The organism is Elioraea sp., assembly GCF_022842375.1.
Classification (GTDB): Bacteria; Pseudomonadota; Alphaproteobacteria; order Acetobacterales; family Acetobacteraceae; genus Elioraea_A.
Window position 1 is genome coordinate 165,966 of record NZ_JALHPR010000002.1, and the last position, 55,040, is coordinate 221,005.

At 69.3% G+C, this 55,040-nt stretch carries 60 protein-coding genes, 1 tRNA gene and 3 pseudogenes (2 of these 64 cut by a window edge); 35 read left to right on the plus strand and 29 right to left on the minus strand.

The window, feature by feature from the left end; all coding sequences use genetic code 11:
- The 8 genes from Q0C38_RS02560 to Q0C38_RS02595 all read right to left on the minus strand — a co-directional run.
- A protein-coding gene (locus Q0C38_RS02560; RefSeq protein WP_291295487.1) for an SLC13 family permease crosses the window boundary here: on the minus strand, positions 1 to 1,283 show its 5' portion. It extends 553 nt beyond the left edge of the window; 1,283 of the gene's 1,836 nt are visible here — the first part of the coding sequence; the start codon lies at positions 1,281 to 1,283; its stop codon lies off the left edge, out of view.
- Between the two features lie 21 nt (positions 1,284 to 1,304).
- Positions 1,305 to 3,107, minus strand: a complete 1,803-nt coding sequence (locus Q0C38_RS02565) for an SLC13 family permease (RefSeq protein ID WP_291295488.1) — start codon at positions 3,105 to 3,107, stop codon at positions 1,305 to 1,307.
- A 34-nt stretch (positions 3,108 to 3,141) separates the two neighbouring features.
- The gene (locus Q0C38_RS02570) at positions 3,142 to 4,689 is read right to left on the minus strand and encodes an AbgT family transporter (RefSeq protein WP_291295489.1); all 1,548 of its coding nucleotides are present in this window, start codon (positions 4,687 to 4,689) and stop codon (positions 3,142 to 3,144) included.
- Between the two features lie 11 nt (positions 4,690 to 4,700).
- The gene (locus Q0C38_RS02575; protein WP_291295490.1) at positions 4,701 to 6,083 is read right to left on the minus strand and encodes a M20/M25/M40 family metallo-hydrolase; all 1,383 of its coding nucleotides are present in this window, start codon (positions 6,081 to 6,083) and stop codon (positions 4,701 to 4,703) included.
- A gap of 33 nt (positions 6,084 to 6,116) precedes the next feature.
- The gene (locus tag Q0C38_RS02580; RefSeq protein ID WP_291295491.1) at positions 6,117 to 7,100 is read right to left on the minus strand and encodes an asparaginase; all 984 of its coding nucleotides are present in this window, start codon (positions 7,098 to 7,100) and stop codon (positions 6,117 to 6,119) included.
- Entirely contained in the window at positions 7,097 to 8,776 is a 1,680-nt protein-coding gene (locus Q0C38_RS02585) for an MFS transporter (protein WP_291295492.1), read from the minus strand. Before Q0C38_RS02585 ends, Q0C38_RS02580 begins: the two co-directional genes overlap by 4 nt.
- A gap of 33 nt (positions 8,777 to 8,809) precedes the next feature.
- Positions 8,810 to 9,811: a glutaminase A gene (gene glsA / locus Q0C38_RS02590; protein ID WP_291295493.1), complete on the minus strand. Its 1,002-nt coding sequence runs from the start codon at positions 9,809 to 9,811 to the stop codon at positions 8,810 to 8,812.
- Between the two features lie 279 nt (positions 9,812 to 10,090).
- A complete protein-coding gene (locus Q0C38_RS02595) occupies positions 10,091 to 11,698 on the minus strand; it encodes an ABC transporter substrate-binding protein (RefSeq protein WP_291295494.1) in 1,608 nt (535 codons plus the stop codon).
- Between the two features lie 148 nt (positions 11,699 to 11,846).
- On the opposite strand from Q0C38_RS02595, the gene modA reads away from it, so the two are divergent.
- The 4 genes from modA to Q0C38_RS02615 are packed head-to-tail and all read left to right on the plus strand — an operon-like array spanning position 11,847 to position 14,815.
- Positions 11,847 to 12,635, plus strand: a complete 789-nt coding sequence (gene modA / locus Q0C38_RS02600; RefSeq protein ID WP_291295495.1) for a molybdate ABC transporter substrate-binding protein — start codon at positions 11,847 to 11,849, stop codon at positions 12,633 to 12,635.
- A gap of 4 nt (positions 12,636 to 12,639) precedes the next feature.
- Positions 12,640 to 13,329 (plus strand): molybdate ABC transporter permease subunit, encoded by a 690-nt coding sequence (modB, locus tag Q0C38_RS02605; protein WP_291295496.1) that lies wholly within the window; start codon positions 12,640 to 12,642, stop codon positions 13,327 to 13,329.
- Positions 13,329 to 14,450 (plus strand): molybdenum ABC transporter ATP-binding protein, encoded by a 1,122-nt coding sequence (gene modC, locus Q0C38_RS02610; protein WP_291295497.1) that lies wholly within the window; start codon positions 13,329 to 13,331, stop codon positions 14,448 to 14,450. The genes modB and modC overlap by 1 nt, the downstream gene beginning before the upstream one ends.
- Positions 14,447 to 14,815 carry a winged helix-turn-helix domain-containing protein gene (locus Q0C38_RS02615; RefSeq protein WP_291295498.1) on the plus strand — a complete coding sequence of 123 codons (369 nt, stop codon included), beginning with the start codon at positions 14,447 to 14,449 and terminating at the stop codon, positions 14,813 to 14,815. The genes modC and Q0C38_RS02615 overlap by 4 nt, the downstream gene beginning before the upstream one ends.
- Positions 14,816 to 14,852: 37 nt before the next feature.
- Here Q0C38_RS02615 and Q0C38_RS02620 read toward each other — a convergent pair whose 3' ends face one another.
- Positions 14,853 to 15,299 carry a DsrE family protein gene (locus Q0C38_RS02620; RefSeq protein WP_291295499.1) on the minus strand — a complete coding sequence of 149 codons (447 nt, stop codon included), beginning with the start codon at positions 15,297 to 15,299 and terminating at the stop codon, positions 14,853 to 14,855.
- The gene (locus tag Q0C38_RS02625) at positions 15,266 to 15,685 is read right to left on the minus strand and encodes a metalloregulator ArsR/SmtB family transcription factor (protein WP_291295500.1); all 420 of its coding nucleotides are present in this window, start codon (positions 15,683 to 15,685) and stop codon (positions 15,266 to 15,268) included. The genes Q0C38_RS02620 and Q0C38_RS02625 overlap by 34 nt, the downstream gene beginning before the upstream one ends.
- 75 nt (positions 15,686 to 15,760) lie before the next feature.
- On the opposite strand from Q0C38_RS02625, the gene Q0C38_RS02630 reads away from it, so the two are divergent.
- From Q0C38_RS02630 to Q0C38_RS23305, 8 genes and pseudogenes are all read left to right on the plus strand, one after another.
- Positions 15,761 to 15,979, plus strand: coding sequence for a DUF2892 domain-containing protein (locus Q0C38_RS02630; protein ID WP_291295501.1), 219 nt, complete (start codon positions 15,761 to 15,763; stop codon positions 15,977 to 15,979).
- Positions 15,980 to 16,010: 31 nt separating this feature from the next.
- The gene (locus Q0C38_RS02635; RefSeq protein WP_291295502.1) at positions 16,011 to 16,439 is read left to right on the plus strand and encodes a YeeE/YedE family protein; all 429 of its coding nucleotides are present in this window, start codon (positions 16,011 to 16,013) and stop codon (positions 16,437 to 16,439) included.
- A gap of 7 nt (positions 16,440 to 16,446) precedes the next feature.
- The gene (locus tag Q0C38_RS02640; protein ID WP_291295503.1) at positions 16,447 to 16,902 is read left to right on the plus strand and encodes a DUF6691 family protein; all 456 of its coding nucleotides are present in this window, start codon (positions 16,447 to 16,449) and stop codon (positions 16,900 to 16,902) included.
- A gap of 29 nt (positions 16,903 to 16,931) precedes the next feature.
- Entirely contained in the window at positions 16,932 to 17,825 is an 894-nt protein-coding gene (locus Q0C38_RS02645; RefSeq protein WP_291295504.1) for an MBL fold metallo-hydrolase, read from the plus strand.
- Positions 17,826 to 17,845: 20 nt separating this feature from the next.
- Positions 17,846 to 19,606 (plus strand): SulP family inorganic anion transporter, encoded by a 1,761-nt coding sequence (locus Q0C38_RS02650; protein ID WP_291295505.1) that lies wholly within the window; start codon positions 17,846 to 17,848, stop codon positions 19,604 to 19,606.
- A 164-nt stretch (positions 19,607 to 19,770) separates the two neighbouring features.
- On the plus strand, positions 19,771 to 19,896 hold the full coding sequence (locus Q0C38_RS02655) for a hypothetical protein (RefSeq protein ID WP_291295506.1): 126 nt from the start codon (positions 19,771 to 19,773) through the stop codon (positions 19,894 to 19,896).
- A 144-nt stretch (positions 19,897 to 20,040) separates the two neighbouring features.
- Positions 20,041 to 20,346, plus strand: coding sequence for a hypothetical protein (locus Q0C38_RS23300; RefSeq protein ID WP_408870001.1), 306 nt, complete (start codon positions 20,041 to 20,043; stop codon positions 20,344 to 20,346).
- A pseudogene (locus Q0C38_RS23305) lies at positions 20,321 to 20,561 on the plus strand (hypothetical protein). The gene Q0C38_RS23300 and the pseudogene Q0C38_RS23305 overlap by 26 nt, the downstream one beginning before the upstream one ends.
- 35 nt (positions 20,562 to 20,596) lie before the next feature.
- On the opposite strand, the gene Q0C38_RS02665 reads toward Q0C38_RS23305, so the two are convergent.
- From Q0C38_RS02665 to Q0C38_RS02715, 11 genes are all read right to left on the minus strand, one after another.
- Positions 20,597 to 21,601 (minus strand): phosphotriesterase, encoded by a 1,005-nt coding sequence (locus Q0C38_RS02665; protein WP_291295507.1) that lies wholly within the window; start codon positions 21,599 to 21,601, stop codon positions 20,597 to 20,599.
- Between the two features lie 35 nt (positions 21,602 to 21,636).
- The gene (locus Q0C38_RS02670) at positions 21,637 to 22,596 is read right to left on the minus strand and encodes a DUF6282 family protein (RefSeq protein ID WP_291295508.1); all 960 of its coding nucleotides are present in this window, start codon (positions 22,594 to 22,596) and stop codon (positions 21,637 to 21,639) included.
- Positions 22,597 to 22,626: 30 nt separating this feature from the next.
- A complete protein-coding gene (locus Q0C38_RS02675; protein WP_291295509.1) occupies positions 22,627 to 23,361 on the minus strand; it encodes an amino acid ABC transporter ATP-binding protein in 735 nt (244 codons plus the stop codon).
- Positions 23,336 to 24,028, minus strand: coding sequence for an amino acid ABC transporter permease (locus tag Q0C38_RS02680; RefSeq protein ID WP_291295510.1), 693 nt, complete (start codon positions 24,026 to 24,028; stop codon positions 23,336 to 23,338). Before Q0C38_RS02680 ends, Q0C38_RS02675 begins: the two co-directional genes overlap by 26 nt.
- Before the next feature lie 2 nt (positions 24,029 to 24,030).
- On the minus strand, positions 24,031 to 24,705 hold the full coding sequence (locus Q0C38_RS02685; protein WP_291295511.1) for an amino acid ABC transporter permease: 675 nt from the start codon (positions 24,703 to 24,705) through the stop codon (positions 24,031 to 24,033).
- 35 nt (positions 24,706 to 24,740) lie between these two features.
- Positions 24,741 to 25,577, minus strand: coding sequence for a transporter substrate-binding domain-containing protein (locus Q0C38_RS02690; RefSeq protein WP_291295512.1), 837 nt, complete (start codon positions 25,575 to 25,577; stop codon positions 24,741 to 24,743).
- 135 nt (positions 25,578 to 25,712) lie between these two features.
- Positions 25,713 to 26,651 (minus strand): dihydrodipicolinate synthase family protein, encoded by a 939-nt coding sequence (locus Q0C38_RS02695; protein ID WP_291295513.1) that lies wholly within the window; start codon positions 26,649 to 26,651, stop codon positions 25,713 to 25,715.
- Entirely contained in the window at positions 26,648 to 27,775 is a 1,128-nt protein-coding gene (locus Q0C38_RS02700) for an FAD-binding oxidoreductase (RefSeq protein ID WP_291295514.1), read from the minus strand. Before Q0C38_RS02700 ends, Q0C38_RS02695 begins: the two co-directional genes overlap by 4 nt.
- Positions 27,772 to 29,181 (minus strand): NAD(P)/FAD-dependent oxidoreductase, encoded by a 1,410-nt coding sequence (locus Q0C38_RS02705; RefSeq protein ID WP_291295515.1) that lies wholly within the window; start codon positions 29,179 to 29,181, stop codon positions 27,772 to 27,774. Before Q0C38_RS02705 ends, Q0C38_RS02700 begins: the two co-directional genes overlap by 4 nt.
- Entirely contained in the window at positions 29,178 to 29,453 is a 276-nt protein-coding gene (locus Q0C38_RS02710) for a (2Fe-2S)-binding protein (protein ID WP_291295516.1), read from the minus strand. Before Q0C38_RS02710 ends, Q0C38_RS02705 begins: the two co-directional genes overlap by 4 nt.
- Positions 29,454 to 29,457: 4 nt before the next feature.
- Positions 29,458 to 30,198 carry a ribonuclease activity regulator RraA gene (locus Q0C38_RS02715; protein WP_291295517.1) on the minus strand — a complete coding sequence of 247 codons (741 nt, stop codon included), beginning with the start codon at positions 30,196 to 30,198 and terminating at the stop codon, positions 29,458 to 29,460.
- 112 nt (positions 30,199 to 30,310) lie between these two features.
- Between Q0C38_RS02715 and Q0C38_RS02720 the strand changes: the two genes are divergently transcribed.
- The 12 genes from Q0C38_RS02720 to Q0C38_RS02775 are packed head-to-tail and all read left to right on the plus strand — an operon-like array spanning position 30,311 to position 44,492.
- A complete protein-coding gene (locus Q0C38_RS02720) occupies positions 30,311 to 31,075 on the plus strand; it encodes an SDR family NAD(P)-dependent oxidoreductase (protein ID WP_291295518.1) in 765 nt (254 codons plus the stop codon).
- Positions 31,072 to 31,806, plus strand: coding sequence for an SDR family NAD(P)-dependent oxidoreductase (locus tag Q0C38_RS02725; protein WP_291295519.1), 735 nt, complete (start codon positions 31,072 to 31,074; stop codon positions 31,804 to 31,806). The genes Q0C38_RS02720 and Q0C38_RS02725 overlap by 4 nt, the downstream gene beginning before the upstream one ends.
- Positions 31,803 to 32,282 (plus strand): VOC family protein, encoded by a 480-nt coding sequence (locus tag Q0C38_RS02730; RefSeq protein WP_291295520.1) that lies wholly within the window; start codon positions 31,803 to 31,805, stop codon positions 32,280 to 32,282. Before Q0C38_RS02725 ends, Q0C38_RS02730 begins: the two co-directional genes overlap by 4 nt.
- A gap of 13 nt (positions 32,283 to 32,295) precedes the next feature.
- Positions 32,296 to 33,318 carry a Gfo/Idh/MocA family protein gene (locus Q0C38_RS02735; protein ID WP_291295521.1) on the plus strand — a complete coding sequence of 341 codons (1,023 nt, stop codon included), beginning with the start codon at positions 32,296 to 32,298 and terminating at the stop codon, positions 33,316 to 33,318.
- Entirely contained in the window at positions 33,315 to 34,523 is a 1,209-nt protein-coding gene (locus Q0C38_RS02740) for an aminotransferase class V-fold PLP-dependent enzyme (protein WP_291295522.1), read from the plus strand. Before Q0C38_RS02735 ends, Q0C38_RS02740 begins: the two co-directional genes overlap by 4 nt.
- Positions 34,520 to 35,509: an ABC transporter permease gene (locus Q0C38_RS02745; protein WP_291295523.1), complete on the plus strand. Its 990-nt coding sequence runs from the start codon at positions 34,520 to 34,522 to the stop codon at positions 35,507 to 35,509. The genes Q0C38_RS02740 and Q0C38_RS02745 overlap by 4 nt, the downstream gene beginning before the upstream one ends.
- Positions 35,506 to 36,420: an ABC transporter permease gene (locus tag Q0C38_RS02750; protein ID WP_291295524.1), complete on the plus strand. Its 915-nt coding sequence runs from the start codon at positions 35,506 to 35,508 to the stop codon at positions 36,418 to 36,420. The genes Q0C38_RS02745 and Q0C38_RS02750 overlap by 4 nt, the downstream gene beginning before the upstream one ends.
- Before the next feature lie 56 nt (positions 36,421 to 36,476).
- Entirely contained in the window at positions 36,477 to 38,066 is a 1,590-nt protein-coding gene (locus Q0C38_RS02755) for an ABC transporter substrate-binding protein (RefSeq protein ID WP_291295525.1), read from the plus strand.
- Positions 38,067 to 38,121: 55 nt separating this feature from the next.
- Complete coding sequence (locus Q0C38_RS02760; protein ID WP_291295526.1) at positions 38,122 to 40,242, plus strand: hydantoinase/oxoprolinase family protein; 2,121 nt, start codon at positions 38,122 to 38,124, stop codon at positions 40,240 to 40,242.
- Complete coding sequence (locus Q0C38_RS02765) at positions 40,239 to 42,260, plus strand: hydantoinase B/oxoprolinase family protein (protein ID WP_291295527.1); 2,022 nt, start codon at positions 40,239 to 40,241, stop codon at positions 42,258 to 42,260. The genes Q0C38_RS02760 and Q0C38_RS02765 overlap by 4 nt, the downstream gene beginning before the upstream one ends.
- Positions 42,261 to 42,291: 31 nt before the next feature.
- Positions 42,292 to 43,449 carry a 2-aminoethylphosphonate--pyruvate transaminase gene (locus Q0C38_RS02770; protein ID WP_291295528.1) on the plus strand — a complete coding sequence of 386 codons (1,158 nt, stop codon included), beginning with the start codon at positions 42,292 to 42,294 and terminating at the stop codon, positions 43,447 to 43,449.
- On the plus strand, positions 43,446 to 44,492 hold the full coding sequence (locus Q0C38_RS02775) for a C-terminal binding protein (RefSeq protein ID WP_291295529.1): 1,047 nt from the start codon (positions 43,446 to 43,448) through the stop codon (positions 44,490 to 44,492). The genes Q0C38_RS02770 and Q0C38_RS02775 overlap by 4 nt, the downstream gene beginning before the upstream one ends.
- 260 nt (positions 44,493 to 44,752) lie before the next feature.
- Here the strand turns inward: Q0C38_RS02775 and Q0C38_RS23310 are convergent.
- A pseudogene (locus Q0C38_RS23310) lies at positions 44,753 to 44,841 on the minus strand (VOC family protein); the annotation flags it as partial.
- Positions 44,842 to 44,854: 13 nt separating this feature from the next.
- Here Q0C38_RS23310 and Q0C38_RS02780 point away from each other — a divergent pair.
- Entirely contained in the window at positions 44,855 to 45,151 is a 297-nt protein-coding gene (locus Q0C38_RS02780; protein ID WP_408870002.1) for a MarR family winged helix-turn-helix transcriptional regulator, read from the plus strand.
- Positions 45,152 to 45,212: 61 nt separating this feature from the next.
- On the opposite strand, the gene Q0C38_RS02785 is transcribed toward Q0C38_RS02780, so the two are convergent.
- The gene (locus tag Q0C38_RS02785; RefSeq protein ID WP_366937233.1) at positions 45,213 to 45,947 is read right to left on the minus strand and encodes a YafY family protein; all 735 of its coding nucleotides are present in this window, start codon (positions 45,945 to 45,947) and stop codon (positions 45,213 to 45,215) included.
- A 159-nt stretch (positions 45,948 to 46,106) separates the two neighbouring features.
- Between Q0C38_RS02785 and Q0C38_RS02790 the strand changes: the two genes are divergently transcribed.
- On the plus strand, positions 46,107 to 46,502 hold the full coding sequence (locus Q0C38_RS02790) for a RidA family protein (protein ID WP_291295531.1): 396 nt from the start codon (positions 46,107 to 46,109) through the stop codon (positions 46,500 to 46,502).
- 127 nt (positions 46,503 to 46,629) lie between these two features.
- Here the strand turns inward: Q0C38_RS02790 and Q0C38_RS02795 are convergent, their stop codons facing one another.
- On the minus strand, positions 46,630 to 47,067 hold the full coding sequence (locus tag Q0C38_RS02795) for a phenylalanine--tRNA ligase beta subunit-related protein (protein WP_366937236.1): 438 nt from the start codon (positions 47,065 to 47,067) through the stop codon (positions 46,630 to 46,632).
- A 232-nt stretch (positions 47,068 to 47,299) separates the two neighbouring features.
- On the opposite strand from Q0C38_RS02795, the gene Q0C38_RS02800 reads away from it, so the two are divergent.
- Both Q0C38_RS02800 and Q0C38_RS02805 read left to right on the plus strand, forming a co-directional pair.
- A complete protein-coding gene (locus tag Q0C38_RS02800) occupies positions 47,300 to 48,136 on the plus strand; it encodes an AraC family transcriptional regulator (protein WP_291295532.1) in 837 nt (278 codons plus the stop codon).
- Between the two features lie 87 nt (positions 48,137 to 48,223).
- Positions 48,224 to 49,099 (plus strand): DMT family transporter, encoded by an 876-nt coding sequence (locus Q0C38_RS02805; protein WP_366937234.1) that lies wholly within the window; start codon positions 48,224 to 48,226, stop codon positions 49,097 to 49,099.
- On the opposite strand, the gene Q0C38_RS02810 is transcribed toward Q0C38_RS02805, so the two are convergent.
- Both Q0C38_RS02810 and Q0C38_RS02815 read right to left on the minus strand, forming a co-directional pair.
- Positions 49,096 to 49,284, minus strand: coding sequence for a hypothetical protein (locus Q0C38_RS02810; RefSeq protein WP_291295534.1), 189 nt, complete (start codon positions 49,282 to 49,284; stop codon positions 49,096 to 49,098). The genes Q0C38_RS02805 and Q0C38_RS02810 overlap by 4 nt on opposite strands.
- A 52-nt stretch (positions 49,285 to 49,336) precedes the next feature.
- Positions 49,337 to 49,722 (minus strand): annotated as a pseudogene (locus Q0C38_RS02815) (conjugal transfer protein TrbE); the annotation flags it as partial.
- A gap of 35 nt (positions 49,723 to 49,757) precedes the next feature.
- Between Q0C38_RS02815 and Q0C38_RS02820 the strand changes: the two are divergent.
- Complete coding sequence (locus Q0C38_RS02820) at positions 49,758 to 50,234, plus strand: SH3 domain-containing protein (protein WP_291295535.1); 477 nt, start codon at positions 49,758 to 49,760, stop codon at positions 50,232 to 50,234.
- Positions 50,235 to 50,480: 246 nt separating this feature from the next.
- On the opposite strand, the gene Q0C38_RS02825 is transcribed toward Q0C38_RS02820, so the two are convergent.
- The 3 genes from Q0C38_RS02825 to Q0C38_RS02835 form a co-directional block, all read right to left on the minus strand.
- Positions 50,481 to 50,557, minus strand: a tRNA-Arg gene (locus tag Q0C38_RS02825).
- Positions 50,558 to 50,614: 57 nt separating this feature from the next.
- The gene (gene dksA, locus Q0C38_RS02830) at positions 50,615 to 51,028 is read right to left on the minus strand and encodes an RNA polymerase-binding protein DksA (protein WP_291295641.1); all 414 of its coding nucleotides are present in this window, start codon (positions 51,026 to 51,028) and stop codon (positions 50,615 to 50,617) included.
- A gap of 202 nt (positions 51,029 to 51,230) precedes the next feature.
- A complete protein-coding gene (locus tag Q0C38_RS02835; RefSeq protein WP_291295536.1) occupies positions 51,231 to 51,671 on the minus strand; it encodes a flagellar assembly protein FliX in 441 nt (146 codons plus the stop codon).
- Between the two features lie 222 nt (positions 51,672 to 51,893).
- Here Q0C38_RS02835 and Q0C38_RS02840 point away from each other — a divergent pair, with 222 nt between their 5' ends.
- The 6 genes from Q0C38_RS02840 to Q0C38_RS02865 all read left to right on the plus strand — a co-directional run.
- Entirely contained in the window at positions 51,894 to 53,003 is a 1,110-nt protein-coding gene (locus tag Q0C38_RS02840; protein WP_291295537.1) for a flagellar basal body P-ring protein FlgI, read from the plus strand.
- 1 nt (position 53,004) lies between these two features.
- Complete coding sequence (locus tag Q0C38_RS02845; RefSeq protein ID WP_291295538.1) at positions 53,005 to 53,343, plus strand: rod-binding protein; 339 nt, start codon at positions 53,005 to 53,007, stop codon at positions 53,341 to 53,343.
- A gap of 26 nt (positions 53,344 to 53,369) precedes the next feature.
- Entirely contained in the window at positions 53,370 to 53,768 is a 399-nt protein-coding gene (locus Q0C38_RS02850) for a hypothetical protein (RefSeq protein ID WP_291295539.1), read from the plus strand.
- 84 nt (positions 53,769 to 53,852) lie between these two features.
- Complete coding sequence (locus tag Q0C38_RS02855; RefSeq protein WP_291295540.1) at positions 53,853 to 54,404, plus strand: permease; 552 nt, start codon at positions 53,853 to 53,855, stop codon at positions 54,402 to 54,404.
- 10 nt (positions 54,405 to 54,414) lie between these two features.
- On the plus strand, positions 54,415 to 54,930 hold the full coding sequence (locus Q0C38_RS02860; RefSeq protein WP_291295541.1) for a hypothetical protein: 516 nt from the start codon (positions 54,415 to 54,417) through the stop codon (positions 54,928 to 54,930).
- A gap of 9 nt (positions 54,931 to 54,939) precedes the next feature.
- Positions 54,940 to 55,040, plus strand: the 5' end (the start) of a protein-coding gene (locus Q0C38_RS02865) for a RibD family protein (RefSeq protein ID WP_291295542.1). It continues 715 nt past the right edge of the window; the window shows 101 of its 816 coding nt (coding positions 1-101); the start codon lies at positions 54,940 to 54,942; the stop codon falls past the right edge of the window.

A 55,040-nucleotide genomic window follows, 5' to 3' on the forward strand; every position in this document is an offset into this window, starting at 1 on the left:
ACCAGGGCCAGCGTGCCGAGCGCGTGCGGCGCCCGCGTGGCGGCCGGCGCGACATCGTCCAGGTCGGCCGGCAGGTTCAGCACGACGAGATCGTTGCGCACCGACTGGATCCGGCGGATGTCGTCCCAGAACCCGATGAGGAGCAGCGTGTCGCCGGCGGCCAGCGTCTCCGTCAGCAGGTCGCCTTCGACGACGGACCGGCCGCGGCGAAGGCCGATGGCGATGAGTGCGGTTTCGTCGCGAAGCTTCGCCTGGCGCAGCGTCTGGCCGACCAGCCAGCTCTCCGCCGGCACGATCACCTCGACCATGCCGAGCGCATGCGCGCGATCGGTGAAGAAGCCGATGCCGGGGTCGAGCGGCAGCGCCTCGAGCCCGAACTCCTCGCGGAGCGCATCGAGATCGAGCCCTTCGGCGACGACATCGACGAGCATCACGTCACCCGGCTGCAGGCGGAGTTCCGGCGAGGGGCGAAGCATGTCGATGCCGAACCGACGCTCACGCTCGATCGCGAGAATAGTGATGCCGCGCGCGCGGAAGCCGATGTCCTCGATGCGGCGGTCGATCAGCGACGAGGCGGGCCCGAGCCGCACGCGATGATCGTGCGCTGACAGCCCGTACTGCGCGATCCAGTCACGCACGCTGGGGCGGCGGAACGTCGTCCCCTCGCCCGAAGAGCCGCCGCCGAGCCACTTCCGCGCAACGAGCATGTAGAGGATGGCGAGAACGAGGATCGGCACGCCGAAGGGGGCGATGGAGAAGAAGCCGAATCCCGAGAAGCCCTGTCGGAGCAGTTCGCCGTGCACGACGAGATTCGGCGCGGTCGCGACCAGCGTGAGCATGCCGCTGATCAGCGCGGCGAAGGAGAGCGGCATCATCAGCCGCGACGGCGGCGTGCCGCTGTTCTGGCAGATGCGCAGCACGACGGGGATGAAGATCGCGACAACAGCGGTCGAGCTCATGATCGAACCGAGCCCTGCCGTGGCACCCATCAGCAGCACGAGCAGCTTCACCTCGCTGTCGCCTGCCTTGGCGTGCATCCAGTCACCCAGCCGCCTCGCGACGCCGGTCCGCACCAGGCCTTCGCCGATCACGAACAGGGCGGCGATCAGGATGATCGTCGGGTCGGCGAAGCCGGCGAGCGCCTCGTTCATCGTGATCACGCCCGTGACCGGCAGCGCGACGATCATGATCAGCGCCGCCGCATCCATCCGCGGCATGTTGACCACGAACATCACGATGACGGAGGCGAGCAGCGCGAGCACCAGGGCGAGTTCAAGCGTCAATTGCCATCTCCACAGCGCATCTCAGCGCGACCATACGACGGGCACGAGGAATGTGCCGATCAGCCCGAACCATAGCAGGAGCGGCAGGCCGAGCTTCCAATAGTCACCGAACCGGTAGCTGCCAGGCCCCTGCACGATCAGGTTCGCCGTGGACGCGACCGGGGTGAGAAAGCAGGCCGCAGCGCCGACGGCCGTCGTGATCAACGCCGCGCGCGGCGATACGCCACTTTCGATCGCCGCCGAGACGGCGACGGGGATCACGATCAGCACGGTGGCGATGCTGCTGACAAGCTGCGTCAACGTTGCGGTGAGGACGAACAGTGCCGCGAGAACGGCATGTGTCCCACGATCCCCGACGAGGACGACGAGGCCATGCGCGATCACCTGCGCTGCACCCGTCTCGTACATCGCCGTCGACAGCGGGATGAGCGAGGCGACCATGACGAGCGCCGAGCCTGAGATGGCACGGAACGCCTGCTCGACCGTCAGGACGCGAAAGACCACGGTCGCGCAGGCCGCCAGCATGCCGGCGATCACAGTGGGCACGGCGCCGGTTGCGAGCAGCAGCACCATGCCTGCGAGGATCACGGCAGCCCGCCGCGCGCCTGACCCGAGCGCGACAGCCTGGCGGCGCACACTGTCGGGTGCATCGACGACCAGCACCTCCGGGTCTTTCAGCTTCTCGTCGAGCGCCTTCCATGTGCCCTGGAGCAGCAGTGTATCGCCTACTGCAAGCGCGACTTCGCCGGGGCCGACATCCTCGCCGCGGCGCTGCACCGCGAGGATCAACAGATCGCCCCCCTCGGTGATCATGCCGGGAAACACCGCCTGGCCGATCAGGCGCGAGCGTGGCGGGATCATCACCTCGGCATAACCGAAGCGCGTGTTGAAGAGGGCGCCGCGGATGGCGGAACCGGCGCTCTCCGTCCGGTCGCGCAGTCCCATGCCGTCGGAGAACGACTCGACGGTCGCTCGCTCACCGTAGACGACGACGAGGTCGCCGCGGCCGATTACGGCACGGCCGGGCGCTCCCCCTTTCGGCGCAGGCTGGATCGCGATCACGCTCAGCCCCGGCTGGTTGCGGGATTTCAACGCTGCCTTGCTCGTTCCGATGAGCGAGGAGCCGGGCTGGACCTCAAGCCGGAACGTGTCCTCGAGCAGGCGGTACTGATCGGCCAGCATCTTGGAATGGCCGCTGAGGTCGGGCGGCAGCGAGCGGCCGGTGCGCTCCGGCAGCAGGCGATGGCCGACCAGCACGATGATCAGGATCGTTCCGGCGAACAGCGGAATGCCGATGACGCTCAACTCAAAATAGCCGAACTCGGCCAGCCCGATCTCCTGCGCGGCGTCGGAGGCGACGACGTTCACGAGGCTTGCCGTCAGCACGAGCATCGAACCCGCATGGGCAGAGAAGACGAGCGGCATCAGCAGCGTCGATGGCGGGCGGCGGAGCCTGACGGAGACGAGCATCACCACGGGCAGCAGCGCCGAGACCGCACCGCTGACACCGAGGAGTGCCGTAAGCGCGCCGGCGAGCAGCGTCGTCAGCACGGTCACGCGCGTGACGTTGTCGTTGCCGAAGCGGATCAGCCCCTGCCCGACCCATGCGGTCACCCCGCTTGCCTCGAGGCTCGCGCTCACGATGAACAGCGAGGCGATGAACAGCACGGTGGGGTCGCCGAAGCCCGAGAGCGCGGTGCGGAGATCGAGCGTGCCGGTGAAGTAGAGGACGAGCACGGCGCCGAGCGCGGCAAGGGCCACGGGCACGCGCGACGACAGGAAGGCCGCCACCATCGCCGCCAGCGTGGCGAAGACGATCAGCATGCCCGACACCGTCAGACGCTCCGCGTGGCGGCGCCTAGAGCCCCCATGGCAGGCCGGTGAGGTGCCAGCCCGCAAAGAACAGCGGCCAGATGACGCAGAGCGCGATGATATAGGGCAGCATCAGCGCGATGACGGTGCCGACGCCGGCATCCTTCTGGTAGCGCTGCGCGAAGGTGACGATCAGCGCGAAATAGGCGTTGAGCGGCGTGATCGCGTTCATCGGGCTGTCACCGACCCGGTAGGCCGCGAGCACCGCGTCAGGCTCGACGCCAAGCCGCATCAGCAGCGGCACGAAGATCGGCGCGAAGATCGCCCATTTCGGAATGGCACCGGTGATCACGAGGTCGAGGATCAGCACGACGATGATGAAGCCGATCAGCAGCCAGAGCGCATCGAGGTTCAGGTCGGTCAGGATGTCGGCCAGCGAGACGGCTGCAAGCGTCGCCATGTTCGAGTAGTTGAAGAAGGCCAGGAACTGGCTGATCACGAGCAGCAGCAGGATCAGGCCCGAGAGGCTGCCGAGCGCCTTCTGCATCGCGCCGACCACCGCGGCACTGTCGGCCAGCGTGCCGGCGCCGTAGCCATATGCCCCGCCTGCGGCGATGAAGATGATCGCAATCGAGACGATCAGGCTCGCCATGAACGGCGTGTTGCCGATGATGTCGCCGGTCGCCGGGTCTCGAAGCGGCGCGCCCGGCGGCAGCGTCAGGGCAGTGATGAACGCGACGGCACCGAGGAATCCCCAGAGCGCGTAGCGAAGCCCGCGCGCCTCGACAGCGGCCTCGTCGGGCACGTCCTCCGGCAAGGTATAGTCGCCGGTATAGGCACCGAGCCGCGGCTCGATCATCCGTTCGGTGATCTGCGCGATCAGCACGGTGAGGATGATCACGGAGCCGATCTCGAACCACTGGTTCGAGAGCAGCCCGACCGACCGCGTCGGATCGACCAGCGCGATCGCGTCATTGGTGATGCCGACGAGGATGCCATCGACCGGCACGACGAGGATGTTGACGAGGAAGGCGGAGGCAACCGAGGCGAAGCCGAGCGCGAGGCCGGCCAGCGGATGGCGGCCGACGCTGAGGAACGCGGCAGCGGCCAGCGGGATGACGACGAGATAGCCCGCATCCGCCGCGATCGAGGAGATGATGCCGACGAAGGTCAGGATGTAGGAGAGCGACCATGCGGGAGAGCTCGCGACGAGCTTGCGGATCAGCGCCTTGATGAGCCCTGCTTCCTCGGCGACGCCGACGCCGACCATCGCGACGATGATCACGCCGACCGCCTGGAAGCTCATGAAGTTGCCGACGACGCCGGTGTACATGAACCGGATGCCCTCGATCGTCAGCAGGCTGCGCGCCTCCGCCGTCGCGCGCTCGATCTTCCCCGTCGTGACGTTGTAGACGTCGTACGTGACGGCTGCACCGATCAGCGACAGGACCGTCGAGAGAACGATCACCACGCCGATCAGGATCACGAAGATGACAACCGGGTGGGGCACGCTGTTGCCGACGCGCTCGACCGTGTCGAGGATGCGCTGCATCGCCGTGGGTTTCGCCGCCATCGCCGCATCGCTGCCTGCCATCGCTGCGCTCCCTACCGCGACAGCGAGTCGAGGATGCGCACCCAGGAGCGCATGCCACGGCGAAAGCTTTCGAGGTCGTACTTCTCGTTGGGGCTGTGGATCCTGTCATCCTCGAGCGCGAAGCCCGCGAGGATCACGTCCATGCCAAGCTTCGCCTTGAGCACGTTCGTGACGGGAATCGACCCGCCCCCGCCGATGAAGAACGCATCCGTGCCCCATTCCTGGGTGAGCGCTTCGCGTGCCTTCGCGAAGGGGGGCGAATCAACCGGAAAACGCACAGCCTTGCTGCCACCGTGGTTGATGAACTCGACGCGGCAATCGGGCGGCAGCAGACGCTGTACATGCGCCCGGAACGCCGCCCGCACCTTCTCGGGATCCTGGTCGAACACAAGCCGGAACGACACCTTGGCGGAGGCGACGGCGGGGATCACGGTCTTGAACCCCTCGCCCTGGTAGCCGCCGCCCATGCCGGTTATCTCGCAGGTGGGGCGAGACCACACCATCTCGAGCACCGAGCGTCCCTGTTCGCCGGCAGGCTGGGAGAGGCCGATCGCGCCTAGGAACGCCTCGGGACTGAACGGCAGCGCGGACCAGTCCTTCGCCAGCGCCTCGGGCAGTTCCGGCACGCCGTCATAGAAGCCCTCGAGCGTGACGCGACCCGTGTCATCGCGCAAAGCGGCGAGGATGCGCGCGACCACGTTGTTGGGGTTGGCCGCGGCATTGCCGTAGAAGCCGGAGTGGACGTCGCGGTCAGCGGCGTGGACGATGATCTCCTCGTTGCACATGCCGCGCAGCATCGTCGTGATCGCCGGCGTGCGCGCGTCCCACATGCTGGTGTCGCAGATCAGGCCGATATCAGCGCGCAACTCGTCGGCATGCGATGCGAGGAAGGGCGGCAGGTTCTTGCCGCCCGATTCCTCCTCCCCCTCGATCAGCACCGTGACGCCGATCGGCAGCGATCCAGTGACGGCCTTCCACGCACGGCAGGCCTCGACGAAGGTCATCACCTGGCCCTTGTCGTCAGACGTTCCGCGGCCGCGCAGCGCCTTCGATCCGTCGGCCCGCGTCTCAATGAAGGGCTCGAAGGGATCATGGTCCCAAAGCGAGAGCGGGTCGACAGGCTGGACGTCGTAATGCCCGTAGAACAGCGCCGATGGCTTTCCGGCAGCGCGTGCGTGGCCAACGACGATCGGGTGTCCGGGTGTTGCATGCGCCGTTGCCTCGAAGCCGATGCTGCGGAGGTCGGCCGCGTGCCACTCGGCGCAGGCCCGGCACTCGGCCGCATAGGCAGGGTCGGTCGAGATCGACTTGATGCGCAGCACCTCGAACAGCCGCGCAAGCGCTGCATCGAGATCGGCGTCGATCCGATCGAGAACGGCATCAATCTGCGCCATGGTGACCCACTCCAGGAATGAAACGAACAGGCGTCATTGGTAGGATTCGAAAGCGGTGACCACCGCCTCGCGCCCAGCACCGTCGCGGAGTGCGAGGCCGAGCAGAAGCCGCGCCTTCAGGCCGGAGAGGTGGCCGGCGGGAATGAGCCCGCGGGCAAGCAGGTCGATCTCACCGCCGGCGTAGCCATAGGTGTGCGTGAAGACAGGCCCTGTCATCGCACGCGTCGCCAGCACGACGGGGATGCGCTCAGCCACGGCGCCGAGCAGCGGCGCCACGGAGGCCGGCACATGACCCGCCCCCATGCCTTCGATCACGAGCCCGGCATAGCCAAGATCGGGCACGGCGGCGAGCAGGCGCCCATCATCACCCATCGCCCATTTCAGAAGCGCAACGGGCAGCGGCGGTCCGGCTGATGGGTTGAGCGCGGCTGCGCGCGCGACACGTGCATAGATCTGCGGCGTGCGCTCGATCACTGCGCCAATCGGCCCGACGAGCGGCGAGAGGAAAGCGGACGGCAGGGCGGTGTGTGATTTCTGCACGAAGCGCGCGGCATGGATGTCGTAGTTCAGCACCGCGAGCGTGCCGAGGCCGCGTGCCGCACCCGATGCCGCGACGATGCAGGCCGACAGCAGGTTCGCCGGCCCGTCGGCACCAGGCGCATCCGCCCCGCGCATCGCGCCGGTGATCACGACGGGCTTGTCGCCGGGAACGAGCACGTCGAGCAGGAATGCCGATTCCTCGATCGTATCGGTTCCCTGCACCACGACCGCTCCGTCGAAGCCCGCGGCAAATCCCGCCACGATCTCGCCCGCGACCGCGACAACCTGGTCAGCGCCGAGCGACGGGCTCGGCAGGCGGAAGGGAGAGCGCGCCTCGATCTCGCACACTTCTGCAAGCGCGGGAACGGAAGCGACGAGCTCCGCCGCGCCGAGCTTGGGGGCGATCCCTCCCCCCTCGCTCGGGACCATCGTGATGGTGCCGCCGAGCGAGAGAACGAGGATGCGCGGCCGCGTCACGTCGCGCGCTCGGCTTCCGCGACACCGGCCTTCAGTTCGTCCGGGGTCGCTGGCGCCGGGTGGGCAGGCATCTCGCCTGGCCTGTAGTTCGGCAGCTTGCCGGCAGGGATGATCGCGAGGAGTGCGACGGATGCCATCAGCAGCAGGCCGATCTTGAGCGCCTGGATGCGGCTTTCCTGGTTCACCGCCACCGCCTCGGCGACCTGCGCCGCCGTCGCCCCGGTGCGTGCCATGATCTCGTTCAGCCGCACGTCGGTGACGAAGTTGATCCTGTCGAGGTCGATCTGCGCCAGAATGTCAGGCGTCAGCACAGGGTTGTCGGCAAGCCGCATCATGATCATCGTCGTCAGCAGCCCGACCATCAGTGCACCGGCCACGGCCGTGCCGACGCCCGCCGCGAGGTTCTGCGTCGTGCCGCGCAGCGAACCGACATCACCGGCAAGCTGCTTCGGCGCCGCCGTGACAAGCACGTTGAACACGAGCGTGACGAGAGCCCCCTGGCCGATGCCAAACACGATGAGCCCGACCATCACCGCAACGGCCGTCCAGTCGTTCCGGATCACCCAGGCAAGGTAGAACAGCGCGACGGTGCAGAGCGCGAAGCCATAGCGGCCGATCTGCCGCGGCGTCAGCACGGTGTAGAGGCGCACGACGAGCATCGCGGTGAAGAACACCGTGAGGTTGAACGGCATCATCGCGATTGCCGTCTCGATCGGCGTGCGACCCTGCACGATCTGGATGTAGAGCGGTACCGAGAAGTTCAGCATCGCCTCGAGCGAGACCACGGCGAACATGCAGTAGATGGCCGCGCGTTCCTGCGGCGAGGTGATGACGCGGAGATCGAGCAGCGGCGTGCGCCCCGCCGCCTGCGTGCGCTTTGTCCAGACGACGAAGGATTGCAGCAGGAAGACGCCGATGACGATCATGATCGGCGCCGGCGAGAGGCCGAACACGTCGAACGGCGCGCCTGGCCGGGCCACGCCAAGGCCCCAGCGGTTGAGGTTGTTGAAGCCGAAGCTGATCAGGATGACCGCCGTCGCGGCAAGTGCCACGCCCGGGATGTCGATGCCGACCTCCGGCCGTGGCTCCTCCTCCTTCAGGCGGAAGCTGAGGAAGAACACCAGCGCCGACACGGCGATCAGGATCGCGAACACCGGCCGCCAGCCGATGAACGTTCCAAGCATGCCGCCAACGAGGAAGGCCGTCACGCCGGCTGCCGCACGCGCGGAGCCGAGTGCGCCCACCGCGGTGGCCTGCTGCTGGCCGCGATACTGGTTGGCAATGAGTGCCACGAGGGCCGGCACGATCACCGCCGCGGCAAGGCCCGCGGCGAGCTGCGCGATCATCATGAACGTCGCGGTCGGGGCGAACGTCATCAGCACCTGGGCGCAGCCGAACAGCGCGATGACGATGCGGAACACGCGCGTCGAGCCGAAGCGCTGGACGAGCTTCGCACCCAGCATCACGAATCCGGCGACGGCGAGCGAGTACATCACGATGCCGGTGGCGATCGAGGTCGGCGGCACGCCGAAGCTCTGCACCATGCCGCCCATCGAGACGGGCAGCGAGGCGACGTTATAGGACATGATGGCCTGGCCGAGCGCGATCGCGATCATCGGCACCCAGCTCTCGCGCACCTCCTCGGTGGGCGGCGCCGTCGCTTCCGTTGTCGCCACAATGTTTCTCCCGTGCTGCGTAACGTTGCGGGCTTATGCGTATGGTTTCGACGCGAAGAGATTGAGCCCGAGCCGTTCCGACAGGAACCGCGTCGCCCGCTGCCCCCTGACGCTGTTGCCCGCCGGGTCGAGCGGCGGCGAGAAGGTGCCGACGCTGCCCTTGCCCGGCGCGATCGTCACGATCCCGCCACTGACCCCACTCTTGCCGGGCAGCCCGATCTCGTACAGCCAGTCACCGGATCGTTCGTAGAGACCCGCGGTCGCGAGCGCGGCCAGGACGTGCCGGCACAGTGGCGCATCGATCACCCGCTCCTTCGTCACGGGGTTCACGCCGCCATCGGCGAGCGTGGCCCCCATCACCGCGAGATCGTGCGCGGTGACGTTGAGCGAGCATTGCCGCGTGTAGACATCGGTCGCTTCCAGCGCATCGAAGTACATCCGCCCATAGCCCTCGAGCAGCTTGGCGATGCCGCGATTGCGCAGGTTCGTCTCGGCTTCCGATTGATACACTTCCTCATCGAGCACGAGCGGCCGCCCGGCGAAGCGCGACAGCCCCTCCTGAATGAAGCGCCACTTTGCCTCCGCCGTGTCGCCGGGGCAGAGGCTCGTCGTCGCGATCGCGCCCGCGTTCACCATCGGATTCATCGTGCGGTCGGGGTTGAGCTCGACCGCCATCACCGAGTTGAACGGCAGCCCCGTGGCGTTGACGCCAACCTTGCGCCGCGCCTCCTCCGCCCCGATCACCTGGGCGACGAGGGCGAAGACGAAGGGCTTCGAGATGCTCTGGATCGAGAAGGGATGCTCGCAGTCTCCCGCCTCGTGCACCGCGCCGCTGATGCCGACGGCAGAGACGCCGAAGAGATCGCGGCTGGCGCGGCCAAGGATGGGGATGTAGTCGGCCACCACGCCGTCATCGAGGGTACGATAACGCTGGTACGCTTCGGCAACCAAGCCGGCCACCTGTTGCGGGGGAGGAAGTTCGCCTGTGGAGACGACAGGGACGATCTGCCCATCACTGTCGAGCGTTTCGGTCACGAAATTCATCTCCCTGGATTTCTTGATATTCGTCTGATTTTGTTGATTGGAACACTTTACCGAGACGAATGTCCAGCTTCCTTGGCGTGAACATCGCCGTCTTCCATTGGCGCACAGGGCCGGTGCAGCGATCCCCTCCTTGCGGGATGTTGTTGGGCGGATGGCAGATGCTCACCCAGGCGAACAGCCACGCGCGCGGAACGACCAATCGCCGCCGCGGCCACGGCGGGAGGTGGATGGGAAGCAGCCGGGCGTTGCCGGCCGCTCCCATCCCCGGCGTCAACTCTCGCGCGACATGTTGAGCGGCAGCGACAGGCCGCGACGCTCGACCCTCAGCCCGCGGCGATAGGCAGCGGACACGTAGTATTGCCCGAGCGGCCAGTACGGCAGGTCCTCGAAGAACGCCGACTGGATCTGCCGGCCGATCACCTGGCGCGCGGCAAGGTCGGGTGCCTCGAACCAGGCCTCGCGCATCGCCTCGATCCGGTCGCTCGTGGGCCAGCCGAACCACGCGCTCTGCCCGTTCGTGCGCAGCAGAGGATGCCCACCAGGGTTGCCGAGATCGTCGCCACCGAACAGAACGACGACGGCGTTCCACCCGCCCTGGGCGGGCGCGCTCCTGTTGCCGCGCCGCTGCAGCATCGAGCTCCAGTCAGACGTCGCAGCCTCGGCGTCGAAGCCGACCTTCCTGAGCATGTCGATCGCGACGAGCGTGAGCGTGGAGTTCACCACCTGGTCGGCTGGGTTCAGCACGATGACCTTGGCCCCCGCCTTGCCGGTGGCCGCGAGCGCGCGCCGTGCCGCCTCGAGGTCGCGCGGCGCGGTGACGGCCGAAAGCCCGGCATCGGAGGCGAGCGGTGTGCCGTGTGGGAAGCAGCCGATGCCGTCGCGCCAGCGCTCACGGTCATCACCCAGGATCGATTGCATGAAGTCGGACTGGGTGAGAGCGGGCAGCACCGCGCGGCGCACGGCAGGGTCGTCGAAGGGCGGGTGCAAGTGGTTCGGCCGCAGCATCGCCACCGTGCCGCTGTCCTCGATCCGGTCGACCACCACGTTGCGCTGGCGGGCGAGCAGCGGCTGAAGGTCAGGGGCCACGCGCTCGTAGAAATCCATCTCGCCGGCCTGGATCGCGGCGGCCGCCGTGGAGGGGTCGGGGATGATGTGCCACTCGACGCGCTCGAAATGCGCGAGCTTGGGCCCTGCCGTCACGCTCACCGGTCCGCCCGTCGTGGGGGAGTAGCGGTCGAATTTCTGGTAGACGACGAGCGCACCAGACCGGCGCTCGGCCGCGACGAACCGGTACGGACCCGAGCCTACGATCTCGGTGATCGGCGTCGTCGGCGGGGTGTTGGCGAAGCGCTCCGGCATCACGAAGCACGGGTAGGATGAAGACTTGCCGAGGGCATCGATCAGCGGGCCGAAGGGGCGCTTCAACCTGATCTCGAAGCGCCGGTCATCGAGCACGCGGATCTCGTCGAGGCGTGCCGCGAGTGTCTGGCCATGCGTGTCGCGCGGCAGCCAGCGGCGGATCGAGGCGACGGCATCCCGGGCGAGGACCTTCTCGCCATCATGGAACACGGGCCCGTCGCGCAGCGTGATCGTCCACACCAGGCCATCGCTGCTCATCGTGTGGCCGGCGGCGAGCTGCGGGTGCGGCCTGCCCTCGACATCGATGCCGTAGAGCGTATCCCACACCAAGTGGCCGTGGTTGCGCACGGCATAGGAGGTCGTGGCGAGCGGATCGATCGTCGACACATCCGCCTGCGGGATCATCTTCAACGTCGTCGCGCGCGTCCCTTGCGCCACGGCGGGGCGGGCGAGGCCGCCCGTGCCAAGGCTCATCGCCGAAAGTGCGGGGACCGTGGCAAGCAGGCTGCGTCGCTTCATGGGGCACTCTCCTCGGTGGGCAATCATGTGCGCACGATTGCCCCGGATCGCGAAATGCACAATCCCCGCGCGACCGATCCGGCTCGCGGATGGACGGCGCAGGCCTCCCGGACTATATACGCATGAATATAGCGTAGGGAGATCGACCATGCGCCGCTGTATTCTCGCTGCAGTCGTCACCGCGCTGCTGGTCGTGCCGGCCACCGCACCGCGGGCGCAGCAGGGCGCGACCGTGTTCGCCGCCGCGAGCCTGAGCGACGCGCTCCGCGTGCTCGGCCAGGACTGGGCCGCGCGCGGCAACCCGGGGCCCCGCTTCTCCTTCGCATCCTCCTCCGCGCTCGCCCGGCAGATCGAGCAGGGCGCGCCGGCCGACCTCTTCGTGTCGGCCGACGAGGCCTGGGCGAGCTACCTCCAGGAACGGAACCTGCTCGTGAACGCCACGCGGACGAGCCTGCTCGGCAATTCGCTGGTCCTCGTCGCACCTGCCGACGCTGCGACGACCATTACCCTCTCACGCGGCACCCTCGCGCGCGGCACCGATCTCGTCGCCCTGCTCGGCCCCGCCGGGCGCATCGCCACGGGCGACCCGGCGCACGTGCCGGTCGGCCGTTACGCGCGGGCAGCGCTCACCTGGATGGGACAGTGGGAGGCGATCGCGCCGCGGCTTGCGAGGGCAGACAATGTCCGCGCCGCGCTGCTGCTGGTCGCGCGTGGCGAGGCACCGCTCGGCATCGTCTATGCCACCGACGCGGCGGCAAGTGCCGGCGTGCGCATCGTCGGCACTTTCCCCGCAGAGAGCCATGACGCGATCACCTACCCCTTCGCGCTGACGCGCAGGGCGGAAGGCAACGCCGAAGCGCGCGCCTACCTGGCCTTCCTCACCGGGCCCGAGGCAGCGGCGACCTGGCTGCGCTTCGGCTTCACCTTGGCACGCTGAGCGGATGCTCGCGCCGGAGGAGTGGCAGGCGGTTCGCCTCAGCCTTGAGGTCGCGACGCGTTCCGTCGCGGTTTCGCTTCTGCCCGCCATCGGCGTCGCCTGGCTGCTGGCGCGGAGGCGGTTTCCGGGCCGCGCGCTGGTCGATGCGCTCGTTCACCTGCCGCTCGTCGTGCCGCCCGTCGTCGTCGGCTGGGGGCTGCTCATGCTGTTCGGCATCCGCGGGCCGATCGGCGGGCCGTTGCATGACTGGTTCGGCGTGCGGCTGGTCTTCACCACCGAGGGCGCCGCGCTCGCCACAGCGGTGATGTCGTTCCCGCTCATCGTGCGTTCCGTGCGGCTCGGCATCGAGAATGTCGACCAGGGGCTCGAGGCGGCGGCACGCACGCTCGGCGCCGGGCCGGTCGACCGTTTTGTGACCGTGACGCTGCCGCTGATGTCACCGGGCATTCTCGCCGGCGCGGTGACGGCCTTCGCCGCAGGGCTCGGCGAGTTCGGCGCCGTCATCACCTTCGCCTCGAACATTCCCGGCGAGACGCAGACGCTGCCGCTCGCGATCTACAGCGCGACACAGACCCCAGGCGGCGAAGCGACGGCGGCGCGGCTTGCCCTCGTTTCCTTCACGCTCGCGGTCTCCGGCCTTCTGCTGGCCGAGGTGATCGCACGGCGGATGCATCTCTGGCTCGGTCGCGGTTGATGCCGGATGTCATGCTGCGGCACAGCTTCGGCACCGACGGGTTCGCGCTCGACGTCGCGTTCCGCGCCCCGGCCGAGGGCGTGACCGCGCTGTTCGGACCATCGGGCTGCGGCAAGAGCACCATCCTCGCTGCCATCGCCGGCCTGCTGCGGCCGCGCGAGGGGCGCATCGCGCTCGATGGCACCGTGCTGCTGGACACCGCGCGCGGCATCGCCGTGGCGCCCGAGCGGCGGCGCTGCGCCGTCGTGTTCCAGGATGCGCGCCTCTTTCCCCATCTCAGTGTCGAAACGAACCTTCGCTACGGCCTTCGCCGCGCCCCGCGCGACGCCGAGGGGCCAGGCGTCGATGAGGTGGTGGCGCTGCTTGGCATCGGGCATCTGCTGGCGCGCCGTCCTGGCCGACTGTCGGGGGGCGAGCGACAGCGCGTCGCGCTCGGCCGCGCGCTGCTGGCACGGCCACGGCTGCTGCTGATGGACGAGCCGCTCGCGGCCCTCGATGCCGCGCGGCGGGCGGAGGTGCTGCCCTTCCTCGCGAGGCTGCGCGATGCCGCATGCCTGCCGATCCTCTACGTGACGCATGCGCTCGACGAGGTGGATGCGCTTGCGGATGAGCTCGTGCTGATCGATGCAGGCAGGGTCGTTGCCGCAGGACCGGTCGAAGCGCTAACGGCGCGCACCGACCTGCCGCTTGCCGGCAGGCGCGATGCCGGCGTGCTTCTCACCTGCACCGTGGCCGAGGCAGCCGCGGGCCTCACGCGGCTCGCCTTCCCAGGCGGCATGCTCACGACGACGCTTCACACAGGACCGGCGGGAACGCGGGTGCGGCTGCGGCTTCGCGCGCGCGACATCGCGGTCGCCATCGCCGAACCGCGCGGGCTTTCGACGCAGAATATCCTGCCCGCGACGCTGGCCGGGATCATGCCGTCGGGCGACGCCGACGAAGTGTTCCTCAGCCTCGCCCTCGGCCCGACGACGATCCTCGCGCGCGTGACGCGCGTGAGCGTGGCGCGGCTCGGCCTCACCCCCGGCATGCCCCTCTGGGCGCTGATCAAGGCCGTGACGTTCGATCACCGCGCCGTCCCCGCCCACATTGCCGATTGTGATGCTAGGCTCGGCCGATGACCCGTGATCGCACTCCCGAAGCGCCAGGCAAGGGCGTTCTCAGCCTCCGCATCGACCTGCCGCAGGGCCGGATCGGGCCGGGCAAGATCGCCCTGCTCGAGACGATCGATCGCGAAGGCTCGATCTCTGCTGCCGGCCGCGCGCTTGGCATGAGCTACAAGCGGGCGTGGGACCTCGTCGACGCGCTGAACAAGCTGATCGGCACCCCGGCGGTCGAAGCAAGCCCGGGCGGCTATCGCGGCGGCGGCGCGACGTTGACCGATGCCGGGAGGAGCCTGGTTGCCGACTACCGGGCCATCGAGCGCGCCGCCCAGCGTGCCGCCGAGCCGCGGCTCTCGGCGCTGATGGACCGCATGCGCACCTGATCCGGCCGAACGCGGGCGCGGACAGTCCGTTGCTGCATCAGAATGGCAGCACGGTCGTCGCCCGATCGGTGATGCGCCGCGCCATCTCGGGCGGCTGGGCCGGCCGCACACCCTCGATCAGCGCCTCCGGCCCGACGCCGGCGTTGGGGAGATAGAGGGCGCACACCTCGGTGCGCACGCCGGCGCGCACCATGCCGGCAAGCATCGCGGCAGGCGTTGCGTTCATCGGGCGCAGCGGCACAGCGGCCGGCGATTCGCGCCGCGCAAGATCGGCCGCGGGGCCGCAGAGCATCACCTCGACCGTGGCACCCTGCTGGCGCATCGCGTTCAGCAGCACGAAGGCCATGCCCTGGACCTGCGGCTCGGCCGTGGTGACGAGGGCGAGAACGCGCTGGGCGTCCTGGGCGGAAGCCGGCAGGGCGGCGGCAATGAAGGCGCCGGCGAGCAGCGTCAGGGCGGCGCGAGAGAGTGGCGTGCGGGCCATCGAAACGATCTCCTGTTCTGAAATCGGAATGGTTGGGGGGACGCGGGATCAGCGCTGCGCCACGCAGGGGGGCGGCGCGCAGTACGTCGGTACAGCGGCTCGAGGATGGTGCGTACCTCGGCGCTCGCCATGCGGCGGTAGATCGTCTGTCCCTCGCGCCGGGTGTCGACCAGGGCGAGGCCGGGCATTCGCGCCAGGTGCTGCGACAGCGCAGTCGGCAACAAGCCGACGAGCTCCGCGAGCTGCCCGACCGATTTCTCGCCCTCGATCAGATGCCAGAAAGCCAGCAGGCGCTTGGGGTTGGCCAGCGCCGCAAGGAGGCGCGCTGCACCCGCGGCCTTTGCGTCCATGCCGGCGAACACGGCGTCGTTGATCCTGCTTTTCACGTTGACATCTTAGTATATTCGCAGATATGAATTCAACATCAAATGCGACGTCAACCAGAAAAAAGGACCACGCCAATGACCAATGTCGGATCGACCGATCGCACCCTTCGTCTCATCGTCGGTGCTGCCCTGCTCGTGGCGCCCTTCCTGCTCGCCGAGAGCTTCGCCGCCCTCGGTCCCTGGCGCTTCGCGGTGGCCGCCGCCGGGGCGGTGATGATCGGCACCGCCGTGTTCCGCTTCTGCCCGGCCTACTCGCTCTTCGGCATCCGCACCTGCCCGGTGAGCAAGGCCTGACATGACGGGAGTGCAAGCGATGGGGGCTGAGATGACCGCGACAGCGTTCACGCCGCTTGCCGCACTGATCGGGGGCGGCATGATCGGTGCCGCCGCCGTGGCACTGCTCGTAACCACCGGCCGCATCGCCGGGATCAGCGGCTTCGCGGCCCGGCTTCTGCCGCCCTATGCCGATGGCGGACTCTCGGGCCGGCTTGCCTTCGTGCTTGGCATCATCGCCGCGCCGCTTGTGGTGATGGTCATCTCGGGCACGGCACCGGTGCCGCACATCGCGGCGGGCGCGCCGGTCCTGGTGCTCGCCGGGCTGCTGGTCGGCTTCGGCGCGGTCTGGGGCAATGGCTGCACCTCGGGCCACGGCGTATGCGGCCTCGCGCGGCTCTCGGTCCGTTCGATCGTGGCGACCGCTGTCTTCATGGCGACGGCGATCGCCACCGTTTTCCTCACCCGCCACCTGCCCTGAGGCACCGATGGTCATTCTCGCCCAGTTCGCCGCAGGCCTGCTGCTCGGCCTCGGCCTCATCGTCTCCGGCATGGCCGATCCGGCGAAGGTGCTCAACTTCCTCGATCTGGCCGCGATCGCCACGGGCGGGTGGGACGGCAGCCTTGCCGTCGTGATGGCGGGCGCGGTCGGGGTTGCCTTCATCGGCTTCCGACTGGTGCTGCGCAGGCAGCGCCCCCTCCTCGCGGATGGCTTCCACCTGCCGACGGCGCGCGGGATCGATGCGCGGATCCTGGCCGGCCCTGCGGTGTTCGGCATAGGCTGGGGGCTCGCCGGGTTCTGTCCGGGCCCGGCACTGACCGCGCTGGCCACCGGCGGCGCGCGGGCGTGGCTCTTCGTCGCCGCCATGTTCGCCGGCATGGCAGCGGCGCGGTGGCTCGCGCAACGCGAGACAACCCCGCCCCCTGTCGCGCGCGGGGCCTGACGCCGCCAGAACAAAGGGAGGAGACGCCAATGGCCGCCATCTCACACCCGGTCGATCTCTCGCTGAAGCCCGCCGTCACGGCCTTCTTCGACGCACCGACGAACACGATCAGCTACGTCGTGAAGGACCCTGGCTCGAACGCCTGCGCGGTGGTCGACTCGGTGATGGACATCGACTACGCCGCAGGCCGCATCACCTACGCGAGCGCTGACGCGATCATCGCCCACATCAGCGAGCACGGCCTCACGCTCGAATGGCTGATCGAGACGCATGTGCACGCCGACCACCTGTCTGCCGCGCCCTACATCCAGGGCAGGCTGGGTGGGAAAATCGGCATCGGCGAGCAGATCACCGTCGTGCAGGAGGTGTTCGGCAAGGTGTTCAACGAGGGCACCGAGTTCCGCCGCGACGGCAGCCAGTTCGACCGCCTGTTCAGGGACGGCGACAGCTACATGATCGGCGGCATGCAGGCCGTCGTGCTGCACACGCCAGGCCACACGCCGGCCTGCATGACGCATGTCATCGGCGACGCCGCCTTCGTCGGCGACACGCTGTTCATGCCCGACGGCGGCTCTGCCCGCGCCGACTTCCCCGGTGGCGATGCACGCACACTCTACCGCTCGATGCGGCGCATCCTCGACCTGCCGAGCGAGATGCGCCTTTTCATGTGCCACGACTACGGCCCGAACGGCCGCGAGATCGCCTGGGAGAGCACGGTCGCCGAGGAGCGCGCGCACAACATCCATGTGCGCGACGGCATCGGCGAGGACGCGTTCGTCGCGATGCGCGAGGCACGCGACCGAACCCTCGCGATGCCGCGCCTGATCCTGCCATCGCTGCAGGTGAACATGCGTGCGGGCGCGCTTCCGCCGGCCGAACCAAACGGTCGCATCTTCCTGAAGCTCCCGATCAACGCGCTTTGACGACGCCGCGCGGGGGAGCGATGCGCCGGCTCGCCTCGCTCCTGCCGATCCTTGACTGGGCACCGCGCTACAGCCGCGCCGAGGCGGTCGCCGATCTCCTCGCGGCGGTGATCGTCACCATCATGCTGGTGCCGCAGAGCCTCGCCTACGCGATGCTCGCAGGCCTGCCGCCGGTCGTCGGGCTGTACGCGTCGATCCTGCCGCTCGTCGCCTACGCGATCTTCGGCACGAGCCGCACGCTTGCCGTCGGGCCCGTCGCAGTCGTGTCGCTCATGACCGCTGCGGCGGTGGGCCCGATCGTGGCGGCGGGGATGGCTGACCATGTCACGGCCGCGATCACTCTTGCCTTCCTCTCGGGCCTCGTGCTGCTCGCAATGGCCGTGCTCCGCCTCGGCGTGCTCGCGAATTTCCTGAGCCACCCGGTCATCTCAGGCTTCATCACCGCCTCGGGCATCCTGATCGCAGCCGGGCAGACCAAGCACATCCTTGGCATCGCCGCCGCGGGCGAGACACTGCCGGAGATCATGCGCGGCCTCGCGCAAGGCGCCACCGAAACGAATTTCGCCACCCTCGCGATCGGTTCGGCAGCAGCCGCGTTCCTGTTCTGGGCACGACGTTCGCTCAAGCCGCTGCTGCTCCGCGCTGGGCTCGGGCGACGGGTGGCTGACCTCGTCGCGAGGGCGGGTCCGCTCGCGGCGATCATCGTCTCGATCCTCGTCGTGCCTGCGCTTGGCCTCGACAGCGCAGGCGTGCGCATCGTGGGCGAGATTCCGGCAGGCCTGCCGCCCTTCGCCTGGCCCAGCCTCGACGCCAGCCTCTGGCGCGAACTGCTGCCGGCCGCAGTGCTGATCAGCCTCGTCGGCTTCGTCGAATCGGCCTCCGTCGCGCAGACGCTCGCGGCCAAGCGGCGGCAGCGCATCGTTGCCAACCAGGAACTGATCGGCCTTGGTGTGGCGAACATCGCCGCCGCCGTCTCGGGTGGCTATCCCGTCACCGGCGGCTTCGCACGCTCGGTCGTGAACTTCGATGCTGGCGCGGAAACGCCTCTTGCCGGCGCGCTGACCGCGATCGGCATTCTCGCAGCAACCCTCTTCCTCACGCCGCTGTTCCGCTACCTGCCGCAGGCAGTGCTGGCAGCGACCATCATCGTCGCGGTGCTTTCGCTGGTCGACCTCGCCGCGATCCGCCGCACCTGGACCTACTCCAAGGCGGATTTCGCGGCGATGGCCGCGACCATCACGCTCGTGCTGCTGGTGGGCGTCGAGGCCGGAATCGTCGCAGGCGTTGGGCTGTCGCTGCTGTTCTTCCTCTGGCGCACCAGCACGCCGCACATCGCGATCGTGGGCCAGGTGCCGGGTACGGAACATTTCCGGAATGTCGAGCGGCACAGCGTGATCACCTCGCCCGACCTGCTGTCCATCCGCATCGACGAGAGCCTCTATTTCGCGAACGCCCGCTTCCTCGAGGACCGCGTGCTGGCCGAGGTCGCGGCACGGCCGGGCCTTCGCCACGTCGTGCTCATGTGCTCGGCGGTCAACATGATCGATGCGAGCGCACTTGAGAGCCTTGAGGCGATTGCCGACAGGCTTCACTCCGGCGGCGTCGGCTTCCACCTTTCTGAGGTGAAGGGGCCGGTGATGGACGCGCTGAAGCGTTCGGACTTCTTCGACCATTTCCGCGGTCTGGTGTTCCTGTCGCAGCATGCGGCGATGACGGCGCTCACCGGCGCGAAGGAGCAACAGCCGACGGCCGAGCCCACAATTCCCGCCACCCTCCCGTGACCTGGCCGCCGGCCACGGTGCAACACCTCACTCGACTATGCACTGGTATACCATGATGTCTTTTGCAGCACCTCCGTCGTGGAGGCATCCGCGTGACTTGTCCGACCCCGTGAGAACCCACAGGATTGCAGCGCTGCGCCGGTCCATCGTGGCCACTCTGCAGCATGAACTCACCCGTGATCCCGATCGTCTGGAATGACCAGATCATCGCCGTTTCCCGCACGATCGACGGTTTCGTGATCGATCCATTCGAGATGAACCACGGGATGGGGCGTCTCCGCAAGGGATGAGCCCGTTTGCGCGCCCCGTCGCCGGCCGGCTCGGCCAGGCCGTGCTGACGGCCTGGGTTCTCGCCACACTCTGCTTCGCGATGACGCGCGCCCCCAGGCGACACGGCGCTCCGCGTCGCCGCTGCGCGCATGGGCGAGGACAGGATGACGCATGACGCAGCCGAGCGCATCCGGCGCGAGGAAGGGCTCGACCGGCCGGTCCGCGTGACGATGCCGCAATGGTCGTTCCCTCGCACCGACCTGCCGCGCGAGACGATCTGCCGCCAGCTCGCCCTCGCCATTCGCGACGAGGTGATGGACCACCACGCCGACCGTGCCGATTACCTGCGCAGGACCGTCGCCTGCTTCCGGCTGGCGGCATCCGGCGTGCGCGACGAGGCGCAGATCCACCCACACGTGCTACTCGGAATTCAGCGACATCATTGTGAGCATCGCCGCGATCGACGCTGACGTGATCTCGATCGAGACGGCGCGCAGCGACATGGAACCGCTCCAGGCCTTCCGAGATGGCGGGGCGGCTGCGCCGCGCCACCAGCCGCGTGCCGGCCGAGCGCCTCTGGGTGAACCCCGATTGCGGGCTCAAGACGCGCAACTGGGCGGAGGTGAAGCCCGCGATGCGGAACCTCGTCGCCGCGGCGCAACTGCTTCGTAGCGAACTCAGCTGATCGCACAGGCTCCGCCGCCGCGCGCGGCGGAGCCGCTACGCTGCGCGGGCCAGCAGCCGGCGCGGCGTCTCGACCAGGAGCGTGGCGATCTCACCATCCGTGAAGCCGCGCGCCTGCATCATCGGCACCACGTTCGCGAGCATGTGCGCATAGCCATGGCCGCCGAAGGCGGCCAGGCGCGCCTTGGTGCAGATGTCCTGCGAGATCAACAACCGTCCGCCGAAGCCGGCATCGATCAGGCCGCGGACGTATCGCAGGCGCGCGCCATCGTTCGGCAGATCGACAGATGCAATCCAGTACCGCGTCGTCTCGATGCCGAAGAAGTCGAACTCCAGCACCGCGCCGAGCGCGGCGATGCGGATCATCGCGTCGAGCGAGAACAGCGTGCGGTCGATATGGCCGAGGACGAGGCGATCGGGCGCGAGCCCCTCTCCGGTCGCGATGTCAACGATCTCGCGCAGCGCCGCCTCGTCACGCCCCGGATGGACGGTCAGCGCGAGGCCGGTGCGCGCGGCGACCCGTGCGGCAGCGACCAGTGCGCGGCGCTCGAAGGGATGCAGCGGCCAGGAGCAGCCGATCTCGCCGATGATGCCGGCCCGAACATCGGTGCCGGCGATCCCCGTCGTCACCGCCGCTTCGATGCGCGCGGCGAGCGCATCCTCGTCCAACGCCAACGTCTCCGCATTGAGATAAGGCGTGATGTAGGTGCCGCAGCCGGCGATGACGCCGACGCCAGAGGCCTCGGCGATCCGGCGGAGGCCTTGAGGGTCAGGCGCGATGCCGTCGATCGTGAGCTCGACCACATGCGTGCCGCCAGCCGCACGGAACGGCGCGAGTTCGCGTGCGGCCAGCGCGGGATCGTCGAGAACGTGGTTCCCCGGATGCTGCTCCGGTCGATAAAGCGCAGCGAAATGCGTCTCGAGCGTCACCGGCCGGTGCGGCACGCCGCGCATCTCCGGCAGGGTGATGTCGCACAGCAGGTGCTCGTGCATCAGCGTCGGCCCGATTGCCGACGCTGGCACGGCACCGCTGACGGTCATGACCCAGCCGGGCGGGGCAAGGCCGCCGACGCTGATCACTGCGCGGCGTTCAGCAGCGCGACGGGGGGCTTGGCACCGCCGACCCGGAACAGCGCGATCGGGTTGTCGCGCACCATGCGGACAATTTCGGCCTCGGAGAAGCCGCTGGCCTCGATCGCGAGGATGAAGCTCCGGAACGATTCGACCGGCAGCGGCAGAACGCTGATGCCGGCATCGCTCGAGAGGATCGCGCGATCCCCGGCTGCGCGCACGCCCTCGGCCATCGCCGCAAGGCTCTGCGCGCCAGCGGTGTGCTTCTCCTTGTCGGCGTGCGTCAGCCCGATCTGGCCGGCGAGCGAGACGAGGAAGTACGAGAACTCGGCATAGCCGCCGGCAGCGACGATGGCGCGAATGACCTCGGGGGCATAGCGCGAGCAGTGGGTGCGCACGCGGGTGAGGCCGCGCGCACGTGCCGCCTCGACAAGCCGCACCGCCTCAGGCCCGGACACGTGGCCGCAATCGAACACGGCATCCGCCTCGGCGCAGAGGTCCATGATCTCGGGCAGCGGATCGGGCATCGGGCCTGTCTCGGGGATGGCGAGGCAGGTCTCGATGAAGGCGGGGCTGCGCCCCTCGGCGCGGGCGACGTGGCGGGTATGGTGCGTGGGTAACGAAACGAACCGCGCGCCCGTGTCGCCGCCGTAGCCGTAGCGCAGCGCCGAGCGGGCAGCCTCTGCGTCAACGCCGCCGGCGATGGGCTGCATGATCAGCCCGCCGAACACATCGACACCGAGATGGCCAAGCTCTGCCATCGCAAGGGCGGCGTAGCCGGAGGAGTTCGCGAAATTGTCCATCAGCCCGAGCCCGACCATGCCCGCCGCCGCCGCCTGGCGCACGGCATCGAACACCGTAACCGAGCGGCCGTTGATGTGCGGGCAGGCATGGATGTGGCAGTCGACGCCGCCGCGGAGATAGGCGGCGCCCGGTTGCGTGAACCCAGTCATGGTCGGCTGCATCTCGGCCTCCTTGCCCTTCGGGTGATGAACTCAATGCCTCAGGATCTTGGTCACGAAGTCACGCGCGCGCTCGGTCCTTGGTGCGTCGAACAGCTCGGCCGGCGGGCCGGTCTCGATCACGCGGCCGCGGTCCATAAACAGCACGCGTGACGACACCTCGCGCACGAAGGCCATCTCGTGGCTGACGACGAGCATGGTCATGCCGTTCGCAGCAAGCCCTCGGATCGTGTCGAGCACCTCCGTCACGAGCTCTGGGTCAAGCGCCGACGTGATCTCGTCAAGCAGCAGCACATCGGGCTTCAGCGCCAGCGCGCGCGCGATCGCCACGCGCTGCTGCTGGCCGCCCGAGAGCTGATCAGGATAGGCACCGTGCTTGTCGCCGAGGCCGACGGTGTCGAGCAGCCGCTTGGCGTCCGCCATCACCTCGGCCTTCGGCCAGCCCTTCACCTTCAGCGGCGCGATCGCGACATTGTCGAGCGCGGTCATGTTCTGGAACAGGTTGTACTGCTGGAACACGATGGCCAGCCTGTCGCGCACCCCGCGCACTGCCGCGCGCGAGGTGTAGTCGACGGCGCTGCCATCGAGCGCGATCCGGCCGGCCTCCGGCGGCACGAGGCCGACGAGGCAGCGCAGCACGGTGCTCTTCCCCGATCCGGATGGGCCGATGAGGCTCACGATCTCGCCACGCTCGAGCGAGAACGACACGTCCTCGAGGACCCGCGTGCCGCCGTAGCCTGCGCTAAGCCCGTCGATGCTGAGGAACAAGCCGCCTCTCCACACTGGCCCCGAGGCGGGCGACGCCCCAGGAGATGACGAAGTAGATCACGAGGATGGTGCCGAAGGCGATGAGCGCCGAGAAGCCGCGCTGGTTCAGCTGCCGTGCGGCGAAGGTGAGCTCGAGAACGCTGATCTGGGAGGCGAGCGAGGTTGCCTTGATCATGCCGACGAGGCCGATCGTCATCGGCGGCAGGATCACCGGCCAGGCCTGCGGCAGCACGGTGAGCCGAAGCGTCTGCAGCGGCGAGAGGTTCATCACCTCGGCGGCGTCCCACTGGTTGGGGTGCACCGACTCGATCCCGGCACGGAAATTCTCCGCGAACAGCGAGGAGGCGCGCAGCACGATCGCGATCGTGCCGACGGCGAGCGCGTGCAGGCTGAAGCCGAGCAGCTGGAACGTGAAGAACACGAACAGCAGCAGCACGAGAACGGGGATGCGACGGAACACCTCGACGAACAGGATCGCGAGCCACCGCAGTGGTGCGACATGCACGATCCGCTCCGCCCGCGTGACCGCCAGGCCAAGCCCGAACAGGAGGCCGAGCCCACAGCCGGCGAAGGCCATCACCAGCGTGTTGCCCACGGCGGTGGCGAGGAACACCATGTTCCAGTAGGTGAAGAAGCGCGGGGCCTCGGCGATGAGCGTGGCGAACATGGCTAGAACACCTTCGCCTTGATGCGGAAGGCGTAGAGCCCGAACCAATAGAGGCTGGCCGATGCGGCAATGGTCAGCGTGATGTACATGCCGGCCGCGATCGAGAAGATCTCGAACGAGCGGAAGTTGATCGCGTTCACGTTCAGCGCGCGGCCCGTCAGCTCCTCGACGCCGAAGATTGCGGCAATCGAGGTGCCGAGCACCATGACGATGTAGTGGTTGGCAAGCGGTGCGTAGAGCGTCTTGAGCAAATGCGGCACCACGACGTAGCGGATCATCTGCAGCCGCGAGAAGCCGAGCGTGGCGGCGGCATCGAGCTCCGTCCGCCGCACCGACATGAAGCCCGCGCGCTGGATCTCGGTGAGGTACGCACCGGCGTTGAGGCTGATGCCGACCAGCACGGCCTGGTAGCTGTCGAGGAAGATGCCCGCGTCAGGCAGACCGTAGTAGAGGAAGAATATCTGCACGAGCAGCGGCGTGTTCGTGAAGAAGCTGACATAGGCATCGACCAGCCGCCGCGCTGCCTTCGGTCCATAGGCCTTGGTCGCGGCGCAGAGAGCGCCGACGACCATGCCGATGGCGAAGCCAAAGAACGCGAGTTGCAGCGCGATCATCGCGCCGCCGGCCAGGTACGGGATGTGGCCCGTGACCTGGCCCCACTGGAACGTGTAGTTCACGAAAGCCCCGGCAGGCTGCCTTCAGATGCCTTGTCTCAGAAGTAAGGGGTGAACGGCACCGGGCGCGTCATCGGGCCGCCGTACCACTTCTCCCAGGTGGCGTTGATGAAGCCGCTCGCATGCATGTCGAACAGCGCGACGTTCGTCCAGTCGCGCAGCGTGAAGTTGCCCTTCTGCACGCCGATGCAGGGATAGAAGGCAGCGAGCACGTCAGGCAGCACCTTCCATGCGACGTTCTGGCTGGCCATCTGTACCCGCAGGCCGTCGGCGACGTCCACCATGGCGTTGCCGCGCCCCTGCGCGAGCGCACGCATCGCGTCGGGGTAGTTGTCGAGCAGCGTCACGCGTGCCAGAGGCGCATTCGCCTGGATCCAGGGAACGCCGATCGTGCCGCGCACCATGATGAACTGCGTGGTCGGCCGGTTCAAATCGGCCAGCGCATTGATGCCGCGGCCCTCGATGGTGATGACCGTCATCGCCTGGGTGGAGATCGGCACGGTGTAGTCGATCACCAGCGCACGCGCCGGCGTGCGCGTCATCGCCCCCATGACGAGGTCGACGCGACCTGTCGAGACGAAGGGAATGCGGTCCGGAGAGCCGAGATGGACGAACTCGACCTGCGCGCCTTCGCCGAGAATACGCCCGAGCTCGTTGCCGATATCGACATCGAAGCCTTCGAGCTGGTTGCGGTCGTTGATCCGGGCGAGCGGCGCGAGGGTGGGATTGACTCCGATGCGCAGCCGCTTCGTCTGCACCACCTGGTCGATCGGCCGAGCGGAAGATGGGCGGCTGCCGGTGGTGGCGAGAACAGCAGCGGTGGCAGCGGTCGCCGTGAACAGGCGACGGCGGTTGGACGTGAACCAGGTACGCATCGAGACCCCCCGAGATGGCGTTGTGGCACCGGATCGTGTCGGCTGCGGTGAGGGCTGGCAAGGACCCTTGTGATGCTCCCTGGGCGCAGCATCACCAAGCTGGCCCCCTCGGCGATGAAATCGGAGGCGTTTTGCCTACGCCCGCAGCAACCCTGTCGCCACGAGCACCTCGCGAAGCCGCTCGACCTCTGCCCCCGGCAGCGGCCCGATGGGTCGCTTCGTCGTGGCCGAGGGGATGCGGCCGAGCAGCGCGAGGCAGGCCTTGATCCGCGCCGTCGCCCAGCCACCAGGCGCCGTGCCGTAGATCGCGCGCGCGAGCGGGTAGATGATCGCGTGGTGTCGCCGCGCCGCGACAAGGTCGCTCGCGCGCACTGCGCGGTCCAGGGCGACGATCGTTTCGGGGATGATGTCAGCGAGGGAAACGAGGCTACCCTCGCTGCCGAGCACGTAGCAGGTGAACAGGTGCTCATCGCCGCTTGCCATCATCCGCACATGGGGCGCCGCCTCCGCCACCGCGCGGCGCGAGGCCTCGTAGGCCGCCGTCTCCCAGCTCCCTTCCTTGACGCCGACGACGCCCGGCAGCCGTGCCAAGGCGGCGAGCAAGGAGGGCGGAAACGCCGTCCGACCCGCATTCACGCTGCCCTGGAACAGGAATACCGGCAGGCCCGCCGCTCCGATCACCGCCTCGTGGTGGGCCATGATCGCGGCGGGATCATGGAACGTGGCCCAGCCATTCGGGGCGAACACCATCAGCGCATCGGCGCCTGCGTCCCGCGCATCCTCGGCGTGCAGGATCGCCTCGTCCGTCGCCTCGGCATTGATGCCGCACACGATGATGCGGCGCTGCCCCACCGTCGAGACGGTGAGCTCGATGACGCGGCGCTTCTCGGCGCGCGTGAGATACACGTTCTCGCCCGCATGGCCGTTGCAGAGGACGCCGACGATGCCGTCCGACGCGGCCACGTCCGCCGTATGCCGCGCGATGGCGGCCTCGTCGAGGACACCCTCATCCGTCATAGGAACGATGGTCGAGGGGTAGATGCCGTCCCACGGGTTGGCATGTGCGGGGATCATGCGGCGTCCTTTTGTGCAAGCAGGCGGTCGATGGGGAACAGCGGCAGTGCGAGCGGCCGGCCGAGGATGGCATCGGCGAGCAGCGCGCCCATGAAGGGGCCGCTCGTGTAGCCGGAATGAACGCTGCCGATGATCCAGCCATCCTCGACGCCCGGCAAGGGACCAAGCACCGGAAGGGCATCCGCCGTCTCCGCCTCCAGGCCGAGCCAGGCGCGGACGATGCGCGCGCGGCGCAGCGCGGGCAGGACGAAGGCGGCGAGCCTGATGTTGCCGATCAGCGCCTCCGGCACGAAGGCATCGCCGCGCCCGTCATGCCGCCCGCCCCTGCCCTGCCAGCCGCCGCCGATCAGCACGGTGCCGTTCGGATACTGCTTCAGCGACAGCAGCCCGGAGGCGATGCCGAGAACGCTCTGCATCACGGGCGGCATGCGCTCGGTTACCGCGAGCTGGTTGATCAGCACCTTGATCGGCAGCCTGATGCCGAACCACCCCGCCATGTCCTCGAGCCACACGCCGCCGGCAAGCACCACGCGCGTTGCCATGAGCGGCTCGCCATCGGCAACCCGCACCTGCCAGCCGCCGCGCACCCGCTCGACGCCGGTGACGGCCACGCCTTCGCGCAGCGCGACGCCGGCTCCCTCGAGTGCGACACGGAAGGCCCGCCCGGTCAGGTAGGCGGAGGCGAACCCGTCGACGGGGCAGTGGCCGACGCGCAGCGCGCGCTCCGATAGCCCAGGCTCGATCTCCCGCGCACGCGCGCCGTCGACCAGGGTGATCGGCGCGCCCGCTGCCCGCCGCGCGGCAGCGCGCGCCTCGAGGATCGCCACCTCCGCCTCGGTGAAGGCGACGGAGAGGCCATCGCGCTGCTCCGCCCCGACGGACAGGCCGAGCCAGCGGGGCGTGTCCATCCACAGTTCCCAGGCCTTCAGCGCGTAGGGAATGAGGGCGGCGCGCGTCATCTGCATCGTCAGCGTGCCGGCATTCACGCCCGACGCTTCGCGGCAGATGGGACCGCGATCGACCAGCGCGACGCGCATCCCCGCACGCGCCAGCGGCAGCGCCACGCTCGCCCCCATCACGCCCGCGCCGATGACGGCGCAGTCGAAACGATCAGCATTCGTCATGGTGGTGCAGGGGCCGGGATCGGGATGTCGGCGTAGTCGAAGTCGCCGAGCAGGTCATCGGCCGAGACGGGCCTGAGCGGCGGGCGCCCCGTCCAAGGCGCAACGTTCTCGCGCCCGCCGACATGGGGGGCGAGCAGCGATGCCGCCGCCTCGCCGCACATGCGGCCCTGGCAGGGGCCCATGCCGCAGCGCGTCCACTGCTTCACCTGGTTGAGGTCGCGCGCGCCGGCGGCGATCGCGGCCTCGATCGCCGCGCGGGGGACGTCCTCGCAGCGGCAGACGATGGTCTCGGGCGTGATCCCCCCGGCCATCGCAGGGCGCGGGCGCATCATCCACGACATTGCAGCTGCCGCACGGCCGGCGCGCGCGATCCCGGCCTGAAGCTGTGCTGCCTCCGCCGCGGCCGCGCTCCGGCCCAGCGCCTGCGCCGCCGCAAGCCCCGCCAGCCTGCCCTGGAGCGCGGCGACGGCAGCGCCGCCGATGCCCCCCACCTCGCCGGCGAGCCACAGCCGCGCAACGGAACCGGCCAGCGTTCCGTCACGCGCGGCGACCCAGCCGCTCGCCGCGTCGTAGCGATGGCGGAGGCGGAGAAGCCGTGTCGCGGCCGTGTCGGGAACGAGCCCGTGGCCGATGGCGAGCGCATCGGCGGCGATCGCCACCTCGGGCGCGCCGGGAACGAGGCGCCCCTCCGCATCGACACGCCCTAGGCGCACCGCCCCGAGCCTCTCGGTTCCTTCGGCGCGGATGACCGTGTGACGATGGAACACCGGAACGCGGGCCGCGGCGATCCGCGCGCGCCAGAGCGCACCGCGGGCGAGAAGGTCGGGCCGCGCAGCCAGCGCCGGCAGCGCGCCAAGCCATTCGGCGCGCGACGCGAGATCGACCACCGCGGCGACGGTTCCGCCTGCCTTCAGGATCGAGGCAGCGACAAGCGAGAGAAGCGGCCCGCAGCCAGCGACAACGGTCCTCTGCCCCGGCAGCACGCCGTTGGCCTTGAGAAGGATCGTCGCCGCGGCGAGCCCGATCACGCCAGGCAGCGTCCAGCCGGGAAACGGCATGACGCGCTCATGCGCGCCCGTGGCGATGACCAGCGCATCCGCCGTCACCGTCTCTGACCGCCCGTGCCTGGCGACGTCGACGCGCCAGGCATCGTCGCGCGCGATCAGCCAGGCGGTCGCGCTGTCGAGGTGCTCGACGGTCGAAATGCGAAGCTTCTCCCTCAGCGCCGCGCCGTCCCGCGCATCGGCGTCATCGCGCGTGACTGATGGTGCCGGCGCGCGCCAGACCTGCCCGCCCGCCGCGGCGTTCTCGTCGATCACCGCGACGGAGAGACCGTGGCCGGCGGCAGCGAGGGCGGCATTGGCACCGGCAGGCCCGGCGCCAAGCACGGCGAGATCAACCTTCATTCCGCGTGCGGCCCGCGCAACGACACGGCGATGCCATCGCGCACGGCGATCATGCAGGCACGCTCCGCCCGCCCCTCGATCAGCACGGTGCATTCCTGGCACACGCCCATCAGGCAGAAGGCGCCGCGGGGTGTGTCGCCCGCCGGGCTACGGCGCAGCACGACGATGCCTGCCGCGAGCAGGGCAGCGGCCACCGAGATGCCTGGCGTTGCCACGACATCCCGCCCGTCCACGCGCATGACGACACTGCCTCGAGCGGGCGCCCCGCTCACGCGATCAGCCTCCCGTGCCGGCTGCGCGGCAGGCTTCGTATTCGCGCATCGTTGCCTCGTTGGCGGGGTACAGGCCGGCGAGCGCCCTGCCCTTCCGCGCCTCGCCCAGCACCCATTCCTCGAAGGCCTCGCGGTCAGCGGCCGTTTTCGCCACCTCGGCGGCGAGATGGGCGGGGATGCAGACGACGCCGTTGGCATCGCCCATCACCACGTCGCCGGGGAACACCGCCACGCCGGCGCAGCCGATCGCTGCCTGGAGTTCGACCACCAGCCTGTGCGACGTCACCGGCGTTCCTGCCGTGCCGCAGCAGAACACCGGCAGCGGAATGGTGGAGATGGCGGCGGCGTCCGACACGCCACCGTCGAGCACCACGCCGGCGACGCCCTTGGTGAGGAAATGCGTTGTCATGATGTCGCCCATGAAGGCCGTGCGCGTCTCGCCTTCCATCGCGACGACGAGAACGTCGCCTGCAGCGACGCGCGCCACCGCCTCGCCCTGCAGGTTCGGCCGCTCGCCCCGCGCCGTTGCCTCCACCAGGTCCTCCCGAACGGGGATGGTGCGCACGGTGAAGGCTGTGCCGACGAACTTCGTCGCTGCCGGGTTCAGGGGCTTCGGCGCCTGCATCATCATGCCGCGCAACCCCTTGCGGTAGAGGATCGACACAACCGTCGGCACCGCGACGCCGGAGAGCAGGCGACGGATCTCGTCGGTCAAGGCTGGGGTGGCCGGCGTGGCATCGGGCATCGTGTCTCGCTCCTTGGGTATAGGTCCAGTGTAGCGAGGGGTTCGCGGTGGGGCCTAGCCCCCTACGCGGTTGCCGCCTACGCTTGGCGTGGGAGGCCTGCGGGGAGTTCTGGTGCGACTTTCGGGTAAACGCGCGATCGTCACGGGCGCGGCGCATGGCATCGGCCGCGCCGCGGCGCTCCGCTTCGCGCGGGAAGGCTGCCGCGTGCTTGCTGCCGACGTCGACGACGCGGCCGGGGCAGCACTGGCGGTCGAGGCCGCATCGGCGGGCCTCCCCCTTGCCTTCCGCCATGCCGACGTGACGAATGCCGCGGCCGTCGCAACCCTGGTAGCGGAGGCCGAGCGGCGGTTCGGCGGACTCGACACGGCCTTCGTCAATGCCGGGATCGAGCAGGTGGCGGCCGACAGCGATGCGCTGGCGGAGGAGCATTGGTCGCGCGTCCTTGCGGTGAACCTCACCGGAACGTTCCTCACGTGCCAGGCTGCGATTAGCGCGATGCTCCGCGCTGGCGGCGGGGCGATCGTCACGAACGCATCGGTCGCCGCCTTCGCCAATGTCGGGCAGAATGCCGCCTACGCAGCTTCGAAGGGCGGGGTGATGGCGCTGACGCGCGTGCTCGCCATCGAGTATGCCGCGCGCAACATCCGGGTGAACGCCGTCTGCGCCGGGGTGATCGACACGGCGATGAACGCCCGCCACCGCGACCGCGCGGCCGACCCGGACGCCTGGATGGAGGCCGCCCGCGCCATCACCCCCCTCGGCCGCCTCGGCACGGCGGAGGAGGTCGCCTCCCTCGCGCTGTTCCTGGCGAGCGACGAGGCAGCGTTCATCACCGGCACCGGCATGCTCGTCGATGGCGGGAGGGTGGCGACGTGAGCGGGGCGCTTGCCGGCCGCGTCGCCGTCGTCACCGGTGCCGCGCGCGGCATCGGGGCTGCCGTCGCGCGCGCCTATGCTGCCGAAGGTGCCGCCGTGCATGCGCTCGACATCCTGCCGTCGGAACGTGACGGGGCCCGCATCACCCATCATATCGTCGACGTGACGGACGAGACCGCCGTCGCCGCTGCCTTCGCCGCGATCGAGGCGGCGGAGGGGCAGATCGACGTGCTCGTCAACAATGCCGGAATCATCACCCTTGCCCCGGTCGAGGAGATCGCTGTCGAAGCGTGGGACAGGCTGATCGCCGTCAACCTCCGCGCCGCGTTCCTCTGCATCCGCGCCGTCGCCCCCGGCATGAAGCGGCGGCGGCGGGGGGCGATCATCAGCATGTCCTCCAACGCCGGGGTGCGCGGGGGGCTGCATGAGAGCGCCTATTGCGCGAGCAAATTCGGGCTCGAAGGTATGTCGCGCGCCCTCGCCCTCGAATTCGCTCCCTACGGTGTTTCGGTGAACACCATCACGCCAGGGCACCCGGTGCGCACGGCGATGAGCGAGACGACCTACAGCGAGGCGATGCGCGCCATCTGGAAGGACCCGGCAGAGCTCGCACCCGCCTTCATTCACCTCGCGCAGCAGGACGCCTCCGGCCTCAATGACCGGTATGTGCGGGCGTGGGACCTCGTGCAGGCACTTGCGCATGACACGGCCACGACGGAGTACAGGGCATGACGGATGCGATCACCGCCATCATCGGCATCAAGCACATGGCCTTCGCGGTGCGCGACGCCGATGCCGGCCTCGCGCGCTACGCCAGGCTCGCGGGGGGCCCGGCGCGCCCGCGGGTGGTCGACTGGCCAGGCTCGCGCACCCGCGTCGCGTTGTTCGAGCTCGGCGGGATCGAGCACCAGCTCTGCCAGTCGATGGACGAGGATGGCCGCTTCTCCACCTGGATCAGGGAGCGTGGCGGCGAGGGGCTGCACCACATCTGCTACGCGGTCAGCGACATCGACCGCGCGCTGGCCGATGCCCAGGCGAAGGGCGCGCGGCTCAGGATGTGCAAGGCCTGCAACGTGGCGGGCAGCCACCCTCATCCCGAGGGCTACGTTGCCTTCCTCGATGATGAAACGGCAGGCATCGAGCTCGAATTCATGCAGGTCTACACACCGGAGGAGGAGGAACGATACCGCGCGGTGAAGGGGATCTGATGGCGGCTTCGGAATGGATGGACCAGGGAAGGCGGGTGCAGTGAAGGCGTTGGCGATCGCGGGGCTTGGGCGGTGGGGCAAGGTGTTGGTCGATTCGGTGCGGGGAAAGAGCGACAAGCTCGGCTTCGTCGCAGCCGTTGTGCGTGACCCCGCACGGTCGGCAGCCGACGCCGCCGCACGCGGGCTTGCGGTGCACACCGACCTCGGGGCGGTGCTGGCCGACCCTGCGATCGACGGCATCGTGCTCGCCACGCCGCACTCGCAGCACACCGGGCAGATCATCGCCTGCGCCCGGGCAGGCAAGCCCGTGTTCGTCGAGAAGCCGGTGACCCTTACCCGTGCCAGCGCGGAGGAGGCGCTGGCAGCGGCGGATGAAGCCGGGATCATCGTCGCCGCGGGATTCAACCGCCGCTTCCTCTCTCCCATCGTCGCGCTGAAGGCGATGATCGAGGCAGGCACCCTTGGCACGATCCTGCATGTGGAGACGCATTTTTCCGGTAACGTCGCCGGCCGCTATCGCCCGGGCATGTGGCGGGTCGCGCCGGGCGAGAGCCCCGCAGGCGGGCTCGCCGGCTCCGGCATCCACCAGATCGACACGATCATCCACCTCGCCGGCCCCATCGCCGAGGTGCACGCCCTCTCGACCCGCCGCGTGCATGACTTCCTGATGGACGACACGACGATAGTGACGTTCCGGCTGGCCTCTGGCGCAGTCGCCTCGCTGCTGACGATCACCGCGACCGCCTCCACCTATCGCGTCGTCGTGTTCGGCACGCGCGGCAAGGCGGAGCTGAACGGCGGCGCCGAGCAGCGCGGCAGCGAGACGCTCGATGTCACCTTCACCTCCGGCGACACGGAACGGCGCCACTACGCGCCGTTCGACATCGAGCGGGCGGAGCTTGAGGCCTTCGCGGATGCGATCGCCGGAACGGCGCCCTATCCGGTCACGCGGGCAGAGCTGATCAACGGCGTGGCCGCGTTCGAGGCGGTGTCGCTCTCCGTCGCCGCCGGGCGGCCCATCGCGATCGCGCCATGACGGAGGGCGTCGTCCCGACGCCGGAGGAGGCGAAATCCCTCTGGGGCCTCGAGCCAGGCGCGCGGCACCTGAACCACGGCGCCTTCGGTGGCTGCCCGACGGAGCTCCTGGCGCACCAGGCAACGATCCGCGCGCGGATGGAACGCCAGCCGGCGCGCTTCTTCCTCAACGACCTGCCAAGCCTGCTGCGCGAGGCCGCAGCAGCGCTTGCGGCATTCGTCGGCACCGCACCGGAATGGCTCGGCTTCGTCGACAATGCCTCGACCGCCGTCAACGCCGTGGTCGCTTCTGCGCCGCTTGTGCCAGGTGATGAAATCGTCACGACAGACCACGTCTACAACGCCGTGCGGCAGACTCTGCGCCACCACGCCGCGCGGGCCGGGGCGAGTGTGATCGAGGCGCCCATCGGCATGCCCGTCACCACCAGCGAGGGTGCTGCTGCGGCGGTGACCGGCGCTCTCGGGCCACGCACGAAGCTCGTCGTGATCGACCATGTCGGCTCGCCATCGGCGGTCATCCTGCCGATTGCGCCGATCATCGCGGCGGCTCGCGGGCGAGGCATTCCCGTCCTCGTCGATGGTGCGCACGCGCCTGGGCTGCTGCCGCTCTCGATCGATGCGCTCGGGGCGACCTGGTACGCGGGCAACTGCCATAAATGGCTGTGCAGTCCGAAAGGCGCCGGATTTCTCGCGGTGGCCCAGGATGCGCCGTGGGAGGTGCACCCGACGGTCATCTCCCACGCCTATGGCCAGGGCTTCACGGCCGAGTTCGACAAGACCGGCACGCGCGACCCCTCAGCATGGCTCACCGTTGCCGAGGCGATCCGCTTCCACCAGCGCATCGGCGGGGCTGCGCTACGTATGCGCAACGATACGCTGGCACAGGCATCGGCAACTGCGCTCGCGGCAGACATCGCCACGCCGCTTGGCGCGCCCGCCGACATGTTCGCAGCGATGGCCACCATCCGCCTCAGCGGCAGCGCACTGCCCGGCATCGACAGGCTCGCGCCCGACTGGCCGACCGCGGGGCTGCTGCGCAACGCGCTGTGGGAGTGTGCCCGCATCGAGGCGCCGGTGATGGCGCTCGGCGGGGCGCTCTGGCTCCGGCTCTCCGTGCAGGCCTATGTCGCACCGGCTGACCTCGATGGCCTCGCGGCACCGCTGGCCGAGGCGGTGGCGATCGTCGCGGGGCGCGCCGCCGCATGATTGCCTACGTCCTCTCGCGCCTTTGGCAGGCAGCCCTCGTGATGCTCGTCGTCATCGGGCTTGCCTTCGTGCTCTTCACCTACCTGGGTGACCCCGTCGTCGGCATCCTGGGTGCTGACTCGAGCGAGGCCGCGCGGGCCGCGATCCGCAGCGAGCTCGGGCTCGACAGGCCCATGCCGGTGCAGTTCCTCGACTATCTCGGCCGCGTGCTTTCCGGCGATTTCGGGGTCAGCTACCGCCTCGGCCGACCTGTCGACGTGATCCTGGCGGAGCGTGTGCCGGCGACGGTGGAGCTTGCGCTGGCCGGCATGGCGCTCGCGCTGCTGCTCGGCATTCCGCTCGGCATCCTCACGGCCCTTCGTCGCCGCAGCGCCGGTGCGCAGGCGCTGCTTGGCGTCTCGCTGCTTGGCATCTCGGTGCCGTCATTCTTCATGGGCGTCCTGCTGATCTGGTTGTTCAGCGTCACGTTCGACCTGCTGCCGAGCTTCGGGCGTGGCGAGACCGTCGACCTCTGGGGTTGGAGCACCGGGCTGCTGACGCTGAGCGGCTGGCGTTCGCTGATCCTGCCCGCCATCACGATCGCTGTGTTCCAGATCGCGATGATGATGCGCCTCGTGCGCGCCGAGATGCTCGAGGTGCTGCGGAAGGACTTCATCCGCTTCGCCCGCGCGCGGGGATTGAGCGACCGCGCGGTGCATCTCCGCCACGCGCTCCGCAACACGCTCGTGCCGGTGGTGACGATCGCGGGCCTCCAGCTCGGCTCGGTCATCGGCTTCGCGGTGATCACCGAGAGCGTGTTCCAGTGGCCGGGCCTTGGCCTCCTGTTCCTGCAATCGGTGGCGGCCGCCGACGTGCCGGTGATGTCGGCCTACCTTGTGCTGATCGCTGCCGTGTTCGTCACGATCAACCTCGTGGTCGACCTCCTCTATCTCTGGATCGACCCCAGGCTGCGCGCCGATGGCGGGCTGGAGGCAGCACGCCGATGACGGATGTCCTGACCCGGGCATGGCAGTCCGACATCGCCTTCGAGTTCCGCCGCTCGCCCGCCGCGATCGGTGCCGCCGCGGTGCTGCTGCTGTTCCTCGCCGCCGCCGTGGTGCCAGATGCGCTCGCCCCGGTGCCGGTGTTCGACCTGACGCGCATCGCGCTGCGCGATGCCTTCCTGCCGCCGGCGTGGATGGAGGGGGGGTCGCCTGCCTTCCTGCTCGGCACCGATGCGCAGGGGCGTGACCTGCTGTCGGCCATCATCTATGGCGCACGGGTGTCGATGCTTGTCGGCGCCGCATCCGTCCTGCTCTCGGTGCTGATCGGCGTGCCGCTTGGGCTGATCGCGGGCTATCGCGGTGGCTGGGCGGACGCCCTGATCATGCGCGCGGCCGACATCCAGCTCACCTTCCCCGCCATCCTGGTTGCGGTGATCTTCGATGGCATCGCGCGCGCGGCCCTGGGTGGCGTGGCGCATGAGCGGCTAGCGGTGCCGCTGCTCATCCTGGCCATCGGCATCACCGGCTGGGTGCAGTATGCCCGCACGGTGCGGGGGGCGACGATGGTCGAGCGCGGGCGTGACTATGTGGCGGCAGCGGCGCTCATCGGCCGCAGGCAGGGGGCGATCATGCTGCGCCACATCCTGCCCAACGTGCTGACACCCGTGCTCGTGCTGGCCACGATCAACCTCGCAGTGGCGATCATCCTGGAGGCGACGCTTTCCTTCGTCGGCCTCGGCATCCCGCCGACGCAACCCTCCCTTGGCACATTGATCAGAGTGGGCAACGATTACCTTCTGTCGGGGGAGTGGTGGATCGTCATCTTCCCCGGCATCGCACTCCTGCTCCTCGTCCTCGCGGTGAACCTGCTGGGTGACTGGTTGCGGGATGCGCTCAACCCCGCCCTGCAATGATGGCGGGGGACGACAGGGAACGCGATGGACGGCATGGCGAAACGGGAACGAGGGGCATGACGATGCGTGGAACAGGACTGACGGGGGCGCGCCTCGGTGCCGCCCTTCTTGCGGCAACGATCACGGCCGGCGCCGCGGAGGCGGCAACGCTGCGCGTCGGCGTCCAGGCCGATGCGGGGACAATGGACCCCCAGGCACAGAACATACAGACGACGCTGACGCTGCATGCGATGGTTTTCGACGCGCTGGTCACACGCGACAGGCAGCTGAAGCTCGCCCCCGGCCTCGCGACACGGTGGGAGTTGGTGAACCCGACCACCTGGCGCTTCCATCTCCGCCCCGGCGTCCGCTTCCACGGCGGCGAGGCCTTCGGCGCCGATGACGTGAAGTTCAGCATCGAGCGTGCCAAGGCCGCGAGTTCGCAGTTCCAGATCTTCGTTGCAAAAATCAAGGAGGTCGTCGTCGTCGATGACCTCACCGTTGATCTCGTGACGGATGGGCCCGACCCGCTGGTGCCCGACAAGCTCACGTACATCTTCGTGATGGATCGTGGCTGGGCAGAGCAGCACAGCGTGCGCGAGCCGCAGAACCTGCGCACGCGGCAGGAGACGCACACCGCGCTGAACGCCAACGGCACGGGCCCCTTCATCCTGCGCACGCGCGAGCCTGACAGCCGCACGGTGCTCGAGCGCAACGGCAGCTATTGGACACCGATCGAGGGCAACGTCACCCGTGTCGAATGGCGACCGATCGCCAATGACCCGACGCGCATCTCCGCCCTTCTCTCGCGCGAGCTCGACCTCGTGATCGATGTGCCGACGCAGGATGTCGCGCGGCTGCAGCGTGACCAGAACCTCCGCGTCGAGCGGGCCGATGAGTTCCGCACCATCTTCTTCGGCTTCGACCTGAAGAACGAGCAGCTGAAGTATGGCCAGCCGGGCGGCGGCAATCCATTCCGGGACAGGCGGGTGCGCGAGGCGGTGTCTCGTGCGATCGACATCGCCTCGATCCAGCGAGCGACGATGCGCGGCCTCGCCACGCCGACGGGCCAACTGCTCGCACCCGGCAATGTCGGGTATGACCCTGCCCTCGATGCGCGCCTCCCCTACGACCAGGCGGCAGCGCGGCGGCTGTTGCAGGAGGCGGGCGTGCCGCAAGGATTCGCGTTCACGCTCGACTGCCCGAACGACCGCTACGTGAACGACGAGCAGGTGTGCCAGGCTGTCACCGCCATGCTGAACCAGGTGGGGTTCAACGTGTCGCTGAACCTGATGCCGCGCGCACGCTATTTCCCAAAGCTGTGGGAGCGTGACACCTCGATGTTCATGATGGGCTTCAACTCGCCCTATTTCGACGGCATGTACGCGCTCGAAACGCTGCACATGACCCGGGCCGACCCGGAGGGCATCTTCAACTACTCGCTCTACAGCAACCCCGAGATCGACGCGATGATCCGTGCGGCCCGCGACGAGACCGACCTTGCCAGGCGCGAGACGCTGATGAAGGCCGCGTGGAAGCGCGTGACGGAGGAGCGGATCTACATTCCGCTCTATCACCAGGTTCTCGTCTGGGCGATGCGCACCAACGTCGTCGCACCGCTGCGGCCGGACAACTGGCTCGAGATCCGCTGGGTGAAGGTGAACTGATCTGCTGCGCGGGCGGACAGACCCGCCCGCGCACCTCCTCGTACAGGACCATGCAGTGACAGAGACGTCCCGCTTCCGCATCGGCATCGATGTCGGCGGCACATTCACAGACTTCGTCGTGGCCGACATGGCGCAGGAGCGGTTCCTGTTCCACAAGGAGCCCTCCGTCCCATCCGACCCGTCTCTCTCAGTCGAGCGCGGCATGGCGGCGATCTTCGCCGAGCATGCGATCATGCCCGGCGCGGTGGAACTCGTCGTGCACGGCACCACGATCGGTCTCAACGCGATCATCCAGCGGCGCGGCGCGCGGATGGCGATGGTGGTCTCGCGCGGCAACCGCGACGTGCTCGAGATCGCCCGACTGAGGCTGCCCTCGTCCTACGATTTCACCGTGCCGCGCGAGGTGCCGCTGGTGCCGCGGCGACTCATGTTCGAGGTGCCGGCACGGCTGCGTGCCGATGGGCATGTCGAGGAGCGACCCGATGCCGCCTCGCTCGACAGCATCGCTGCCGCCATCGCGGCGGCGCGTGTCGATGCAGTGGCGGTGATGCTGCTGAACGCCTACCGCGACCCAACGCTCGAACGCGAGGTGGCCGATGCGCTCCGCGCGCGACTGCCAGGAGTGCCGGTGACGGAGAGCTCGGTTCTCTGGCCGGAGGTGCGCGAGTATGAGCGCGCGCTGGTCGGCGGGCTCAACGCCTACATCCAGCCGCTGATGACGGCCTACTTCGACAGGCTGAAGGCGCGCGTCGAGGGCCTGGGCGTGCGCGGCCCGATCTACATCACCGCCAACAACGGGGGCACGCTGTCGCTGGAAACGGCGCGCGCACGGCCGATCGATACCGTTCTGTCCGGCCCTGCCTCAGGCGTCGTGGCGGCAACGCGGATCGGTGCGGCAGCGGAGCGGCGCGAGCTCGTCACGATCGACATGGGCGGCACCTCGGCCGACATCTCGATCGTCCAGGCCGGCGTTCCCGAATTCACCACCGCGACGTTCGTGGGCGACTTCCCGCTGATGATGCCGGTGGTCAATGTCGGCGCGATCGGTGCCGGCGGCGGCTCGATCCTGTGGGTCGACGCGCAGGGCGTGCTGAAGGTGGGCCCCGCCTCTGCCGGTGCCGATCCTGGCCCGGTCTGTTACGGCCGCGGCGGCACTGAGCCGACGATCACCGATTGCTATGTCTCGCTGGGCATCGTTGATCCCACGCGCTTCCTCGGCGGGCGCATGCAGCTTGATGCCACCGCGGCGCGCGCGGCCCTCGATGGCCTCGCTGAGCGGCTCGGCATCGCGGGGGATGACCGTGCACTCGCGGCGGCAGAAGCGGCGCTCAGGGTTGCGAGTGCCAAGATGGCGACGGAACTGACCAAGCTGATGGCGACCGCCGGCGTTGATCCGCGCCGCTACGCGCTGGTCGCCTTCGGCGGCGCTGGGCCCACGCATGCGAACCTGCTCGCCGAGGAGGCGGGGCTTGCCGCCGTGCTGGTGCCGACGGCCCCGGGCACCTTCTGTGCGCTCGGCGCCATCCTCGCCGACGTGCGGCGTGACTATGTGCGCACCGCCCGCCACCTCGTCGTGCCGCCAGAGGCAGCCGGGGTGGATGAGTGGCCGAAGGTCGCTGCCGTGATCGCAGCACTTGAAGCCGAGGCGCTCGGCTGGATCGCGCAGGAAGGGGCGCTGGTAGGCGCGCACGGCCTCGTCGTCTCGCTCCGCGTGCGCTACCCCGACCAAGCCTACGAGCTCGAGATCATCGTTCCGGAATCCGAACGCGCTGGGCTCGGCGCACGCTCTCTCGCCGCCCTCTTCCATGCTGAGCACCAGCGCCTCTACGGCTTCGTGGAAGCCGCGAGCCCCGTGCAGGTCACGACCGTGCGCCTCGGCGTGATCGGACGGGTTCCGCCCGTCTCGCTGCCGAAGGCGCACGCTTCGGTTCCCACCGTCTCGGGCACACGCATGATCCGCCATCGCGGACGGGAGATCGCGGCGGCGGTGTACGAGCGCGCAGCCATCGGCGCAGGCAGCGTGATCGATGGCCCCGCCATCGTCGAACAGCCCGATACGACTGTGTGGATCCTGCCCGGCTGGCGGGCCGAGGCCGATGCGCTCGGCACGCTCCATCTCGCCAAGGGGGCGGCAGCAGTACCGCGCGAGGCAATGCTCGCGGAGGCAGCGCGATGACGCCCGATCCCGTCCTGACCGAGATCTTCTTCCACAAGGTGACGGCCATCACCGAGGAGATGGCGATCACGCTGCAACGCACCGCCCGCACCACCTACGTGAAGGAGGCAGGCGACTTCGGCTGCGCGCTCGCGACACCCGCGGGTCGGTTCTTCGCCTACCCCAAGGTTCTCGGGGTCTCCGGCTTCCTCGACAGCAACGTCGCCCCAGCACTGGCGCACGTCCCTGACCTCGAGCCGGGCGACGTGGTGATCACCAACCACCCCTATGCCAGCGAGGGCCTGGCGAGCCACATGCCCGACCTGCACCTCATCCGCCCCATCTTCGCGGATGGGCGGATCGTTGCGCATGCCTGGGATTTCATCCACTCGGCCGATATCGGCGGCGGCGTGCCCTCCTCCATCTCGCCGCGCTTCTCCGACCTGTTCCAGGAGGGCTTCCAGATCCCGCCCGTGAAGCTCGTGAAGGCGGGGCGGATGAACGAGGATTTCCTGACCCTCTACCGCGCGAACTGCCGTGTGCCCGAGGTGAACATGGGCGACATCAAGGCGATGCTCGCGGCTCTGCTCGTCGGCGAGCGCCGCGTGCACGACCTCGTCGACCAGCTCGGCGTCGAGGGCTTCCTTGCGATGCAGCGCGATCTCGTGAACTACGCTGCCGCCAAGGCGCGCGCGGTGCAGCGCCTGATCCCCGACGGCACCTGGGAGTTCTGGGACCTGCTCGACGACGATTACGTCTCGAAGGTGCCAGTGCGCGTCCGCTGCCGGATGACGGCGAAGGACGGCGCGGTCCATCTCGACTTCACCGGTTCTGACCCGCAGGTGGCCGCCGCCTATAACATTCCGACGGGCGGCAAGCGCCATCCCTGGCTCACGCTCAAGCTGATGCACTTCGTGTTCAGCCATGACCGCACCATCCCCATCAACCACGGCATGTTCGAGCACGTCACGGTCGAGGCGCCCGCGGGCACCATCGTGAATCCTGAGCCGCCCGCGGCCGTCGGCATCCGCAGTGCGACCGCGATCAGGCTGAACGAGGCGATCGTCGGCGCTCTCACCCGTGCGAAGCCCGGGCTGATGCCAGCACCCTCCGGCGGCATCATGATCCCCTCGGTGCTCGTGGAGCAGGACCCGCGGACTGGGCGGCGCAACGTCATGGTGCTGCAATCGCTCGTCGGCGGCACAGGCGGGCGTGAGGGGGCGGATGGCGTCGATGGTCGCGACAGCTCTCTCGCCAACCAGCGCAACACCCCGATCGAGAAAACGGAGGAGGAGGCAGCGGCGATCATCACCGAATACGCGCTCCGCCCCGACAGCGGCGGAGCAGGGCGCTGGCGCGGCGGCACGGGGGTGATCTTCTCGGTGCGCATCGCGCGCGAGGGCAGCGCCGTGCTCGGCCGCGGCATGGAGCGGTTCGTGTTCCGGCCCTGGGGCATCGGCGGCGGCAGGCCAGGGTTGCCCGCACGCGTCGTCGTCAATCTCGGGCGTGAGGGTGAGCGCGAGCTCGGCAAGCTCGACGTGTTCCACCCACGCCCCGGCGATGTGGTCACGATCATGACACCCGGCGGTGGCGGCTTCGGCGACCCGCTGGAGCGCCCGGCGGCGGATGTCCTCACGGACGTGCTTGACGGCCATGTGAGCCTCGGCGTCGCACTGCGTGACTATGGCGTTGTCATCTCAGGCGAAACGATCGACGCGGCCGCGACGCTCGCCGAGCGTGCGCGCCTCGCCGCGTTGCGCGGCCCCCTGCCCGCCTTCTCCTTCGGGCCGGAGCGCGAGGCATGGGAAGCGGTGTTCGACGATGCCGCGATGCTCCGCCTCAACGCCGCGCTCATGCGCATCGGCGCGCACGCGCGCAGCGAGCGGCGCCGCGCCATCTTCGAGGCGGTGATCCCGGGGCTGCCGCGTGCCGGCACCGTGCCGCTCGACGAGCTGGTGGGCGACGTCGCGGAAGCCCGCGCGCGGCTTGCCCGCGAGATCGATTCGCTCGAAGCCGCGCTTGCCGGCCGTGCGGCGTGACCCACACCCAGGACCACCCAGAGAGGACGCGATGACCGAACGACGCCACGACCTCTATCTGCTGACGCCAGGCCCGCTCACCGTCGCACCCGAGGTGAAGCGCGAAATGCTGGCCGATCGCAGCCCGAACGCGGAGCCACACAGCGCGCTGACGGCGATGGTGCGTGACTACATGCTCGAACTCTGCAACGGCCGTGGCACGCATGAATGCGTGCCGATCCAGGGCAGCGCCACCTACGCGATCGAGGCCGCGTTCCACGCCTTCGTGCCGCGCGACGGCAAGCTGCTGGTGATCCAGAACGGCTTCTACGGCATGCGGCTGCGCGAGATCGCCGAAGGCATCGGGCTTGCCGTCACCGCGCTCGAATTCCCCATGCTGCCGCTGCCGACGGGGACGGACATCGAGGCAGCACTCGCGGCCGACCCCGCGATCACCCACATCGTACTCTGCCATGTCGATACCGGAACAGGCATCCGCAACCCCGTCGAGGAAATCGCCGCAGTGGCGAGCCGGCGGGGCGTCGGCGTTCTGGTCGATGCGGTCGCCTCCTTCGGCACATTCCCGCTCGACGCTGCGGCGCTTGACCTCACGGCGATCATGATCTCGCCCAACAAGGGGCTGGAGGGCGTGCCCGGCATCGGCATCGTCGTTGCCAAGCGCAGCGAACTCGAGGAGGCCAAGGGGCGCTCGCCATCCGTCGTGCTCGACCTCCATGCGCAGTGGCGCTTCCTCGAGGAGAAGGGCAACCAGTGGCGCTGGACACCGCCGACGCATGTGATCGGCGCGCTCGGCAAGGCGATCGAGCGGCACCGCGCCGAGGGCGGCGCAGCACCAAGGCTCGCGCGCTATCGGGCCAACTGGCGGCGCCTCGTCGATGGCATGCGCCAGCGCGGCTTCGCCACCCTGCTGCCCGACGAGGCGGCAGCCCCCATCATCGCCACCTTCCACGACCCGGCTGACCCGGCCTACGACTTCCGGAAGTTCTACCTGGCGATGGAGAAGCGCGGCTTCATCATCTTCCCGGGGCGGCTCACCGCCGCCGGAACGTTCCGCATCGGCCTGATGGGCGACCTGGTCGAGAGCGACATCACGCTGATCCTCGAGGCGATCGACGAGAGCCTCGCCGAGCTCGGCGTCGCCTCGTTCGCGCCGCGCGACGAGGGGGCAAGCGCGCCGGCAGCGGCATGACGGCGCCACGACGGGTCCTGATCCTCGACCCGCAATTCACCGACACGCCCGATATCGAGCGTGCCGTGCTCGGGCCCGGGCCGGAGATCGCGGTCTGGCGGCCCGATGGCGCAGCCCCACTCGACCCAGCCGTGCTCGCCGGTGCGGAGGTGGTGATCAACTGCCGCAGCCGCCACCGCATCCCCGCCGCGTTCGTCGCACGGATGGATCAGGCGCGCCTCGTGGTCCAGGCCGGCGTTGGCTTCAACCACATCGACCTCGAGGCCTGTGCTGCGCGCGCCATCGCCGTGTGCAACACGCCCGACTACGGCACGATGGAGGTGGCCGACCATGCGCTCGCGCTGATGCTCACGCTGATGCGCGGCACGGCGGCGCATGATGCGCGGCTCAGGGCGCGCGAAAGCGCGTGGGCGACGACGGAGCTTGCCCTTCCCCCCGTCCGCCGCCTGCGCGGGCTCGTGTTCGGCATCGTCGGGCTCGGCCGCATCGGGCTTGCCGCGGGGCTGCGCGCACGCGGCTTCGGCCTCGATGTCGCGTTCCACGATCCTGGCCTGCCGCCAGGGGCAGAGCTCTCGATGGGCTTCCGCCGCCACCGCACGCTCGCCGGCCTTCTCGCCGAGGCGGACATCGTGAGCCTGCACTGCCCGATGACGGAGGAAACTGCGGGGCTGATATCCGGCCGCACGCTCGCACTGATGAAGCGCGGCGCGGTGCTGATCAACACCGCCCGCGGCGGCATCGTCGATCTCGACGCGGTGGACGCCGCCCTGCGCACTGGCCAGCTTGGCGCGGCAGGGCTCGATGTGCTGCCGACCGAGCCGCCCGACCGATCCCATCCGCTCATCGCTGCCTGGGCAAAGGGCGAGGCCTGGCTTGAGGGCAGGCTGATCATCACGCCGCACGCGGCCTTCTATACGCCGGAGAGCCTCGCCGACATGCGTCGCCTCTCGGCCCAGGCGGCAGCGGATTATCTCAACGACGGCACCCTGCGCGCCTGCGTGAACCTCGACGCCCTTCGCCGCCACGGCAACGCGCCTGCATGACCTGGGCGGCGAGCGCGCTCCGCCGGCTCGGGGCGACGGGGTGCGCCGCCGGCAGCACGACCTGCCGCACGATCGCGCATCACGCCCGCACGATCACCTCGAACCCATTCCACAAGCGAGACCGCGCCGTGGTCCCGCATAGCGGCGGTGGATCTCCTTGCTGGCGGTCGGCACCGCCAGGACGAACCCATCGACATACATCGCGTTTCCCCTCCGCCTCGCCGCGCCGACGCGATGGCGGCACCCGCGGGGTGATCTGCCTTGCACCAGCCGCAGGCGCCTTCCCGGCCGCCGCTCCGATTGCGTTCCAGTAGCGGTCGGTCTCCGCCTGGTCGTCGGTCGCTATCTGGGGCCAATTCTCGCTGATGGTGGCCCTGAACCAGCCGGAGCCACCGCCGATCGGGCGCCTCGCCCCGTTCCTGGCGATGGACGCCTCGACGCTGACGGCCGCGGCGAAGCCGCTCGCGCGCCGGGGCCTGCTGCGCCTCGTGCCCGACACGGAGGATCGCCGCTCGCGCCGCGTGCGGATCACGCCGGAGGGGGTGGCGCTGCTCCTTGAGGCGATCCCGGTCTGGCGGGTGACGCATGCCGCGCTTGATGCGCAGAGCGGGCCGGGCACGACGGACGCTCTGCGGCAGGGGTTTGCCAGGATCGGCTAGGATGCCGCTGCCTTCGAGGTGGTTCGCCTGCGCCCGTCATGGCCGCACGCAGCCCGAGCGATCAGCGATGGTCGCTTTCGGTCAGCCCCTCGGGAACGCAATCCGGTTCGCGCGCCCGCCACGCCTTGTAGAGCGCCCTCCGCCGGCGCGGCGGGTGCGCTTCCAGCACATCGGCGCTTCGGATGCGATCGAGCCGGAAATGGCGGAAGTCGTCGCGCAGTTCGCACCAGGCGGCGAGAACCTGCGTGGTCTCGTAGATGGCGAGTGCCACGGGCCAGACCGTCCGTTGGGTCGCGGTCGCCGTCGCGTCCGCATACGTGAGGTTCAGCTTGCGCTCGCGTCGGAGCGCCCGGCGGATGACGTCAGGGTCGATCGTCATCTCCTCGCCGGGGTCGATTGCCCCGACGAGCAGGCCCGAGCGGTCGAGCATCTCGCGCACCTCGTCAGGCGCCACCGCTTCGATCTTCGCCAAGGCGCTGCGCGCCGAGGCCTCCATCGCGAAGTCCCGCCGTCGCGCGACCCACGAGACGCCGATCAGGATCGCCTCGATCTCGTCGGGCGTGAACATCAGAGGTGGAAGCAGGAAGCCGGGACGCAGGACATAGCCGAACCCCGCTTCGCCCTCGATCCGGGCGCCTTGGGCGCGCAGGACGTTGATGTCGCGATAGAGGGTGCGGACCGAGACCCCCAAGGCCGCGGCCAAGACCTCCCCGGTGACGGGCCTCCGCCGACCGCGCAGATCCTGCAGCAGGGCAAGGAGACGTTGCGCGCGGGACATGAGGAACTCCTGCGGCATGGCCGACTCTTCCGTCAAGTGCAGCCTCTCGCCGAGATTCGAGCCTGTCCGGGCCGGCCGGCCGCGTCCTCCTGTCATGCCCTGTCAGTCGCGCATGGCACAACACGGCGTGTCGAATTCCGCAGACACGAAACGCGGCAGCATGAGGGGAGCCTTTCGATGCAGAAGACAACCATCAACCCGTGGCCGTGGTCCGTCGGCCTTGGCTACAACCAGGGCGTGGTCGTCTCGGGTCAGACCCGCACGCTTCATTGCGCCGGTCAGACCGCGACCGACGGCGCCGGCCAGCCGCAGTGTCCGGGCGACATGGCCGCGCAGATCGGCCTTTGCCTTGACAACCTGCAAGCCGTGCTGGGGCAGGCCGACATGACGCTAGCCGACGTTGTGCGGCTGACGATCTACGCCACCGACGTCGATCAGCTGTTTCAACACTACGGCGTGCTGGCGGGGCGGTTGGGCGCGGCCGAAGCGGCGCCGCCGACGACCGTGCTCGGCGTGACCAGGCTGGCGGTCCCCGGCCTGATGGTCGAGATCGAGGCGACCGCAGTCTCGTGAACCGATCCGTCGACGGCGAACGCGACGCGCTGTCGTCCACGGCACGTCGCCAAGCGGGACGCGCCTTGATATGCGTTGCGGCATCGATGAGGGGGCGGGGCGCGCCGATGACGCCGGAACGGTTCAATCAAGTCTGCGGATCGCTGCCGCACGCCGTGCATGTCGTGCAGTTCGGCGGCGCGGACGTGTGGAAGATCGGCGGCAAGCTGTTCGCCGCGATGTGGGACACGTCTGGGTGTGCGTCAGAGACGTGCTGGCCGGCGGGGATCGGCGTCTCGATCTCACCGCCGAAGGTCAGGTAGCGCTCGGTTCCATCCGCCGGCCGCACCTCCAGGTCACCGCTGATCCGGGCGACGTCGAATGCGGCGACCGGGATCGCGAACGCGGCGGACAGCGCGTTGCAGAGATCGACCAGCGGATGCCGCCGCGGCAGGGAGCCCTCCTGCCGCAGCCGCCGCAAGAGCGCCTCGGAGGCGCAACGATACTGCGTCGGCTTGAGCCCCATCCGCGAGAACGCCCGGCGCCAGGCCTGAATGGCAGGCAGGCTCGCTCTCGGGTCTGCCAGCCAGCCGCCCCTGCGCCTGAGCGGTCAACCGCGTCACGGCGTCGGATGTATCGGCGCCCGCGTCTACTGGGCTGAACCGAACTACGCCGGCAACAAGCTCAGGGTAACTGCTCCAGATCTCCTGCCCACGACGAAAACGCATAACGTGTTCGCACCTCTTGTGGCTGCCAGGCGCAAAGCGGAACTTCGACCCCGTCCGTCGTCTTGGACAATGTTGCAACCATCAGCCTCCATGTGCCGGGCGCAGTCGTGGTATTCAGGGTTGATGATTCAGGAGCGCATCATCATCCAACGCTGCTTCCTGCCGGGGCTCGGCGCGACCCGGGCCGCGAGCGCACTCGCGTTCGGCCGCCATACGCACGACCAGTTCGGCATTGGCGTGCTGAACCAAGGCGCGCAGCGCTCGGCAAGCGGACGGGGCCCGGTCGAGGCCATCGCCGGCGAGGTGATTACGGTCAATCCGGGCGAAGTGCATGACGGCGCGCCGCTGGGCGGGCCACGCGCATGGCGGATGCTGTACCTCGACCCGACCCTGGTCACTCGCGCCGCCACCGAGGCCGGCATGCCCGGCTCCGAGTCGATCGCTTTCGCGCAACCGGTGATCCGCGACGCGGCGCTCGCCGCCCTCGTCTTGCGGACGCACGCCCTCGCGACCGACCCGGCCGCGGACGGGCTCGCGCGCGAGACAGCGCTGGTGGAGCTGCTCGACACGGTGCTGCGCCGGCACGCCTCACACCGATCGCGCGCCGCGCTGCCCGCCGCGATCGCACGTGCGAGGCGCCGCATCGACGACGACCCGGCAGCCGACACGACGCTCGCTGACCTTGCTGCCGAGGTTGGGCTCAGCCGGTTCCAGTTGCTCCACGGCTTCCGGCGCGAGACTGGCCTGCCGCCGCACGCTTACCGTATCGTCCAGCGCGTGCTGCGCGCACGCGGCATGATCCGTGCGCGCGTGCCGCTCGCCGAGATCGCCGCCGCACTCGGCTTCGCCGACCAGAGCCACATGAACCGCGCCTTCCTGCGTGTCACGGGCGCCACGCCCGGCGCCTGGGCCGCCGCGCGGGCCTGAGGCGTCTGCAACCCCGTCCAAGACCAGATCGCCCCACACGCGTCTTCTCGCGCCCAGCAAAGGGGGTGTGGCGTGCGGGACAGGATGGTGGGCTTCGCGCTGTGTGGCGCGGCGATGGTCACGGTGGGCAGCACCGTGGTGGCAAGCAAGGTGATCGGCGCGGGCATGCCGCCTTTCACGGCAGCGGCGTTGCGCTTCGCGATCGCCCTGCCGGTGTTCCTGCTCCTGTTGCGGCTTGCAGGAGAGGGCTTACCGCGACCCAGTGTGCGCGACGGGGCGCTGCTGGTGACGCAGGCGGCCCTCGGCAGCGTCGGCTACATGCTGCTGCTTGTCATCGGCCTGCGCTTCACTGCGGCCGCGGATGCGGGCGTGGTCGCCGGCAGCCTGACCGCCATGGTCGCCCTGTTGGCCTGGGCGCTCCTGCGCGAACGGCCGTCGCGCCTGCAGATGAGCGCGATCGCGCTGGCGAGCGGCGGCGTCGCGCTCGTCACCGCCGGAAGCGAGGGCAGGACGCTACGCGTCGACGGGGCTGCGCTGCTCGGCAACCTGCTTGTCCTTGCCGCCGTGGCATGCGAGGCGGCCTTCCTGCTCCTCAACAAGCGGCTGCGTGTTCCGGTCGCCCCATTGGCACTCTCGACGACGATGACCGGGTTGGGCCTCGCGCTCGCGGTGCCCTTTGCACTGTTGGAACGGCCGTGGCAGGTCGAGATGTCGCACGCCGCGCTCCTGGCAGTCGTCTGGTACGCCGTCGTGCCGACCGTCGGGGGCTTCTTGCTGTGGTATGCGGGCGCGCGGAGGCTCAGCGGTGCGCAGGCCGCGCTGACCACGGCCGTGCTGCCGGTCTCCGCCGTAGCATTGGCGGCCTCCGTGCTCGGCGAGGCGGTGTCGCTCGTCCAGGGCTTCGGGATGCTGTGCGTGCTGGCCGCGGTGATGCTCGGGGCACTCCCCGACCGACAGCGTTAGCCGGACAGCTGGATGGTCGCGGCCAGCAGGTCAGCGACGTCCAACTGCCCGAACCGCCACCGCAGGTGAAGCGCCAGCCGTCGAGCCACCTCACGGCCGCGTGCCTCGCGGAAGAACGGCGGCGTGACGTTCAAGCCGTCGCCGATGAGATCCTCCGGACGCAGCCCGGACTGCGCCCGGCCCACTATCTCGCCTCGCGCGGCATCAGGTGGATTCAGGGATTTTCCGACGAGACCATGGCGGCAGCCAGGCGAAGGTGAGCACGTAGCTGCTTTCGAAACTCGCGCCGGCCTCTTCGAACTGGGCGCGGCGCTCGGCGTCGACCAGGGCGGAGACCGGATCGGGGAAGGTGCTGGCGGCGTAGCCGCGCGCCGGCACCCGCTACGCCTCCGCGAAGACTGCCCAGCCGGACCCGAGGCGGCGCAGTGCGCTGTTCAGCCGCGCGGCGGTGGAGGCGAGCTCGGACGGGGGGGCGCTGTCCAGGTCCGGGCCGCGGAAGTGGGCGCTGCGCTGGAACGAGCCGTCCTTGTTCAGCACCACGCCGGGTGCCACCAGGGCGGCCCAGGGGAGGAAGTCTGCGAGGGTCTGGGGGTGTGCTTGCGATATTCGGAAAGGTTCAGCATGACGCCTGCCTTGCCGTGATGCTGGAGGGAGCAGCGTGCTCTACGTCTTTCCGCCTGGCACCCGTGTTGTCGTGCGGCGTCGCTATGAACGCCCCTATCCTGATCCGATCTGCGTTCGTGCTGGCGACATTGTGCAGGTTGACCGGAAGCAGACTGAGACGACCGATCTGTTTGGCTGGCTGTGGTGCCGTGGGCCCGACGGGCGCGCGGGTTGGACGCCGGAAGCGTGGATTGAGCTCAAGGGCGACACGGGGCGCATCACGCGCGACTTTTCCGCGCTGGAATTGGACGTCGATGCGGGCGAGCAGCTGATCGCCCTTTTTGGCGAGAGCGGCTTCCTGTTCGCGCGCAGGGCTACCGGCGAGGAGGGATGGCTGCCGGATGCGCTGGTCGATCTGGAGCCCACTCCACTGTTGGGCGCGGCGGATGGAACTCCGGATGGAACTCCGGCGCACAAGCGCATAACGATGAGATCGAGCGACAATGACCGACGCCTGGACGCTGCCACGTGAGCGGACCGCAAGATCGAGGGCTTTCGGTCGGGCGCCGCCTGATCTTCCTCGCTGCGCGCGACCGGGAGGTGGCGATCGTCGCGAAGGCAAGGCCAGCGCATGGGCAGTCGCGCTGCGCAGGTGGCAGGCGAGGATAGGCTTTATGCGCACCTAGCCCCGATTCGGGGCGCAGCACGGTGCTGCTACCTAATCTGCTACCTGGCGCCGCTCCGGTCACTGAGCCGGGCAGGCTAAGTATCTGAAAACTGGCGGACCCGAAAGGATTCGAACCTTCGACCTCTGCCTTCGGAGGGCAGCGCTCTATCCAGCTGAGCTACGGGTCCGTTTTGCCTTCGTAGCCGAAGCAGGCGCGGGTGGCAAACGCCGCGCCCGCCCGGCGGTCAGTCGTCGCGGTGGGTCCGCTCCATCCGCTCATGCCGCTCCTGAGCCTCGATCGACAGGGTGGCGATCGGGCGAGCCTGGAGCCGGCGGAGCGTAATCGGCTCGCCCGACTCCTCGCAGTAGCCATAGGTGCCGTTCTCGATTCGCTCGAGCGCCTGGTCGATCTTGCTGATCAGCTTCCGCGCCCGGTCGCGGGTGCGAAGCTCAAGCGCCCGGTCGGTTTCCGCGGAGGCACGATCGGTGATGTCAGGCTCCTGCATGCCGCCGTCCTGAAGGCTCGCGAGCGTCTCGTCGGCTTCCTTCAGCAGATCCGCGCGCCAACCGAGGAGCTTGCGACGGAAATACTCGAGCTGCTGCGGGTTCATGAACTCTTCGGCATCCGAGGGCCGGTAGTCGGGCGGCAACGTCACGATCATCTCTCGTCCCCTTGGGTACGGGCGATACCGCCCTTGGCCTCGCACCCCGGCCACACGCCGGGGTCGCGAGGCGGGCGGACTATACTCACGCGCCCCCATGCCGCCAAGCCTGCAATTGGAGCGGCAACCCATTGAGACAGAACGGTTTCAGTTGGCGGTCACGCCGGCCCTGCCCGCGATCGACCAAACTCCCCCGACGCTACAGGGCGCCGGCGTGCCTCGCCGTTGCCATCTCGAGCCGCGCGAGCTCGATCTTGGCGCGGAGGCTGACCGCCGCCACCAGCTCCGCCAGATGCGGGTCGGCGGCGAGCCGGGGCTGGTCGGAAAGGGAGGCTAGCGACGCAAGGCGGGCCGGCGAGATCGCCCCGCCCAGCATCGCGTGCTGCAGTGCGGCGAGTTGCTCGAGCATCGCATCCGCCCGCCCCCTGGCCTCGCGGTCACGCTCGCCTGCCTCGATCGTCTCCTGCAACGCGATCAGCGAGGCCGCGATCGACACGCCGTCAGCCGCCGCACTCTCGCGCGTTTCCGAGGCAGCACTCGCGCTGCCGTCGGTCGGCACGCGGAACCGCCCCTGCGCGCCGGGCGTCCTGCCGGGCCGCGCCTGCGAGGCGATCGGCCCATAGCCCGTGATCTTCACCATCACCCACCTCCAGGGCCGCCGACGACGGCAGCCCGACGAGACCGTTCTCCAGGGCGCACAGTGCCGATGGGCAGCTTCGTCCGCAATCGGCAGGTTTTGCCGGGTGCGCAACGGCCTGCCGCAGCGCGGAGCGCCAGGATTTCCGCGGGGTCCGGCGTGGCACGGCCGTTGCGATCACCGTGACGAACCAGGCCCTGTCACCAAAGGACCAGCGTGACCCCGATGCCTCGCCTCCTCGCCGCCCTCGTGATCGCCGCACTCCTCGCCCCCCTCGGAGCGATGGCGCAGGTGCGCATCAAGGACATCGCCGATGTCGAGGGCGTGCGACAGAACCAGCTCGTCGGCTACGGCCTCGTCGTCGGCCTCAATGGCACCGGCGACCGGATGGCGGCGGCACCCTTCACCCGTCAGAGCGTGATCGGCATGCTCGAGCGCCTCGGCGTGAACACGCGCGACCAGGAGCAGCGGCTCGACACCAAGAACATCGCAGCCGTCATGGTCACGGCCACCCTGCCGGCCTTCTCGCGCACCGGCTCGCGGATCGACGTCCATGTCGCCGCCCTCGGCGATGCGACAAACCTCACCGGCGGCACGCTGCTCGTCACCCCCCTGCTCGGCGCCGACGGCGAGGTCTATGCCGTCGCGCAAGGCCAGATCGCGACGGGCGCGATCGCCGCGCGCGGCGGGGCGCAGAGCATCGTCCGCGGGGTGCCGACGGCAGGCCGCGTTGCCTCCGGTGCGACGGTCGAGCGCGAGATCCCGTTCGAATTCGGCCGCTCCAACACGATGCGGCTGATGCTCCGCAACCCCGACTTCACCACGGCACGACGCATTGCCGCCGCGATCAACCGTTTCGCCCGCGGCAATGTCGCGCGGTCGACCGATCCGGGCACCGTCGCGCTCACGCTCAGCGGGGCAGCGGCGGCGGACATCGTCGGCTTCATCACCGACATCGAGCAGCTCCGCGTCGAGCCCGACCAGGTGGCGCGCGTGATCATCGACGAGGCCAACGGCATCATCGTGATGGGTGCGAACGTGCGCGTCTCCACCGTCGCGATCGCGCAGGGCAACCTCACCATCCGCGTGACCGAGACGCCGCAGGTGAGCCAGCCCAACGCCTTCGGCCAAGGCGAGACGGTGGTGGTGCCGCGCACCGAGATCGAGGTGCAGGACAACGCCAACCGGCGCCTCGGCGTGGTGCAGGGCAATGTCACGCTGCAGGACCTGGTGAGCAGCCTAAACGCGCTCGGCGTCGGCCCGCGCGACATGATCCAGATCCTCCAGGCGATCAAGGCAGCGGGTGCGCTGCAGGCAGAGCTCGAGGTGATGTGAGATGCAACTGGCCCGCAGCCCCGCGGCCGACGCCGCACTCCGTTCGCTGCCCGCCGCGCGCGTCAACGGCGCGGGCGAGGCGGCACTGCGCAAGACGGCGGAACAGTTCGAGGCCATGGCGCTCGGCGCGCTGATGCAGCCGATGTTCGAGGGCCTCGGGCGTGGCCGCGGCATCGGCGGCGGCGGCAAGGGCGAGGCCGCCTGGGCGCCCATGCTGGTGAACGAGTACGCGCGCATCACCGCCGCAAGCGGTGGCCTCGGGATCGGCGAGGTGGTGTTCCGCCACATGCTCGCGGCCCAGGAACGCGGCCAGGATGTGGGCGAGGCCGCAGCGCGATGACGACAACGACGACAGGGAGAGCGACCATGCTTCAGGCCTTGATTGCTGCCGGTGTGCGGCTGTCCGATCTGCTCGTCGCGGAGAACCGCGCACTGACCGAGCTTGATCTCGCGACGGCAGCCATGATCGCGCCCGAGAAGCGCCGTGCCGTCGAGGCCTTCACCGCTGCCGAGGCAGCGATGCGCAAGGCAGGCGGCCGCGCCGAGGGTGGTGACCGTGATGCGCTGACGGAACTCTCCTCGCGGCTGACTGATCTTGCCGCGGCGAACCGCAGGATGCTCGAGCGCGCGCTCTCGGCGCAGGATGCCGTCGTGCGAACCCTCACCGCAGCAGCGACGCCGAAGCCTGCGCTCTATGCACCGGCAGGCACCTCGCCAGGCCACAGCGCCCCGCCGCGGCCGATGGGGTTCGCGGCGAGCGCCTGAAGCACTGCTTTGCGGGGCCGTTTGTTACGGGCGTGGTGCGACGATTGATGCCGGCGTTCTAGCGGCGCATCGTCGTCCACGCCGATGACTGTTCCACACCCAGCCCCGCCCCAGCCGCGCCCGCGCAACGGCGCCAACCGCACCAGCCTGCTCATCGTCGCGGCACTCTCGGCCGCGAGCGGCATCGCCTGCTGGATCGTCAAGGGCGAGGCCGGCATGGTCCAGGCGCTCGCAATCGCGTGGGACCTGTTCGTCACGATCATCCCCGTTCTCGGCGCGGCGCTCCTGCTCGCCGGCTTCGTCCAAGCGGGCATCGCCAAGGAGACGATCGGCCGCTGGCTCGGCGCTGAGTCGGGGATGCGCGGCCTCGTGGTCGCGACCATCGCCGGGGCCGCGACGCCGGGCGGGCCGATGGCGGCGTTCCCGCTCGTGCTCGCGCTGTCCGCCGGCGGGGCCGACCGGGGGGCGATGATCGCCTATGTCACGGCGTGGTCGCTGAACGGGTTCCAGCGCATCCTCGTCTGGGAGATCCCGATCCTCGGGCCGGAGTTCGCAGCCCTCCGCTTCCTCGCCTCGCTGCCGTTGCCGATCCTCGCGGGGCTGATGGCGCGGCGCCTGCCGGGATGGGGCCGATGAGGATCGCGCCATGATGCTCACCGGCATCGCGATCTGGCTGATCACGATCGCCGCGGCGCTCGTGCTCTGGCGCCGCGACCGGCCGGCGCTCGCCAAGGGCGGCCGCTTCGCCGTGGGCACGCTGAAGAACGTGCTCCCGATCATGCTGCTCGCGCTGCCGATGGCCGGCTTCCTCACCGTGCTGGTGCCGGATCGCTTCGCCGCCATCCTGTTCGGTGCGGAGACGGGCCTGCGCGGGCACCTGCTCGCGACCGTGGTCGGCGCCCTCATCCCGGGCGGGCCGTTCGTGTCCTTCCCGATCGTCCTCGCGCTCTGGAACAGCGGCGCGGGGGCCGCACAGATGGTGACGCTGATCTCCGCCTGGTCGGTGCTCGCGGTCAATCGCGTGATCGTGTGGGAGGCGCCGCTGATGGGCTGGCGCTTCGTCCTGCTCCGCCTGGTCACGGGGTTCTGGCTGCCGCTGGCCTCGGGGCTGCTGGCGGAGGCGATGCTGGCCCTGCTTCCGCCTGGCAGCATCGGGCGCTAGAAGGCGTTCATGGACCAGGGAGAGATTAGCGCCGGTGCAGCGGCGATGTGGGCCGCGCTCTGCGCGCGGCGTGGCGGCGTCGGCACGCCCCTGCCTCACGCCGATGGCGC

Coding starts and splice junctions, on each gene's coding strand:
- Q0C38_RS02565 (WP_291295488.1), bottom strand. CDS start 3,107: ATGCTGATCGTCTTCGCCACGCTGGCGGCGATGGTGGCGGCCTTCCTG.
- Q0C38_RS02570 (WP_291295489.1), bottom strand. CDS start 4,689: ATGGCAGGCAGCGATGCGGCGATGGCGGCGAAACCCACGGCGATGCAG.
- Q0C38_RS02575 (WP_291295490.1), bottom strand. CDS start 6,083: ATGGCGCAGATTGATGCCGTTCTCGATCGGATCGACGCCGATCTCGAT.
- Q0C38_RS02595 (WP_291295494.1), bottom strand. CDS start 11,698: ATGAAGCGACGCAGCCTGCTTGCCACGGTCCCCGCACTTTCGGCGATG.
- modA (WP_291295495.1), top strand. CDS start 11,847: ATGCGCCGCTGTATTCTCGCTGCAGTCGTCACCGCGCTGCTGGTCGTG.
- modB (WP_291295496.1), top strand. CDS start 12,640: ATGCTCGCGCCGGAGGAGTGGCAGGCGGTTCGCCTCAGCCTTGAGGTC.
- modC (WP_291295497.1), top strand. CDS start 13,329: ATGCCGGATGTCATGCTGCGGCACAGCTTCGGCACCGACGGGTTCGCG.
- Q0C38_RS02615 (WP_291295498.1), top strand. CDS start 14,447: ATGACCCGTGATCGCACTCCCGAAGCGCCAGGCAAGGGCGTTCTCAGC.
- Q0C38_RS02620 (WP_291295499.1), bottom strand. CDS start 15,299: ATGGCCCGCACGCCACTCTCTCGCGCCGCCCTGACGCTGCTCGCCGGC.
- Q0C38_RS02630 (WP_291295501.1), top strand. CDS start 15,761: ATGACCAATGTCGGATCGACCGATCGCACCCTTCGTCTCATCGTCGGT.
- Q0C38_RS02635 (WP_291295502.1), top strand. CDS start 16,011: ATGACCGCGACAGCGTTCACGCCGCTTGCCGCACTGATCGGGGGCGGC.
- Q0C38_RS02640 (WP_291295503.1), top strand. CDS start 16,447: ATGGTCATTCTCGCCCAGTTCGCCGCAGGCCTGCTGCTCGGCCTCGGC.
- Q0C38_RS02645 (WP_291295504.1), top strand. CDS start 16,932: ATGGCCGCCATCTCACACCCGGTCGATCTCTCGCTGAAGCCCGCCGTC.
- Q0C38_RS02650 (WP_291295505.1), top strand. CDS start 17,846: ATGCGCCGGCTCGCCTCGCTCCTGCCGATCCTTGACTGGGCACCGCGC.
- Q0C38_RS02655 (WP_291295506.1), top strand. CDS start 19,771: ATGAACTCACCCGTGATCCCGATCGTCTGGAATGACCAGATCATCGCC.
- Q0C38_RS23300 (WP_408870001.1), top strand. CDS start 20,041: ATGACGCATGACGCAGCCGAGCGCATCCGGCGCGAGGAAGGGCTCGAC.
- Q0C38_RS02665 (WP_291295507.1), bottom strand. CDS start 21,601: ATGACCGTCAGCGGTGCCGTGCCAGCGTCGGCAATCGGGCCGACGCTG.
- Q0C38_RS02670 (WP_291295508.1), bottom strand. CDS start 22,596: ATGCAGCCGACCATGACTGGGTTCACGCAACCGGGCGCCGCCTATCTC.
- Q0C38_RS02680 (WP_291295510.1), bottom strand. CDS start 24,028: ATGTTCGCCACGCTCATCGCCGAGGCCCCGCGCTTCTTCACCTACTGG.
- Q0C38_RS02690 (WP_291295512.1), bottom strand. CDS start 25,577: ATGCGTACCTGGTTCACGTCCAACCGCCGTCGCCTGTTCACGGCGACC.
- Q0C38_RS02695 (WP_291295513.1), bottom strand. CDS start 26,651: ATGATCCCCGCACATGCCAACCCGTGGGACGGCATCTACCCCTCGACC.
- Q0C38_RS02700 (WP_291295514.1), bottom strand. CDS start 27,775: ATGACGAATGCTGATCGTTTCGACTGCGCCGTCATCGGCGCGGGCGTG.
- Q0C38_RS02705 (WP_291295515.1), bottom strand. CDS start 29,181: ATGAAGGTTGATCTCGCCGTGCTTGGCGCCGGGCCTGCCGGTGCCAAT.
- Q0C38_RS02715 (WP_291295517.1), bottom strand. CDS start 30,198: ATGCCCGATGCCACGCCGGCCACCCCAGCCTTGACCGACGAGATCCGT.
- Q0C38_RS02730 (WP_291295520.1), top strand. CDS start 31,803: ATGACGGATGCGATCACCGCCATCATCGGCATCAAGCACATGGCCTTC.
- Q0C38_RS02735 (WP_291295521.1), top strand. CDS start 32,296: ATGGATGGACCAGGGAAGGCGGGTGCAGTGAAGGCGTTGGCGATCGCG.
- Q0C38_RS02740 (WP_291295522.1), top strand. CDS start 33,315: ATGACGGAGGGCGTCGTCCCGACGCCGGAGGAGGCGAAATCCCTCTGG.
- Q0C38_RS02745 (WP_291295523.1), top strand. CDS start 34,520: ATGATTGCCTACGTCCTCTCGCGCCTTTGGCAGGCAGCCCTCGTGATG.
- Q0C38_RS02750 (WP_291295524.1), top strand. CDS start 35,506: ATGACGGATGTCCTGACCCGGGCATGGCAGTCCGACATCGCCTTCGAG.
- Q0C38_RS02755 (WP_291295525.1), top strand. CDS start 36,477: ATGACGATGCGTGGAACAGGACTGACGGGGGCGCGCCTCGGTGCCGCC.
- Q0C38_RS02765 (WP_291295527.1), top strand. CDS start 40,239: ATGACGCCCGATCCCGTCCTGACCGAGATCTTCTTCCACAAGGTGACG.
- Q0C38_RS02770 (WP_291295528.1), top strand. CDS start 42,292: ATGACCGAACGACGCCACGACCTCTATCTGCTGACGCCAGGCCCGCTC.
- Q0C38_RS02775 (WP_291295529.1), top strand. CDS start 43,446: ATGACGGCGCCACGACGGGTCCTGATCCTCGACCCGCAATTCACCGAC.
- Q0C38_RS02785 (WP_366937233.1), bottom strand. CDS start 45,947: ATGCCGCAGGAGTTCCTCATGTCCCGCGCGCAACGTCTCCTTGCCCTG.
- Q0C38_RS02790 (WP_291295531.1), top strand. CDS start 46,107: ATGCAGAAGACAACCATCAACCCGTGGCCGTGGTCCGTCGGCCTTGGC.
- Q0C38_RS02800 (WP_291295532.1), top strand. CDS start 47,300: ATGTGCCGGGCGCAGTCGTGGTATTCAGGGTTGATGATTCAGGAGCGC.
- Q0C38_RS02835 (WP_291295536.1), bottom strand. CDS start 51,671: ATGGTGAAGATCACGGGCTATGGGCCGATCGCCTCGCAGGCGCGGCCC.
- Q0C38_RS02840 (WP_291295537.1), top strand. CDS start 51,894: ATGCCTCGCCTCCTCGCCGCCCTCGTGATCGCCGCACTCCTCGCCCCC.
- Q0C38_RS02845 (WP_291295538.1), top strand. CDS start 53,005: ATGCAACTGGCCCGCAGCCCCGCGGCCGACGCCGCACTCCGTTCGCTG.
- Q0C38_RS02850 (WP_291295539.1), top strand. CDS start 53,370: ATGCTTCAGGCCTTGATTGCTGCCGGTGTGCGGCTGTCCGATCTGCTC.
- Q0C38_RS02855 (WP_291295540.1), top strand. CDS start 53,853: ATGACTGTTCCACACCCAGCCCCGCCCCAGCCGCGCCCGCGCAACGGC.
- Q0C38_RS02860 (WP_291295541.1), top strand. CDS start 54,415: ATGATGCTCACCGGCATCGCGATCTGGCTGATCACGATCGCCGCGGCG.